The sequence below is a fragment of the Ectorhizobium quercum genome (assembly GCF_026552795.1).
GTDB lineage: Bacteria > Pseudomonadota > Alphaproteobacteria > Rhizobiales > Rhizobiaceae > Ectorhizobium > Ectorhizobium quercum.
On sequence record NZ_JANFPI010000003.1, the window covers coordinates 400818 to 458246 of the forward strand.

A 57429-nucleotide genomic window follows, 5' to 3' on the forward strand; every position below is an offset into this window, starting at 1 on the left:
CGGATTTCAATCATTCCGTCGAAACCCTGCGCGATGCCCTGAAAACCGTGGAGGCGAATGCCGCGGCCATCAATTCCGCCGCACGCGAGATCAGCACGGCGTCGGACGACCTGTCCCGCCGCACCGAACAGCAGGCCGCTTCCGTCGAGGAGACCGCCGCCGCGCTGGAGGAGATCACGACGACCGTTCAGACCTCCACCCGGCGCGCGGAAGAAGCGGCCGGGCTGGTCGCCCGCTCCAGGCAGCGCGCGGAACAATCCGAAAGCATCGTCCGGCAGGCCGTCTCCACCATGATGGAGATCGACCGGTCCTCCAGTGAAATCAGCGGCATTACCGACACGATGGACGAGATCGCCTTTCAGACGAACCTGCTGGCGCTCAATGCCGGCGTCGAAGCCGCCCGCGCCGGCGATGCCGGCAAGGGATTCGCGGTCGTCGCCCAGGAAGTGCGCCAGCTCGCCCAACGGGCGGCCGTCGCGGCCAAGGAAATCAAGGGGCTCATCGACAAATCGGCGCGCGAAGTGAAAACCGGCGTCGATTTGGTCGGCAATACGGGGACGGCCTTGCAGGCAATCGTCAGCGACGTTCAGGAGATCAGCACCCATGTCAGCGCCATCGTCGAAGCGGCCCGCGAACAGGCCGTCGGACTGTCCGAGATCAATTCCGCCGTCGGCGTGATGGATCAGGGAACACAGCAGAACGCCGCTATGGTCGAGGAGTCCTCCGCGGCGAGCGCCGGTCTGGCCTCGGAGGCCGACGGGCTGAACAGACTGCTGGCGCGCTTCCGGCTGGAGACGGGAGGTGCTGGCGTATCCGCCGTCCATCTCTCGCCGGTCCCGGCAGCAGCGCATGCCGAGGCCAGGCCGGTCGCATCGCCGGCGCGGGCGCTGGGCAGGAAACTCGCCGGTGCCTTCGACGGCAGGTCGGCAACGGCCGCTGCGTCGGCCAACGAGTGGGAGGAATTCTGACGCGGCAGGAGGAACTGGCGCGACAGGCCCCGGTGGTCCGGAGCTTGCAGGTGTCGGACCTCAGCCTCGGGTTGAGATCGCGAAAGCCGGGCCATTACGTCCGGCTTTCGCCGATTCTGCGTTTTTCCCCGCCAAACGGTGCCGATTCGTCCGTTTGAAACGGTTTAAATGATTATTTTTTCCTGTTTTGCCAAATTATCCCGATGTGATGGCTTTGCAACGCTTGATAGATATCATGAAATTTCGTTCTGGTTTTTGTCTTGTTTGATTGAATTTGGAAAAAAATATTCCCGATACGGTGCTACATGGCCCGCGTGCTGGCACTCTTACGTAAATCCGCCGGCTCCTCCTTCACATCGGCGACGATTTTTTGACGTTGCGCTCGACGCGTTTCGTCATGAAACTCGATCCGAATGATTGCAATGGGAGGAGACATGGCAACCATCTCGATGAGAACGCTGGCGTTCGGCGTGTGCGCCTGCGCCATCGCCGCGCCGGCATTTGCCGGGGGACTGGAGCGCGGCGGATACAATATCGACCTGCTGTTCGATCCGTCGGATTATGCGCTGGAAGGCACGGCGACTTTCGTTATGCCCCAGCGCGGCGTCCACGGGGCGGTCGACAATCCCGAAAAGAGCGGCGGCAGCCTGCCGGGCAGTTGGTCGACGAAAGCCGACGACAGCGAAAACTACTGGTCTCCGCGCATCGGCGCGAAGGCCGTGATCGGCGATTTCGCCGACTGCATGGCCGACTATTCCGAGCCCTGGGGCGCGCATCTGAAGCCCGGAGAGTGGCAGGGGTCCAGCTACAATATCGAAACGGAAGTGAAGTCGCAGAACTATGCGGCGACCTGCCGTGTGAAGTTCGATGTTGGCAAGGGAACCTTCTCGGTCATCGGCGGCGCCTTCTATCAGGAGATCAGCGGCTTCAAGGACCGTCAGGTGATTTCGCCGGTCGCGCTGGGGCCGGCCTATCCTTCGTTGTTCAGCGGTGTCGGCACCCTGGACATGGAAGGTGACGGCTGGGGCTGGCGCGCCGGTCTGGCCTATGAGATCCCCGAGATCGCCTTCCGGGCGAGCCTGGTCTACAACAGTGCCGTCGATTTCGATCTGAGCGGAACGGTCGACCTGACCAGCGTTCCCGCCATCCCGACCCATCCGGTCCTGTCCATTTTCGGGGGAAGGGTCGTTCCGGTCTACGGGTCGGTCTCCATGCCCGATTCCGTCGAACTCAAGGTGCAGTCCGGCATCGCGCCGGACTGGCTGGCCTTCGGCTCGGTGAAGTGGACCGACTGGAGCCAGGTGCAGACCGTGCCGTTCTGCCCGGTCGGCATGTCGCCCTGCGTCGCCGGGGTCAGCGCCCTCAATACGCTCGATCTGTTCTACCGCGACGGCTGGACGGTTTCCGGCGGCATCGGTCACAAGTTCAACGACCAGTGGAGCGGCGCCGTCAGCCTGACATGGGATCGCGGTACCTCGACGGTGATTGGCACGCAGACCGACAGCTGGGTTCTCGGCTCGCAGGTCATCTATTCGCCGAACAGGAACCTCGAACTGAAGCTTTCCGGCGCTCTCGGCCTTCTGACATCCGGCAGTTCCGGTGCCGGCGCGCCCTGCAACGCGGGCTCGGCCCTGCCTGTCTGCGGCGACGAGGCGACCTACCGGTTCGGCAACGACCTCGTGGCGGCGATCTCGACCTCCGTAAAGGTCAAGTTTTGAGGCAGGCCGACTTGCCTTCGCAAGAGAGAGGAGCCCGGTACGTCTAAGCTCTAGCGTATTGACAAACCTTCTCCTTCGTCACCCTCGGGTTTAACCCGAGGGTCCACGCCGCACGCGGCGAGGTGGATGGTCGGGTCGAGCCCGACCATGACGAAAGGAAGCGATGAGCCTTTTGTCCAGCAGTCAGGAGCCCGGCAGGTCCGGGCTCTTTTCACGATGGAATTAGGAATACCCGCGCGCGATCCGGCCGCTTGCCCTCGGGCCACATCAGGGATGCGTCTGGAAATAGGTGCTTTTCTCCAGGGGTATCTTGCTCAGAAGGTGCATCACCTTCCCGGTGTCGATCCGCTCGACGCTGTGAATGCAGCCGTCGCGAAAGGCTATCCAGAGACGTTCGGTGTCCGGATCGAAATGCAGCGCCGCAATTCGTTTCGAGTGTACGGGAAGCATCAGCATGACGGTATCAGGCCGCATGGATGCGAAAATTGCAACTTCATCTTATGCGTTAGGTTAGCGGCGATAGTTAATGCGGCGCCCGCGGCGGCAAGGGTTTCGCGCCGCAAGGCATCCTTTTTCCCGGAGGGTGGGCACAGCGAAGGATGTCGTCTCGTCTTTTCGCGTTGCGCGCATTATATAGCGCTCGATACCGCCGCTTCGCCGGCAGCCGTTCGATTCCGATGTCTTCCCAGCCCGCCAAGGAGCCGCCCGTGACCGATTACGATTATGATCTCTTTGTTATCGGCGGCGGTTCCGGCGGCGTGCGCAGCGCCCGCCTCGCGGCCTCGCTTGGAAAGAAGGTCGCCGTGGCGGAGGAGTTCCGCTTCGGTGGCACCTGCGTGATCCGCGGCTGCGTTCCGAAGAAGCTCTATGTCTATGCCTCGCAGTTTCCGGAGCATTTCGAAGACGCGGCCGGTTTCGGCTGGCGCGTCGGCGAGACGGCTTTCGACTGGCCGGCGCTGGTTGCGGCGAAGGAGAAGGAAATCACCCGACTGGAGGGGCTTTACCGCAAGGGGCTGGAAAACGCGAAGGCCGAGATCGTCGAAAGCCGTGCGGTTCTGGCCGGACCTCACGAGGTGAAGATCCTGGCGAGCGGAAAAACCGTCACGGCGGAGCGCATCGTCATTGCCACCGGCAGTTCCAGCAATGCGAACAGGGAGATCACCGGCCATGATCTGTGCATTTCCTCGAACGAAGCCTTCGACCTGCCGGAATTGCCGAAATCGATCCTGATCGCCGGCGGTGGATACATCGCCGTTGAATTCGCCAACATCTTTCACGGTCTCGGTGTCGAGACCACGCTGATCTATCGCGGCCCGGAAATTCTCTCGCGATTCGACCACGATATGCGGCGCGGCCTTCAGGAGGCAATGGAGGCGAAGGGGATTCGCTTCCTGCTTTCCGACATCATCGAGACCGTGGAACGCGCTCCGCAGGGCGGGCTGCTGGCCCGGACGGCCCGGCAGATCGAAGTGACCGCCGATCAGGTGATGCTGGCCCTCGGCCGCAGTCCCAACACGAAGGGGCTGGGCCTGGAGGAAGCGGGCGTGGTGCTCGACGGACGCGGCGCGATCGTCGTCGACGAATATTCGCGGTCCAACGTGGCGTCGATCTGGGCGCTCGGCGACGTGACGGACCGGGTCCAGCTCACGCCGGTCGCGATCCACGAGGCCATGTGCTTCATCGATACCGAATACCGCGGCAAGCCGGTGAAGCCGGATCACGACCTGATCCCGACGGCCGTCTTCTCGCAGCCGGAGATCGGCACCGTCGGCCTGAGCGAGGAGGCCGCCGCCCGGCGTTTCCCCGAGGTCGAGGTCTACCGGGCGCAATTCCGTCCGATGAAGGCGACGCTGTCCGGCCGCCAGGAGAAGACGATCATGAAGCTGGTGGTCAATGCCGAAGACCGCAAGGTCGTCGGAGCGCATGTTCTCGGCCACGACGCCGGCGAGATGGCGCAGCTTCTCGGCATCATCCTGAAAGCCGGCTGCACGAAGGACGATTTCGACCGCACGATGGCCCTTCATCCCTCGGCGGCCGAGGAGCTGGTGACGATGTACAGCCCGAGCTACGTGATCAGGAACGGGGAAAGGCAATGAGCGCAGGCGCCGGGCGCGTCCGCACTGCTTTCTGGCCCGCGAACAGATCCGCGTTGGTTTTCAGGAGCGCGGCCAGCCGGTCGAGCGCCGTGCGGACCTCCGGGCGCTGACGGTCGTCGTCGTTGACCGCCAGCCAGAGCGAATGCGTCAGCTCCTCGATCGGTTCGCCGTCGCGCACGAGATCCGCTGAGGCATCGCCGATGAAAACCGGCAGGACGCCGCGTCCGGCTCCACCCGCGATCAGCTTCTCGACGATGTCCGGCGCGTTGGTCCAGGTATGAATCTGCGGCTCCCGGTTCCGGAAGACCCATTTCTCCGGATCGGAGGTGGCAGATTCCGTGCCGACCGATATCCACGGCAGGTCCGCGCGGGCGTCGTCGCCGGCCGGGCGATAGGCTGCATAGCGGACGGTGACGGATTTTCGAACGGCGAAGTTTCCGTTTGCCGGCGGTTCGGCGCGCATCGCGATCATGCCGTGGCGGAACGTCAGGTCCTCGTCCGGTGTAAAGCGTTTGCAGCACAGCCGGAACGCATCGTCGGGGCCGCGTATGGCGCTGGCGTTTTCGGCGACGAAGCCGACGAGCCAGTGATCTTCTCCGGCGACCGAGACGATGGGCAGCGTGAAGGCCTCGTCATGCCAGCGGGCGATATCCGCCACCGTCCTGCGCATGGACTGAACATGGTCGAACAGCGTGTGACCGTCCGGCGCCAGCGCATAACCCTGCTGGCTGCGCACGAACAGCGCCCGTCCCATCATGCGCTCGAGCGCGAGCATCCGGCGGCCGATGGTCGGGGCGCTGATGCCGGTGATCGCGGCAGCACCCGAAAGACCCCGTTGCGATGCGACGTGGAAAAACAGTTTCAGATCGTCCCAATCGACTTCCTTCACGGCGGTTTCTCCTGATTGCCGGACGGATCATAGCGCAGCCTGCGGCAAAACGCATCGTTCACCGATGAAACGGGCGTTTCATCCGCCGGTCTACGCCTGCTGCGCGCTCCGTCTTATGTCTGCCGTTCATGTAACCGTGAACGGAGGCAGAGGAATGGCACCCGAATGGATGAAGGCGATGGAAGCGGTGCGCGGGCCGCGCGGCCGGGCGGGATTGGCCGATCCCCTGGAAGCGGCCGAGTGGAACGGGCTCCAGTGGATCGCCGGCTTTCTGGCCCGGCTGACGCGCATCCACCTGACCCGTAGCGATGCCGCGCAAACCGCGCAAACCTGCTTGGTGGATCGCCGCGGACTTCCTATCTGACAGCATGCCGGCTTTTCAGGTTCCGGCCTAGCCAAGGGCGCAGCAAAGGTTTATAAGCCGCGCCCTGAAGGCGAGGAAATATTGACTTCCTGTCGAACGGAAGCTTGGAGAAAGCATATGGCACAGAATTGGTCCCCGGCAAGCTGGCGCGCCAAGCCGATCAGTCAGGTTCCCGATTATCCGGATGCGGACGCACTCAGGGCGACCGAACAGCGTCTTGCGGGTTTTCCGCCGCTCGTTTTCGCTGGTGAGGCCCGCCGCCTGAAGAAGGCGCTGGCCGGCGTGGCCGAAGGCAATGGCTTCCTGCTTCAGGGCGGCGATTGCGCCGAAAGCTTCGCCGAGCACAATGCCGACCAGATCCGCGATTTCTTCCGCGTCTTCCTGCAAATGGCCGTCGTTCTGACCTTCGGCGCGCAGCAGCCGGTGGTGAAGGTCGGCCGCATCGCCGGCCAGTTCGCCAAGCCGCGCTCTTCGCCGAACGAGACGCAGAACGGCGTTTCGCTGCCGTCCTACCGCGGCGACATCGTCAACGGCATCGAGTTCACCGAGGAAGCGCGCATTCCCGCGCCGGAGCGCCAGGCGATGGCGTACCGCCAGTCGGCCGCGACGCTGAACCTTTTGCGCGCCTTCGCGATGGGCGGCTATGCCAACCTCGAGAACGTGCATCAGTGGATGCTGGGATTCGTCAAGGACAGCCCGCAGGCGGAGCGTTACCGCAAGCTTGCCGTCCGCATCACCGAGACGATGGACTTCATGCGCGCCATCGGCATCTCGTCGGAAACCAACCCGAACCTGCGCGAAACGGATTTCTTCACCAGCCACGAGGCCCTGCTGCTCGGCTATGAGGAAGCGCTGACCCGCGTCGATTCCACCTCCGGCGACTGGTATGCGACGTCCGGCCACATGATCTGGATCGGCGACCGCACCCGCCAGCCGGACCACGCGCATGTCGAATATTTCCGCGGCATCAAGAACCCGATCGGCCTGAAGTGCGGCCCGTCGATGACGGCCGACGGTCTTCTGGAACTCATCGACATCCTCAACCCGGCCAACGAGCCGGGCCGGCTGACGCTGATCTGCCGTTTCGGCCACGACAAGGTTGCCGAGCACCTGCCGCGCCTCATTCGCGCCGTCGAGCGCGAGGGCCGCAAGGTCGTCTGGTCCTGCGACCCGATGCACGGCAACACGGTGACGCTCAACAGCTACAAGACCCGTCCGTTCGAGCGCATCCTGTCAGAAGTCGAGAGCTTCTTCCAGATCCACCGCGCCGAGGGCACGCATCCGGGCGGCATCCACATCGAGATGACCGGCAAGGACGTGACCGAATGCACCGGCGGTGCCCGCGCGGTTTCGGCCGACAATCTCTCCGACCGTTACCACACGCATTGCGACCCGCGCCTCAACGCGGATCAGGCGCTTGAACTCGCCTTCCTTCTGGCCGAGCGCATGAAGAGCGGCCGTGACGAGAAGAAGATGGCCGTCAACGCCTGATCGTCCCGCAAGGACGGTCCTCATCGAACGAAAAGGCCGGTGGAGCGATCCGCCGGCCTTTTCGTATTGACAATCCGTCTCCTTCGTCACCCTCCGGCTTGACCCGAGGGGCCACGCCGCAAGCGCCGCGGTGGATGGTCGGGGTCCCGGCCCGGCCGTGACGGAAGAGAGCGATACGCCCTTTGTCAGTAGTCTGAGGGCAGTGGATCGCTCCACCGGACTTTGCCGCCTTTCTGCTATGCGCCGCTCAGGTTCCGGCGGATTCATTGACCCTGAGATGGGAGGGGAAGAAGCGATCGAGCGCGTATCCCTTGCCGAACATCAGGTCGTATTGAAGCAGGCGCAGGTTTCGGATGGTTTCGTCCTCGCCGCCGCGGTTCCAGTCGACGACGGGCGTGCCGTCGCGCCGCAGCAGCATGTGCCGGTCGATGACGGCGTATTTCTCGTGCGCGCGGCCGAGAACGCCCGTGTAGTAGGGATGCTCGAAGCCCGCCATTTTCAGGGTGAAGAACGGAAGGAAGGACGGGCTGACGACGCCCGCGCGCCTGATGCCCGCCCGCGAAGACCAGATCATCAGCGGCGTTTCGCGGCCCTTGCGCAGCGTCTCGGGTTCGGCATTCCGGCTGGGCACGGGAGCCGGCAGCATGCCGGACTGCACATAGGCGGCGCCGAGCGGCGGCAGATGGTCGCCGAAGAAGACGATGATCGTCTCGCGCTTGCGGCGCTTGGCCCAGTCCATCAGCTTGCGCAGGCTGTCGTCGGCTTCGCGCACGCCTTGCGCATAGGTCGAGACGGCGGCGTGGGCCGCCGCCGACAACGGGCCATCGACCGAAATCGTGTTCTGCCGGTAGCGGTTGGGCTCGTAGGGGCCGTGCCCCTGAAGCGTGACCGCGAACATGAAGAACGGCCGTTCCTCCTGACCGTCGGCCTGACGCATCATTTCTTCCGTGAAGTCCTCGTCGGCGGCGAACATGCCGCGCTTGGAGAAGGCGGGAAGGTTTTCCTGCGAGAGGAAGGCTTCGAACCCCATATGGTTGTAAACCGCGTCGCGGTTCCAGAACCAGCCCTGGAACGGGTGGAGCGCCAGCGTCGTATAGCCTTCTCCCCGGAAGAAGGTCGCCAGCGAGGGCAGGGAGCCGCGAATATATTGCTGGTAGGGAATGGAGCCGGCCGGCAGGAAGGCGTTGGAAAAACCCGTCAGCGCCTCGAACTCGACATTCGAGGTCATGCCGCCGAATTCGGGCGAGAAGACGTTGCCGGACTGATGGCGGCGCATCCATGCCAGCGGATCGGGCGTCAGGGCGACCGTGCCGAGGCGGGTCGGGTCCCACAGCGATTCGCTCATGATCATGATGACGTCCGGCTTGCCGCTGCTCCTGCCGGCGATGGCCGGCATGCGGGCGGGAATGGCGTCGATGGCTTCGGCGCCATAGCCGGCGGGCGATCCGATGGACGCCATCGGCAGGTTCAGCGTGAAGGCCAGCAGGAAGCCGTTATGACGGTAGTTTTCCGCCTGGTCCCAGATGATCGGGATGATGCCGAGGCGGTCGCGGGTTCGCGAGATTTCGCGATAGTCCATGATCGCGGCGAAGCCGGCAAGCAGCGGCAGCGCGATCGCGACGCGGACCATGCGCGAGCGGAAGCCGAGGACCGGCAGGCGCGGGCGCACCCTGATCCATGCGAAGGCGAGGGCAGCGACCAGTGCGACAATGCCCGCGGCGGTGCCGGCGGCGGCCACCGGGCGGGACTCGACCATCGCCGGCAGCAGTTCGAAGATCTGGCGGGCGCCGAAGGGCAGGTCGGAGGGATAGAGCGGATCGGAGAGATAGATGCGCTTCTGGCCCGAAACGAAGGCGAGGACGAGCAGCGGCGGAAGAACGGTGAGCAGGGACAGGAAAAGCCGCCCGAACAGCGCATCCGCAAGCAGCAGCAGCAGGAAGACGACCATGACCGCGGTCGGTCCCGGCCGGTGCGATGCGGTGAAGAAGGTGGTGATATCTCCAACGCCGAGACGGGCGGCGACTTCCATAGCCAGAACGGCCGCGAATGCGATCATCAGCGGCATGCCATAAGGGAAGGCAAGCCGGCCGGCGAGGGCATAGACGGCCCGCCGCGCCCTTGTCAGCATGACCGGACGTCCGACGGCGACCACTGTCGCAAATCTGGATTCAGACATTGGGAGACTCCGGCGCTGCATGATGAATCAAATTTTCAGGACTGTCACATAACTGTCATGAACCGTAAATGAACCCTTTTGTCGTCACACTTTTTCGCTATCTCGACAGGAATCTGAGAGGGGCCGTCCGCCGGTTCTTTCCCGCGAGGCCGTTGCGGAGATACCGGGCTCGCGCTAAACGAATGGCATGAGCACCGATCACACCATTCCCCAGACGCTGCGGATCGCGATCGCGCAGCACAATCCAACGGTTGGCGACATTGCCGGCAACCTCGCAAAGGCTCGCGAGATCAGGGCGGACGCCGCCCGGCAGGGGGCCGATCTCGTGCTGTTCACCGAGCTGTTCGTTTCCGGCTATCCGCCGGAGGATCTGGTCTGCAAGCCGTCCTTTCTGGCCGCCTGCCTCAGGGCTGTGGAAAGCTTCGCGGAGGATACGGCCGACGGAGGGCCGGGCGTCCTCATCGGCTTCCCGCGCCAGGGCGATGCCGGCCGTCATAATTCCGTCGCGGTGCTCGACGGCGGCAGGATTGTCGCGGTCCGCGACAAGGTCGACCTGCCGAACTACGGCGAGTTCGACGAGAAGCGCGTCTTCACCGAAGGGACGATTTCCGGTCCTTATAATTTCCGTGGCGTCCGGATCGGCATTCCGATCTGCGAGGAAATCTGGAACGATCTCGGCGTCTGCGAGACGCTTGCAGAGGCGGGTGCCGAAATCCTGCTGGTGCCGAATGGTTCGCCCTACTATCGCGGCAAGCTCGACGTCCGCTATCAGGTGGCGCTGAAGCAGGTGATCGAGAGCGGCCTGCCGCTCGTTTTCGCCAACCAGGTCGGCGGACAGGACGAACTCGTGTTCGACGGGGCGAGCTTCGGTTTCAATGCCGACAGGTCTCTGGCCTTCCAGATGGGCCAGTTCGAAGCAGAGCTTTACGTTACGGAATGGAGCCGCCGCGCCGATGGCTGGCGCTGCGAGCCGGGCCTCATGTCACGCATTCCGGAAGGTGAAGAAGCCGATTACCGCGCCTGCATGCTCGGTTTCCGCGACTACGTGAACAAGAACGGCTTCCGCAACGTCGTGCTCGGCCTCTCCGGCGGCATCGACTCGGCCCTCTGCGCGGCGCTCGCGGTCGATGCGCTGGGCGCGGAACGGGTGCGCACGGTGATGCTGCCCTATCGCTATACGTCGGATGAATCGCTGAAGGACGCCGAGGACTGCGCCAACGCGCTCGGCTGCCATTACGACGTGGTGCCGATCTCCGAGCCGGTGGAGGGGTTTTTGTCCGCGCTGGCCGACCTTTTCGAGGGCACGGACGAGGGCATCACCGAGGAGAACCTGCAAAGCCGCGCGCGCGGCACCATTCTCATGGCGATCTCCAACAAGTTCGGCTCGATGGTGGTGACGACGGGAAACAAGTCGGAAATGTCGGTCGGCTATGCGACGCTCTACGGCGACATGAACGGCGGCTTCAATCCGATCAAGGACCTCTACAAGATGCAGGTCTATGCGCTTTCGGCCTGGCGCAACAAGCATGTGCCGCCGGGAGTGCTCGGCCCCTCCGGCGAGGTCATCCCGCACAACATCATCTCGAAGGCGCCGTCAGCCGAGTTGCGGCCGAACCAGACGGACCAGGATTCGCTGCCGCCCTATCCTGCGCTGGACGACATTCTGGAATGCCTGGTGGAAGGCGAGATGTCGGTGGAGGATGTCGTTGCGCGCGGTCACGATATCGTGACGGTCCACCGCATCGAGCATCTGCTTTACCTTGCGGAATACAAGCGCCGCCAGTCGGCCCCGGGCGTGAAGATCACGAAGAAGAATTTCGGCCGCGACCGGCGCTACCCGATCACGAACCGCTTCCGGGATCGCTGATCGGCCGTCCCTTGCGGATCGCGCGCGAATATGCCCATATCCGCGCGTCAGGTGCCCGCTTGCGAGCGGGAGAATCGGGAATCCGGTGCAAACCCGGAACGTGCCCAACGCTGTAAGGGTTGATGTTCGCCGCACGGATTCGTCCGTGACCGCCACTGGCCGCAGGCCGGGAAGGCTGCGGCGAGCAGAAGACGCCCCAGTCAGAAGACCGGCCTGGCGAGATGGACCGGACCCGCGCGGACGGCGGGAGGTCGTGCATTGTGGGGATAGACGATGCAGCCAGACGACAAGCATGCCCTTGCGCATGCCGGTCCCTTTTCCGATGATGAGCGTGCGGCGGTTTACCGCGCCATCGAAACACGCCGCGACGTGCGGGGCCAGTTCCTGCCTGAACCGTTGCCGGATGCCTTGGTGAAGCGCCTTCTGGCCGCCGCCCATGCTGCGCCTTCGGTCGGCTTCATGCAGCCGTGGAACTTCATCCTGATCCGTGACGGGGAGCGCCGCTGCCGTCTGCGGGAGGCCTTCGAGCGGGCCAACCGCGAGGCAGAGGCGATGTTTCCCGACGAGAGGCGAGCCCTTTATCGCAGCCTGAAACTGGAAGGGATCCGCACGGCGCCGCTTTCGATCTGCGTCACCTGCGATCCGGCGAGAGGCGGCGGGGTCGTCCTCGGGCGAACGCATAATCCCCGCATGGACGTCTATTCGACGGTCTGCGCCGTGCAGAATCTCTGGCTCGCGGCCCGGGCCGAAGGGGTTGGGGTCGGATGGGTCAGCATCTTCCGCGACGAGGATGTGCGCGCCATTCTCGGCATTCCGCCCCATGTCGAGATCGTCGCGCTGCTGTGCGTCGGATTCGTCGACCGGCTCTACCGCGAACCGGAGCTTGCGGTGAAGGGGTGGCGCCAGCGTCTCGATCTTGCCGATCTGGTTTTCGAGGAGTGCTGGGAAGACCGCGCGGGCAATCGTGCCTCCGAGCCTTGAGCGGACAGGATCAGGCTACGTTCACTGCCCGTCTGCCGGCGCGTTGCCGGGCTGGAGGCCGCTAGGTGCGTTTGGCAGGAATTGCGGGCCGACGACGCGGACCCTGCTGTTGGCGGGATCGTAGGGGCGCTCGGGCACCGTTGCCTGGGACGCAGCGGTGACGGGCGTGGCGGCCGGCTCCTTCGGCTTCGTTTCGATGATCGGGCGCAGGCCCGCTTCGATCTTCGGGTGTTCGGACGAATCTCTGTCCGCATCGATGGTCGAGAAGCCGGCGCTATCGGATCCGCAGCCGCAGATCGGCTTTTCGCCGGGCATGCGGTTGCGATAGGCGAAGGCGCTCGGCAGGGCGCGATAGGGCTCTCCCGTGGTGGCCGAGACCATGTCGGAACTCTCGCTGCCGGTCAGGGAATGGTAATAGAGCCGGGTTTCCGCCGCCGGGCACATGCGGTTGCAGATCGCGGAATCCCGCTGGAAATCCGCCGTCGAGGCATTGGACGAGATCGGGAAGAAGGCACCGTCGCAGGTGCGGACGCACATGGTGCGCAGGTCGCCGGCCGTGCCGCCGCCGGGCGAGGGAATGCGGGTGAAGAATTCGCTTTCCTCTTTTTCTTTTTCGACCGGTTGCGGCGTGACGAAGGATGCGTCCCGCACGAAGCCGTCGCAATCGTTGTCGCGCAACGCGGCGAGGATGCGCCGGCGCTCCTGCGAGCCGCTGGTGAGGTTGCCCTGAAGCGCCTGCCGCTGGCTTTCGAGGGCGCGGCGGTTTTCCTCCATGTCGGCCAGCGACGCCTGGAGTTGGTTGCAGGCCGCCTTGTTGTTGCCGCCGAAAAAGACGATGGAGCCGCTGGAACAGCCGTAGCGCTGAAGATCGCCGCGCACCTTGCGGATGTTCATGGTCTGGCGGGTGAGCGCGTTGGAAAACCTGCGGATTTCTGCCGTGTTGCCGGTGACGCTGCGGACCTGGTTCAACTGGTTGCGCAGGATCTCGCACTGGCTGGCGCTGACGGCCGCCGGCGCGAGCACGCAAAAGACAGGCAAGAGCAGGGCGGCAATCAGCGGCTTTGTACGCATGGGTCGTATCCGATGAATGTTTCCCGGTGCGCTCCAACGCCTGGCGCAACCTCGACTGGCAGCGAATGATAAAGAAACGGACGGCATGTGCCAAGCACAGCCGTCCGCTATCGTTAATATCCGCGGGTTTCCCACGCCGGCTTTCGGGGTCAGCGCTGGAGCTGCGATGCCTCCGCCACGGCGAGCGCCGCCATGTTCACCACACCGCGCGAGGTCACGGTGGACGACAGGATGTGGGCGGGAAGGGCCGCACCGAGCATGATCGGGCCGACATGCAGGGCGTCCGTCATGGTGCGCGTGATACCGAGCGAGATGTTGGCCGCATCGAGGTTCGGGAAGACCAGAAGGTTGGCTTCGCCCGTTAGCGTGCTGTTCGGCATGGCGCGCTTGCGCAGCGCTTCGTTGAGCGCCGAGCCGCCCTGCATTTCGCCGTCGATCTCCAGTTCCGGCATCTGCTCCTTTACGATCTGCAACGCCGCGCGCATCTTGCGGGCGCTGCTGGAATCGCGCGAGCCGAAATTCGAATGGCTGAGCAGCGCCACGCGCGGCGTGATGCCGAACCGGTTGATCGCCTGCGCGGCGAGAATTGCGGTTTCCGCCACTTCCTCCGGGGTCGGGTCGTTGGTGATGAAGGTGTCGGCGAAGAAGATCGCGCCGCGCTGCGAGATCAGCAGGCTGAGACCCGAGAAGGCATGCAGGCCCGGGCGCTTGCCGATGATCTGGCTGACGTCGCGCAGGTGGCGGTCGTAACGGCCTTCGACGCCGCATATGAGGGCGTCGGCGTGGTTGAGCCGCACCGCCAGCGCGCCGATCACCGTGTTGTTGGTGCGGACGATGGTCTTGGCAGCCTCCGGATTGACGCCGAGCCGGCCGACGCAGGAGAAGTATTCGTCCACATATTCGCGGAAACGCGGATCGCCTTCCGGGTTGACCACCGCGAAATCTTTGCCCGGACGGATGCGCAGGCCATAGCGCTTCAGGCGTGTTTCGATCACCTGCGGGCGGCCGATCAGCGTCGGGATGGCGGTGTTGTCTTCCAGAAGGAACTGCGCGGCGCGCAGCACGCGCTCGTCCTCGCCCTCGGCGAAGATGACGCGGTTGTTGGGCGACTTCTTCGCCGCCGCGAAGATCGGCTTCATGATGAAGCCGGAGCGGTAGACGAAGCGGCTGAGCTGCTCGAGATAGGCCTCGAAATCGGCGATCGGGCGCCGCGCGACGCCGGTGTCGGCGGCGGCCCTGGCTACAGCCGGGGCGATGCGTAGCATCAGGCGCTGGTCGAACGGCGAGGGGATCAGATAGTTCGGGCCGAAGACCGGGGTTTCGCCGCCGATGGCCTTCGCCGCCACCTCGGTCACTTCCTCGCGGGCCAGCGCGGCGATGGCCTTGACGGCGGCCATCTTCATTTCCTCGTTGATGGTCGTCGCGCCGCAATCCAGCGCGCCGCGGAAGATATAGGGGAAGCACAGGACGTTGTTGACCTGGTTCGGGAAGTCCGAGCGGCCGGTGCAGATCATGGCGTCCGGGCGCGCGGCGCGGGCGAGGTCGGGCATGATTTCCGGCGTCGGGTTGGCCAGCGCCATGATGAGCGGCTTTTCCGCCATCTGCTCCAGCAGTTCCGGCTTCAGCACGCCGGCGGCGGACAGGCCGAGGAAGACGTCGGCGCCGCCGATGGACTCGTGCAGCTTCCGCTTGTCGCTCTTCTGGGCGTAGACTTCCTTCCAGCGGTCCATCAACTCGTTGCGGCCCTCGTAGACGAGGCCCTCGATGTCGTGCACCCAGATGTTTTCACGCCGGGCGCCGAGATTGACGAGCAGGTTGAGGCAGGCAAGCGCCGCCGCGCCCGCGCCGGAGGCGACGATCTTGACGTCCTCCAGATTCTTGCCGGCGAGTTCGAGGCCGTTGATGATGGCGGCGGCGACGATGATGGCGGTTCCGTGCTGGTCGTCGTGGAACACGGGAATGTTCATCATCTCGCGCAGCCGCCGCTCCACCTCGAAGCATTCCGGCGACTTGATGTCCTCGAGGTTGATGCCGCCGAAGGTGGGTTCCAGCGCCGAGATGGTGGAGACCATCTCGTCGACGCCCGGGGCCTCGATCTCGATATCGAAAACATCGATGCCGGCGAATTTCTTGAAGAGAACCGCCTTGCCTTCCATCACCGGCTTGGATGCGAGCGGGCCAATATTGCCGAGGCCGAGAACGGCCGTGCCGTTCGAAATGACGGCGACGAGATTGCCGCGGGCGGTGTAGTCGACGGCGGTATCGGGATTGTCGCGAATCTCCAGACAGGGCGCGGCGACGCCGGGCGAATAGGCGAGCGCGAGGTCGCGCTGGTTGCCGAGCGGCTTCGTCGCCTGGATCTCCAGCTTGCCGGGGCGTGGATAACGATGGAAAAACAAGGCTTGTTGGTCGAGGTCGGGCCGCACCGTTCCTTTTTCAGACCCATCCTTCTGATCGTTGCTCATTTCCAGCTTACCTCCGGACCTGTTCGACGTTCGTATGAATTCATCCGGCTCTGCATACAGCAACGGATTGAATTGAAAAGTGGGAAAGTTGGGAAACCGCTCGCCGCCGTCCGTCCGGGGGCTGTCATCATGCTGAAACAGGACTCTGTTGAAAGGAGCGTGGCACGACGAGACAGGGATTTGAAACATGAAGTCGCCCGATAACGCTCACTCCGGACCCAGGCAATTCAGGACGCTTTTCATTTCGGATGTGCATCTTGGTTCCAAGGCTGCCCAGACGGATCTGCTCCTCGACTTTCTCAGGCATCACGAAGCCGAAACGATCGTTCTGGTCGGCGATATCGTCGACGGCTGGAGGCTGAAGCGGAACTGGCATTGGCCGCAAGGCTGCAACGACGTGGTGCAGAAGCTTCTGCGCAAGGCGCGCAAGGGCACGCGGATCGTCTATATTCCCGGCAACCACGATGAGTTCCTGCGCGATTTTCCGGGCACGCATTTCGGCGGCATCGAGGTCGCCGACCGCATCGTTCACGAGATGGCCGACGGCCGGAAATATCTGGTTCTGCACGGCGACGAGTTCGATGTGGTCGTCCGCAATGCGCGGCTCATCGCCTATCTCGGCGACTGGGCCTATGACGCGGCGATCGCGGTCAATGTCGTGCTGTCCGTCATCCGCCGCCACCTCGGCCTGCCTTACTGGTCGTTCTCGGCCTGGGCGAAGCTCAAGGTCAAGAAGGCCGTCAACTTCATCGGCGAATTCCAGCGCGTCGTGGCCGAGGAAGCGCGCCGCAACGGCGTGGACGGCGTGATCTGCGGCCATATCCATCACGCCGTCATGGAGCAGATGGACGGCATCCATTACGTCAACACGGGCGACTGGGTGGAAAGCTGCACGGCAATTGCCGAGCATGCGGACGGCCGTCTGGAACTGATCACCTGGCTTGCGCCGGCGGCCGGGGAAGAGGACAAGCCGGGCGAGGATGGCAGCGTCGTGGCGTTCGAGCGCAAGGCGGATATGCAGGCGGCCTGAGCGCTTCGCCGCAGGGTGCGCGCGATGAGGCGGGCCTTCCGCAAAGCCTGCGCGGATTGCCTCAGCCCCAGAGCGCCTGCTCCGGCGGGAGGACGAGCGACCCCTCGTACACCAGCCCCGGCACCCGGTCGCGGGCGAGGAGAAGCGGGCCGTCGAGGTCGACGAACTCCGCATCCTGCGCCAGCAGCAGGGCGGGCGCCATGCCCAGCGAGGAGCCGACCATGCAGCCGATCATGATCTTGAAGCCGAGCGCCTGTGCGTCGCGCTTCAGGGTGAGCGCTTCGGTCAGGCCGCCGGTCTTGTCGAGCTTGATGTTGATGGCGTCATAGCGGTCGCGTAGCGCCGCGAGATCGCCGCCGGTATGGACGCTTTCGTCGGCGCAGATCGTCACCAGCCGTTCGATGTCCCGAAGGGCGGCATCGCGGCCCGCCGGCAGCGGCTGTTCGACAAGCGCCACGCCGCATTCGGACGAAACGGCGATATGATGGGCAAGGCGGTCTTCCGGCCAGCCCTCGTTGGCGTCCAGAATGACGGTGCTGCGCGGTGCGGCGGCGCATACGGCGCGAATGCGCGACTCGTCGTCGCCCGTGCCGACCTTGACCTTGAGAAGCGGGCGATGGGCGTTTTCCGCAGCCTTTGCCGCCATGACGTCCGGCTCGCCCAGCGAAATCGTATAGGCCGTGACCAGCGGTTTCGCCGGCGCGGCGAGGATGCGGGCAGCGGCGGGCACATCCGAAAGCCCGGCTTCCAGATCCCACAGCGCGCAGTCGATCGCATTGCGGGCGGCTCCCGGTTTCATGGCCGTCAGAAGCTCCTGCCGGGTCAGTCCTGCCGCGATGGCCGGTGCGGCGGCGTGGATATCGGCCAGCACGCCGTCCAGCGTTTCTCCGTAGCGGGCATAGGGCACGCATTCGCCCCGGCCTTCGACATTTCCCTCGGCGATGACGCAGGTGATCACATGGGCTTGCGTCTTGGTGCCGCGCGAAATGGTGAAGCCCCCTGAAATGGGAAATGTTTCGATTGTGGCTTCCAGGCGACGGGACATGAAGATCCTTTCGGAAAATGCTGTTAAACCCGGGTATTGCCCTGTTTTACTCGTTCGCGCGATGGCAGAGTGACTGTCCATGCGAATCGAATCGGGATGTTGCCGCAAGCCTTGAAAGATGCAAGCGAATTGAAGGCCGAAGAGAAGGATGAACTGCGTCCCGCCGTCATGTCGACGGAAAAGGCGGGCGACGGTTCCCTGCGCCTTGTCTGTTCTGGCGAATGGCGCAACGGCACCGTGACCCCCGTTCTGGAGGCCGTGCAGTCCTTCTGTTCGAAGCCGGGAACGAAGGCGGCGGAAATCGACATCGCCGGGATTTCGTCATGCGACACGACCGGGGCGTGGCTTATCCGGCGCATGATGATCGAGGCGATGCGGCAGGGCGCTGCCGTGCGGCTGGAAGGCGGCAGGCAAACCATTCAGGATCTCATTCTCGCCTTGCCGGACGCGATTCCCGGTCCTCCGTCCTCGACGGGGCCGAAAGGCACGCTTTTCGAGCGCATGTTCGCGCCGCTCGGCGTCGTCATGGTCGATCTGTGGAAAGACGTGCTGGCTGCGCTCTCCATTCTCGGCTCCGCCGTGCGCGGGGCGCAATTGAAGCTCGGCCGCTCATCGGGGGTCTCTCCCGCCGCGATCATCAACCAGATCGATCATATGGGCGTGCGCGCCGTGCCCATCATCGTGCTGATGTCCTTCCTGATCGGCGCGATCATCGCCCAGCAGGGCGCTTTCCAGCTCCGCTATTTCGGAGCCGAGGTCTTCGTCGTCGATCTGGTCGGCATTCTGCAACTGCGTGAAATCGGCGTGTTGCTGACGGCGATCATGATCGCCGGCCGTTCCGGCAGCGCGATCACCGCCGAAATCGGTTCGATGAAGATGCGCGAGGAGGTCGACGCGCTGAAGGTGATCGGCCTCAATCCCATCGGCGTGCTGGTCTTTCCCCGGCTGGTGGCGCTGACGGTGGCGCTTCCGCTTCTGACCATCATCGCCAATTTCGCCGCCCTGGCCGGGGCTGCTGTCGTTGCATGGCTTTATTCCGGCATCACCTTCGAGGTCTTCCAGTCGCGTCTCAACGAAGCCATCGAAATGTCCACCATCGCCTCGGGGATGATCAAGGCGCCGTTCATGGCGCTCGTCATTGGCATCGTGGCGGCGGTCGAGGGCATGAAAGTCGGCGGCAGCGCGGAATCGCTCGGCCGTCAGGTGACGGCATCCGTCGTCAAGTCCATCTTCGTCGTCATCCTCATGGACGGGCTGTTCGCCATGTTCTATGCGGCCATCGATTTCTGAGGGTACGGGATGCAGGCAAGGAACTCCCCCCAGGACCCGCCCGAGCAGCGCGATACGGTTCTTTCCGTGCGCGGCCTGACGGTGGGGTTCGGCCAGAAACTCGTGCTCGACCATCTCGACCTCGACGTCTATCGCGGCGAGATCCTCGGTTTCGTCGGGGCGTCCGGCGCGGGCAAGTCGGTGCTGATGCGCACGGTCCTTCGCCTTCTGCCCAAGCGCGAGGGCACGATCCGTATCATGGGCGAGGATTACGACGCCGCAAGCGAGGCCAAGCGGATGGCGCTCGACACGCGCCTCGGCGTGCTGTTCCAGCAGGGCGCGCTGTTTTCCTCGCTGACAGTGAAGGAAAACATCCAGTTGCCGATGCGCGAATATCTCGATCTGCCGCAGACGCTGATGGACGAGCTTGCCTACCTCAAGATCGGCATGGTCGGGCTCGATGCGGATGCGGGCGAGAAGTATCCCTCGGAGCTTTCGGGCGGCATGATCAAGCGCGCCGCGCTGGCGCGGGCGCTGGCGCTCGATCCCGATCTCGTCTTCCTGGACGAGCCGACCTCCGGCCTCGACCCGATCGGCGCGGCGGAATTCGATAATTTGATCGCCCGGCTGCGCGACACGCTGGGCCTGACCGTCTATATGGTAACGCACGATCTCGACAGCCTGTTTTCCGTCTGCGACCGTATTGCGGTGCTTGGAAAGAAACGGGTATTGGTGGAGGGAACGCTCGAGGACATGTTCGCCTTTGACGATCCTTGGGTCCAGGCCTATTTCCGGGGCAAGCGGGCACGTTCCGTGGTTGTCGCGGATGGGTAGAGCGGCGGAGTAGAGCGGATCATGGAAACCAAAGCCAATTACGCCATTGTCGGATTTTTCACCCTGCTGGTGGTGGCTGCCGCTTTCGGCTTCGTCTACTGGACGTCGCAGTTCGGCCGCAGCGGACCGATGGCGCAGCTCGTGATCCGTATTCCCGGTTCCGCGAACGGCCTTTCCGTCGGTTCCCCGGTCCGCTTCAACGGCATTCCCGTCGGCACGGTGCGCGCCCTGTCGATCGATCGCACCGATCCGCGCTTTTCCGTGGCGCTGACCGAGGTGCAGGCCGATGCGCCGGTCTATTCCAACACCCGCGCGGTTCTGGAAATCCAGGGCCTGACCGGCTCCGCCTATGTCGAACTGTCCGCCAACAGCGATCCCGAGGGCCAGAACATTCTGGAAGAATCCTTGCAGCACGACAGGCCGGCGGTTCTCAATGCCGATCTTTCCAGCGTGACGAACCTGCTGGCCACGGCCGACAAGATTCTCCAGCGTGCGGACGACGCCATCGGCCAGATACAAACCTTCGTGAACGACTCGCGCGAGCCGCTGACGCAGACGGTCCGGAACGCCCAGACCTTTTCGCAGGCGCTCAGCGACAATGCGGATGGCATCAACACGTTTCTGGAGAGCGTCGGTGCGCTTTCGACCACCGTCACGGGTCTTTCCGGACGCCTCGATTCGACCTTGCAGGCCATCGAGGACATGGTGAAATCCGTCGACGCCGGCAAGGTTGACAGCATTCTGTCGAATGCCGACAAGGTCAGCCAGGATATCGCCCGCGCGTCCGGCGAGTTGCCGGAAACCATCGAGAGCTTCCGGCGCACCGCGCGGAGCTTCGAGGCCTTCGGCGCCGGCGCCCGCGCGACGCTCGAGCGCGTGGATGCGCTGGTTGCCTCCGTCGACACCGCCAAGATCGGCACGACGGTGGACAACGTCACCTCGGCGGCGAGCGACGTGCGCGAGGCGGTCCAGTCCGTTCGCGGCATCGCGGACGATATAGGCGCCCGCCGCCAGGATATCGACAGGGCCGTTGCCAATTTCACGGACATGTCGAACAAGCTGAATGCCGCCTCCAACCGGGTCGACGGCATTCTGGCGAAGGTGGACGGCCTGCTCGGTTCCGACGACTCGCAGTCCGTCATGGTTCAGGCACGTGCGACGCTCGAATCCTTCAAGAGGATGGCGGACAACCTCAACGCCCAGATCTCGCCGATTGCCGCCAATCTCAGCCGGTTCTCCGGCACCGGCCTGCGCGATCTGCAAACGCTGATCACCGACACGCGCCGGACGATGCAGAACCTCGACGATACGATCAGCAATTTCGACCGCAATCCGCAGCGCCTGCTTTTCGGCGGCGAGACGGTCAAGGAATATGACGGCCGGACACGGCGTTGATGAAGGGTGGGCTGGATGATGAGTAAATGTTTCGGGCGCGGAACGGTCCGCCTCGCTCCGCTGGTCGTTATGTGCCTGAGTCTCGGTCTTGCCGCCTGTTCGTCCACGGCCCGAAACGATACGTTCGATCTGACGTCCTCCGGGATCGCGGAGGGGCCGACCGTTCGCAATCGCCAGCTTCTCGTGCCCGAGCCGACGGCCCTGAAGGCGCTGGACAGTTCTTCCATCCTCGTCCGGCTATCGGGCACGGAAATCCAGTATCTCGCCAGGGCGCAGTGGAGCGACCGGCTGCCGCGCATGGTCCAGTCGAAGCTTGTCGAGGGATTCGAGAATTCGGGCAGGCTGGCCGGTGTCGGACAGCCGGGGCAAGGACTTGCCATCGATTACCAGCTGGTCAGCGAGATCCGCTCGTTCGAGATCGTCAGCGCGGGCACCCGTTCCGCGGATGTCGAGATATCCGTGAAGATCCTCAACGACCGCAACGGCACCGTGCAGGCCCAGAGAAGCTTCAAGGCGAGCGAACCCGTGTCCGGCAGCGACAACCGCGTCTATGTCAGGGCTCTGGACCGGGCGTTCTCCCGGGTGAATGCCGAGATCGTGGAATGGACGCTGCGGACGCTCTGATCCGCGCCAATGCCGTCGCGTAGCATTGCAGCCCTTCAGCCGGGCTCAGTGTATTGGCAAATCTTCTCCCTATTCACCCTCGGGCTCGATCCGAGGGGCCACGCCGCAAGCGGCTCGGTGGAAGGGGAGCGATACGCCCTTTGTCGGCAGTCAGCCCGCCTTCATGGCGGGCTTTTTGCATCGCGCGGTCTCCCTCGCCGTCGGCTTCGCACTTGCCCTGCGGCGCAGAACCGGCAAAGTGAATTGAAATTTCTGAGGGAGTCTTCGATGAACTGGTTGATGCTGATTGTCGCCGGCCTGCTGGAAGTGTGCTGGGCGCTGGGGATGAAATATTCGAACGGATTCACCAAACCCTTCGCCAGCGTCGCGACGATCGTTCTGATCGTGATCAGTCTCTTCCTGCTCAACCAGGCCCTGCGGACCTTGCCGGTCGGCCTGGCCTACGGGGTGTGGACCGGGATCGGAACGGTCGGGACGGTCATCATGGGCATCATTCTTTTCGGTGAATCCGCCAGCCCCGCCCGGCTTTTTTGTATCGCGCTGATCGTTGCAGGGATCATCGGCCTGCGGATCCTGCCGCAAGGCTGAGCCGCGCAGGGCGAAACGGACAGGGTATCGCTGTCCGTATGACCCGCACCGTGCGGCAACGACTGCGCTTTCATTGTCCGCGATGGAGGGACGGGGATTGTGACGCCCTCCGATCCAATCCCGCGGAGCCAACGGCCATGCTTGTAAACGGTTCGAGGGCCGCCTTGCGGGCGACCCTCGAAAACCTTTTCATCAAGCCGTCTTTCAGCTCAGGCGCCCGGCCGCGTGGGCGAGCATCGTATAGACCTTGCCCGTATCCGACGTCAGATAGGACTGGGTGGCCGTCCGGTCTCGGTCCGTGCGTGCGACATCGGCGAGCAGCTTCTCGAAATCGGTGATGTAGCGATCGACGGCCGAGCGGAATTCCGGCTCGCGCTCGTATTTGCGCTTGATTTCGTCGAAGGTCTGCTGGCCCTTCAGCGTGTAGAGGCGGCGGGTGAAGACATCGCGTTCGCCGCGCTGGTAGCGCCGCCACAGCTCCACCGACATGTCGTGGTCGATGGCGCGGGCGATATCCACCGACAGCGAGTTCAGCGACTCCACCATGTGGCGCGGGTTGCGCTGGTCCGGACGGGCCTGCGCGGGTTCCGCGGCGCGCGGCGCCTGCGGCTGGGCCTGCTGCGGAGCCCGGCCCGTATCCTCGCGGGAGGCGCCGCGCAGCAGGTCGCTGATCCAGCCGCTGTTGCCGGCCTGTTCATCGCGGTGGGCGGGAGCCTGACGGGACGGAGCGGGAACCGCCGGGCGTTCCGCGGGCAGCGTCCCGCGAAGGCCGGAGAGCGTTGCGGTCTGCGGCTGCGGAGCGGCGGCCGGCTGGCGCGGCTGAACGGCCGGCTGCTGGGGCGCCTGCGGGCGGGGAGCGGCGGCTGCGGCCGGTGCCGCGGCGGCACGCGGTGCGGGTTCGGAAACCTCGAACTGGCGGGCCGATTTGCCGACGAGTTGGGACAGATCCTGCAAGGCACGGATCTGCTCGCTGACGGCGCGGCGCATGGCGGCCGCGTTTTCCTTGGCCTCTTCGGGCAGGTCGAAGGCGCCGCGTTTGAGTTCGCTCCGGGTGAGGTCCAGTTCCTGGCGGATTTCGTGAGCCGAACGGCGGATTTCCTCCGTTGCGCCGCCGAAGCGGGCGACGGCGTCTTCCACCGCCTGACGCAGGGCCTGGCGCAGATGCTCCGCCGTCGAATCCGACTTCTTGCCGGCCTCGGTCATGAGGCGGTCGACATCGGCAAGCGAGGAGGAAAGCCCCGCGCGCAGATTGCCGGCCAGCTCGCCGGAGCGCTTTTCGGCAAGCGACAGGGTTTCCTCGACGGCGCGGGTCGTTTCCTCGCCGGCGCTGAGCAGGGTCGAGCGCATGGTTTCGGCAGTTGCCTGGGCACGCTGCTCGGTGTGCGACAGGACCTTGCCGATATCGGCGAAGGCGTTCTGGATGCCCTCGCGCATGTTGCCGGCCATCTGGTCCGCGCGGCCTTCCGCCCGTTCCAGGGCGTTCTCGACCATGTCGCCGAGACCGCGCATGGTGTTCTCGATCTCTTCCGAGCGCTTGACCAGACCGATCGACAGCGAACGCAGCGCATCCTGCCGCTCTTCCAGCGTGCCGACCAGATTGGACTGGGCGGCGGTGAGGAGATCGGAGGCCTGGCCGAGCACCTTCGAATGGTTTTCGAAGCTGCCGACGATGCCGCTGATCCGCGAGAGCGTGTTCTCCGCCACATGCGAGAGGCGGTCGATGCCGTCGCCCACAAGCCGGCTGGAGGTTTGCAGGGCTTCGGTCGCGCGGTTGGCAGTTTCCTCGAAACGGGAACCCGTCGCGCCGAGTTGACGATCCGCCTCGGAGAGTTCGCGGGTGGTCTTCTCGACGACGGAAGCGAGTGCGGCGTTGCTTTCGGCAAGACGGTCGATGAGGCTGTCGACGCTGCCGGCCAGCGAATTCTCGACCGAACCGAGGACGTCGGCTGCCTTTTCCGTGCGGGTGGTGATCGCATTCAGCGTCTCGCTGGTGCGGGCCGCGATGGCATCGATCAGCGCGCTATTCTCGTTGCGCAGGCGCGCTGTGCTTTCGGCCGTTGCGGTGGCGATCTGCTCGGCGGCGGCGCGGCCGGTTTCGGCATATTCCTCGACCAGCGGCCGGGCCTTCTCGTCGATGAGGCGCGACAACTCGCTGGAGCGTCCGGCCAGCATCGAGTTGAGCTCGCGGGTGCGCTCGTCGAGCGTGGTACGGATGGCGTTGCCGCGGGCGGAGAGCGCCTTGTCGACCTGATCGAGCGTCGAGGCGATTTCGCCGGTGGTCTCGTTCAGGGCGTTGCGCAACGTTTCCCCGCGTTCTTCCAGCGTGCGGCCCGCTTCGGACAGCGTGTCGGACAGGCCGGCGATCTGCCGCGTCACGGCGGCTTCTGCCTGGTCGACGTGGGCGGCCAGCGATGCGCCTGCCGATACCACTTCGCGGGTGATCTCGATGGCCTTTTCGCCAAGGCGCGTCTGGGTTTCCACCACCCGGCCGGTCAGTTCGGCCTCCCGGTCGGCGAGCGTCTTGATGAAGTCGGTGCTGCGGGTCTCCAGGCGGTCGGAGAATTCCGTCGTCGCGCGGCCCAATACTTCGGCCGAACGCTGCGCCTCCTCGTCCATCTCGCGGGCGGCCTGCGTGATGGTTTCGCGCAGCGTGGAGGCCAGCGTCACCGCCTTGCCCTCGATCGTGCGGCTGACATTGTCGAGGCCGGCATTGAGGGCGCGGTCCATCGTCGACAGGCGTTCGTCGATCTTCGAGGTGCCGTCTTCCAGCGTCTGGGTGATGCTGGCCGCCAGCAGTCCGCCGGTCAGGTTCAGGTCGTTGACCTTCTCGCCCAGCGCGGTGGCAATCCGCTCGGAAACCTCGGTGCCGGTCCGGTCGAGTTCCTGAACCTTGTCGGACAGCGCGTCCGACAGCTTGCGGCTCGTGTCGTCGACCAGCGTCGAGACGTCCTTGAGATCGTCGCGAAGGTGGGTTTCCAGCGAGCCGATGGAGGCTTCGATCCGGTTGCCGGTTTCCTGCAGGCGTTCCGACATGCCGCCGACCGTCTTCTCCACGCGTTCGGTGAGGAAGCCCGTCGAACGGTCGATTTCCGTCGCGGCGGTGCCGATCTTGTCGGCGATTTCGTCGACGCTGCTGCGCAGGCGTTCGTCGAGCGTCGTAGCGCTGGAATCGATCGTCCGGCGCAGCGCGTCCTCACGCTCCTCAAGCATGATTTCGAGCATGCCCGTGCTCGTGGCCAGCGTGGTGCCGATCGACGTCGCCTGTTCGGCCAGAAGGGCGTCGAGGTTCTGCTGCTCCTGTTTCAGGGCCGAGGAAATGCGTTCCGCGCTGCCGGACAGGGTTTCTTCCAGACGGCCGTGGCCGTCGGCCAGCGCCTTCTCGACGCGCTCGGCATTCGCGCTAAGCGCGGCTTCGACTGCGCCCACACGCTCGTCCACCGAATTGCGGATGAGTTCGTGGCCGGTGCCGAGCGCCGTGCCGATCCTGTCCGTGGCCGAATGAAGGCCGGACTGGATGAGGGCCGCCCGGTCGTCGACCGTCGCGCGCACCCGTTCGTGTCCCTCGTCCAGTACGCCGCCCAGACGCTCGGATGCGTTCTGAAGGCTGCTTTCTATCCGCGCGGTGCGGTCGTCCAGCTTTTCGGCGATGCGGTCATGGCCCGAGCCGAGCGTCGTATCGAGACGTTCGGTTGCGCCTTGCAGGGTGGTTTCCAGACGCTCGTGCCCGGTGGCCAGCGCATCGTCGACGCGGGCCGCGGTGGACAGAAGGTTGCTTTCGATCTGGCCCGTGCGCTGGTCGAAGGCGGTCTGCATGCGCTCGTGAGCACTGGTCAGGCCGTGTTCGATCCGTTCGACATTGTCGGAAAGCGTCTGCGAAATGAGGCTGTGTCCGACGGACAGCGCGGTTTCGAGCTGGAAAGCCGTGTCGTTCAGGCTGTTGCCGATCTGCTCGGTGCTGGCCTGAAGGGCGGTTTCGATCCGTTCCGCTCCGCCGCTGACGAGAATCTCGAATTCCGCGCCGCTGCCGGCGAGGGCGCCCGTCAGGTTCTCCGCGCTGCGGTCGAGCGCCGCCTCGAGCCTGGACTGGTTCTCGGCGAAGGCGGTTTCGATCGCGACGGTCTTGTCGGAAAGCGTGGCGTCGATGCGGCGCTCGGCTTCCGCGGCGGTTTCGAGAAGCGCCGTGCTGCGTTCACCGATGCTGGTTTCGAAACGTTCCCGGCCGTCGGTCATCGTGCGGGCGAAGGCGGCAGCCTTCTCGTCGAGCGTGTCGGCCAGGCGCTGCTGGCCCGCGGTGACGCGGCGCTCGGCTTCCGCGGCGGTTTCGAGAAGCGCCGTGCTGCGTTCACCGATGCTGGTTTCGAAACGTTCCCGGCCATCGGCCAGCGTGCGGGCGAGGGCGGCGGCCTTCTCGTCGAGCGTGTCGGCCAGACGCTGCTGGCCGGAGGCGATGGTGTTCTCGATGGCGCCGGAGCGGCTGGAAAGGCTTTCCTCGAAGCGGACATGGCTTTCCGCCAGCGCGCCGAGCAGATGGCCGCCACGCTCGTCCATGACGGCGCCGACCTTCTCGTGCGCGGTCGAGAAAGCGTCCGCCAGCGCCTCGGTCCGGGCGTTGATGGCGTCCGAGAATTCGCGCGAGCGGCTGTCGATGGCCGATTCCAGCAGTTCCTGGCCGGTGCCGAGCGCCGCGGAGAAAGCGAAGGACTGGTCGGTCAGCGTCGAACCCAGGCGATCGATGGACGAGGTCAGGATGCCGTCGATGGCGCTCGAGCCGCCGGAAAGCGTCTCGTCGATGCGGGCGAGGCTCTCGGCCAGTTTCGTGTCCAGAGAGCCGGCGCGCCTGTCGAAGGCGCTGGTGAACTCGGCCACGCGCTCGTCAAACGTTGTGGAAAGCTGGCCGATGGTTCCCTGAAGGCGCTCCTCGAAGAAGCCGGAGCGCAGGTCGAGATCCATGATCGCGTCGTCGGCGGCCGATTGCAGCGTCTGGCGGAAGCCGGTGGCTTTGTCGTCGAGCGCCTTGTTGAGCTGGGTCAGCGTCGTTTCCAGCGTGCTGGAGACGGACTGGCTGCCGCCCGTCAGCGCATCGCTGATCTCGCGGGTGCGGGCGATCAGCGTTTCGTTGAGCTGGCGCGCGCGGTCGTTCAGCGCGGCGTTCAGCTTTTCGGTGTTCGCGTCCAGAGACGAGGCGCGCGTCTCGAACTGCGTCAGCAGTTCTTCGCCCCGGGTGGACAGGACGCCGGTGAGCGCGCTCATCCGGTCGTCGAACTCGGTGGTCAGCGCCAGGCCGGACGCCGTCAGCGTTTGCAGCAGCGTGTCCGTCTTGGTGGAAAGCACCGTTCCGAATGCGTCGGCAGCCGTGGTCGACTGCTCCATCAGCGCTGCGGCGCGGGTGTCGATCAGCGAGGCGAAGGCTTCGCCGGACGTCGCCAGGCGGATGGCGATCTCTTCCGTCGCCAGCGACAGGTCTTCCTTGAGCTGGTCGTTCGCACCGACGATGGTGGAGCGGATGCGCTCGGCGTGGTTGACGATGGCCTCGCGCTCCGAACCCAGTTCGTGGACGAGGTTGCGAACGCGCAGCTCGTTGTCCGCATAGCTGCGTTCCAGCGCATTCACTTCGGAATGAACCAGCGTTTCGAGTTCCGTGGCGCGGGCGATGGTGCGCTCGATGCCCTCGTTCAGGGCGGAGACCTCGCGGCGCACCGCCTGGCCGACCGTCATGATGCGCTCGGAGGCGATCGTTTCCGGCTCGGAGAGGCGCAGGGCCACTTCCGCCATCGAACGGGCGGCGTTGCGCAGGTCGTGGGCGCGGGCCATCATGATGGAGAAGGCGAAGAACAGCAGGACCGGCACGATGATGCCGACCAGAATGGCCACCAGACCCGGCTGGGCCAGAGCAGAGACGAGGGACGGGGCGGACCAGATGTCGGAACCGTAGAGGATCTGGGCGAGCCCAACGCCGCCGATGGCCCACAGGACCGATACGACGGATGCGTTTCGCAGGGCGGCGCGCATGGAGCCCGTTTCGAGCGAGCGCAGGATGGCGGCCGGCGTCCGCCGGCTGGCATCGTTCGCGGCTTCGAGCGAGGGATTGCGCGCCGCGCTTTCGGCGGCGGAGCGCACATTTTCCGTCTCCCGGCCCCGGTTGCGGGACGTTTCGGCTGCGCGCTGCTTCGATGTGTCTGACACTTTCGCCTCCGGGGCACTGGCTGCTTTTACGGCGTGCGGACGATCCGACGTCTCGGTCACTTCCATCCGCAACGCTTCTTCAAGTGCCTGGTAAGCGGCGTGATCTACCGAATCGCCATATTTTCTGTCTGCCATACGCGTACGCCTCGTCACTAACTCGCTCATCGAGCGGGAAATCCTCGCCGGGCGCATGCCGCATTCGCCCGCCCGGAGGTTTCCGTCCCGATTACGCGTCCATTCCCTACTTTTTGTAAAGAGCAGGGAATGTCCGCCATTCCTTCGAAGGTGGCTTGCCGTCCGGCGCTGTGCAACAGCGCCATCATGCGCCATTCCGGCCGACCGGCCTGTTGCCTCCGTAAATCTTCCCAGTCGTATCGTAGTGACACAGAAGGGTCCCTGACACAATCGACACGAGGGCAGGCACCGTGCGCGGGAACCTTTGTTAACAGAATTTTAGGAACGGTTTAGACGAAAAGCCAAGCACTATTCGACATTTAGTGGATATTAACCATCTTTTAGGGTTTTCGCCGTCATTGCGCCGGAATTTAACGGAATAGGAGAGCGCTGCCCGAGATGGTTTTCCATCGGAAGATCGCGCAAAAACGACAAACGCAGGAACACGGAACAATGGCAGCGCTTAATATTGCCTTCGATGCCCCCGATAATTCGCGCACTGCGCGTCCCTCGAAAAGCCGTCCGATCGACCTTGTCCATCTGGCCACCCAGACCGCCGGCGACAAGAACCTGGAGGCCGACGTGCTTCACCTTTTCGCCAGGCAGGCGCGCACCGCGCTCGGCGAACTCGCCAATGCCGATACGAAGGGCGTGAAGGCCACCGCCCACCGCCTGAGGGGTGCGGCAAGTGCCGTCGGCGCGTTCGAGGTCGCCAGGCTGGCGGGCGAGGTCGAGGAAAAACCCGCCGACGTTTCCCTCAAGGCGAACCTTGCCGCGGCGGTTCTCGACGCCGAGAACTTCATCCTCAAGCTGAGCCGCTGACAGACCGGTTCATCGTCGGACATTTCAGAAGGCGGTGCCAGGCGCGCCGCCTTTTTGCATGTGCGAAAACGGAGCATGAAACGGGCGGGAAAAGGCTTCACACGCAAACGGAATTTGCTCTATGAACCTTGAGCAAGGTTTTTCTGCAACTGCCATTTCTCGGGAATTTAAAGATGACAAAATTGACGATCGTCGCCTTTGACGGCCAGCGTTTCGATATCGATGCCACCGACGGCTCTACCGTGATGGAAAATGCGGTGCGCAATTCGGTTCCCGGGATCGAGGCCGAATGCGGCGGTGCTTGTGCCTGTGCCACCTGTCATATCTATGTTGACGAGGCCTGGACGGAGAAAACGGGTGAGCCCGAGCCGATGGAGGAGGACATGCTGGATTTCGCGGTGGATCTGCGCCCGACCTCGCGCCTGTCCTGTCAGATCAAGATTTCGCCCGATCTCGACGGCCTGGTCGTCCATGTGCCGGAGCGGCAGGCCTGACGCAAAACCGTTCGGGCGCGATCCGGGCCACGCCGGGACGCGCCCGTCACCGCTCCTGTTGCGCGGCCCGGTGCCTGAGCAGGCGCGTCAGTCGCTTTTCGAAATTCAGCGCCTCCACCCGGTCGAAACGGGCCTGGTCCGCGTCATGCTCCGCGCTCGTCCTTTCGGTGACTTCGGACGCTTTCTTTTGCAGCTCCGCGCAGGTGCGCGTCGAGGTCAGGCGGCTCAGGCGGTTTTCCAGCGTCCGGGCGTAATTGCGGGCAATTTCTGCATGGCGTTCCTCGTGGCGCTTGATATCGGCGGCCAGCGTGTCCCACAGAAGCGCCATTTCGCCGTTTGCCCGGTTGCGGTTTCTCCAGCGGGGAAGGGTTATCTTCGTGTTCAGCGTCACCTTCACGTCGCGGACACGACAGCGGCCGCCTTCCTCGGCATAGGAAATCTCGCCGCCGAAACGGATCTCGGTCGTGCCGGGATGGCGCGAGCCCGTGCTTCTCGTCATCGGGCCGTGCCGTGCCAGTTCGCGGTCGATTTCCGCCGAAGTGCGCCCACCAATGGTATAATACCGGATGGATTTGCTGACGACCGTTTCGGCTGCCGCGTCGCCGGCGCCGGCGGCCAGCGCCAGTATCAGGACGAGTGGGGTGGCCAATCGGCTGTTAAGGATCATTCCGGCTGTCCGCATGTTGAACTCGGCGCGACCTTGGGGCATAGGCCAGCCAAGTGCAATATGCGCGGCAAAGAAAACGGGGCACGACCATGACGACCGATGGCAGGGTTGAAAGCGACGGGACGCATTGGAGGACGGCGCATGGCCGCTCGCTCGACATTTCCGGCCGCGGCAGGATCATGGGGATCGTCAACGTCACGCCCGACTCCTTTTCCGACGGCGGCCGCTTTGACCGGGTGGATGCCGCCCTTGTCCATGCGCTGGCACTGGTGGGCGAGGGGGCGGATATCGTCGATATCGGCGGTGAATCGACCCGCCCCGGCGCGGCACCGGTGAGCGCGGCCGAGGAGCAGGACCGCGTCTTGCCGGTGATCGAGCGCCTTGCGAAGGAAGGCCCGGTTCTGATCTCGGTCGATACCTATCGCGCCGAGACCGCCCGTCTTGCAATCGAGGCCGGCGCGCATATCGTCAACGACGTGTTCGGCTTGCAGAAGGAGGCGGCGATGGCCGGTGTCGTCGCGGCTGCGGGAGCGGGCGTCTGCATCATGCACACCGGCCGGGGCCGCGAGACGCTTGCCGATGTCGTGTCCGACCAGCATGCGTTTCTCGACCGTTCGCTGGAGATTGCGGCTGGGGCCGGAATCGGCCGGGAGCAGATCGTTCTCGATCCCGGTTTCGGATTTGCCAAGGATGTGCGGGAAAACGTGGAACTGATGGCCCGTTTCGGTGAACTGGCCGGTTTCGGCCTGCCGCTTCTGGCCGGCACGTCGCGCAAGCGGTTCGTGGGCGCGCTCACCGGCCGCGACGATCCCGGCGAGCGAGACGGCGGCACGGCGGCCACGACGGTGATCCTGCGCATGGCGGGTGCCGCCGTCTTCCGGGTCCACAACGTCGCCGCGACGCGGGACGCGCTCGCGGTTGCCGATGCCGTTCTCGCCGCGCGCCGCAGCCTGAATGTCCGGTCATGAGGAGGGCGCCATGAGTGGCACATATCGTATCTATCTGAAGAATTGCGCTTTCTTCGCCCGCCACGGGGTGATGGACGAAGAGAAGGTTCTCGGCCAGCGCTTTTTCGTCGATGCCGAACTGATCGTTGCGGATCGCGATGCGCTCGATCGCGACGATATCGCGGGAACGGTCCATTACGGCGAGGTGTTTCAGGTAATCGAGGCGGTGGTCACAGGGGAGCGCTTCTACCTGATCGAAGCCCTGGCAAGACGCATAGGCCGCGTCGTGTGCGAGCGCTTTCCCGATGTGGTCCGCGCCTCGATCACGGTGCGTAAACCTTCCGCGCCGGTGCCCGGCGTGCTCGATTATGTCGAGGTGACGGTCGATCATCCCGCCTGATCGGTCCGCAGCGCCCGGCGAAAGGCCGACGCTATGTCGCGCGATGCGCTTTCCGGTCAGCGGATCGAGCCGACCGCCATCGTGTCGGGCTGGCGGCCGAGCGTCATGCCGATCACCGGAACCATACGGTCCTCGACCTTCACGGAGATCGTCACATTCATCGAGTTCTGGTCGTCGACCCGGGCGACGAGCGCGCCGTTGAGCTGCGCGCGGCTGATACCCATCACGGCACGGTTGTTGGCCACGGTGCCCGACACGATGTCGAGGCCCTTGCCGGCCGCGCCGTCGAGGAACGTGCCGGTATAGCCGTTGCCCTTGGCGGCAATGAAAGCGGACATGGGCTGGGTGAAGACGCCGACGCGGCAGGTTCCGTCCAGCTTGATGCCGGCTTCCTTGCCTTCGGCGGGCTCGCCCTTCAGCGTGCAGTTGAACTTGGTGCCCTTGTATTTTCCGGCGACGATTTCTCCCGGCCCCTTCCATTCTCCGGCAACGGAATCGAAGAAGGCCTTGTCGCGCGGACCCGCTTCGGCTGCGGTTCCGGAAAGCGTGGCAAGCATGACGGCGATGGCGGCGTGACCGCCGGCGAGCGAAAAGATGCGCGAATACATGTTACTTTCCCTGACAAGCAGCGATCTCGTTACCGTCACTCTAGCCTGCGAATGGTTAACGAGGGGTTGATTGCAGGATAACGGATTCACCATGTCCGGCAATCCTTTCTTTACCGGCCGGCCCGCGGGCGTGTTCACCGGAGGGGCTTTAGGCGCCCGGCCGCCCGATGCGGCACTGGAAGCAATTGTTGCGGGCCGAGCGCACATGCACATAGGCGACGTCGTCGCGCGCCAGCAATTGCGCCGCATAGGCCGCGATGCGCGTCGTCGGCGTGACGGCGCCCGTGCCGTAGACGATCCGGTCGTTAGGGCCATAGCCGCGGACGATATAATCGGGGCTGTTCAGCATCGGCGGCAGGATTTCGGCGGCTTCGTAGCGCGGGCAGGCCGCTGCATGCAGGAAGATCGGCCCCGTCTCGGCATAAGGCTGAAGGGTCGGAAACGGCCGGTAGGCCAGAACCGGCATCGGTTCGCCGGCGTCGATGAGGCCGAGGCAATGCCGGCAGGGCATGCCGCCGGGGGAGGTCAGCCGCTCCGGCGCGTTGCCATAGGCATCGGCTTGCCCGGCGCGAAACGCTTCGGCCTGGCCGGAGGGGATGGCGGTGAAATGAACGGTCATGGCAGTCTCCTTTCGATAGCGCCTTGATGCGCCGCCGAAAGGAGAGAAGCCACCCGATTTCCGTCGATGTGCGATCAGCGCACGAATTCGTCGATCCGGCGGATCGTCACGCGCCGGTTGCGCCATTCCTCGCGCTGTGTGTTGACCAGCAGGTAACGCTCGCCGTAGCCGACGGTATCGAGCGCGCGCGGCGGGATGCGGAAGTCGCGGACCAGTACCCGTTTCATCGCCGCGGCGCGCGCTTCGGACAGGGCGAGGTTGGAGGCGTCCGAGCCGACGGCGTCCGTATGCCCCTCGATGAGGAAAACCGCGCTGCGGCGGCGGCTCAGGATACGTTCGAGCGCCGTGCCGATTTCACGAATCTTGCCGTATTCCGAGCGGGGAATGTCTGCCGAGCCGAAGGCGAAGTTGATCGACTGGATATCGATCGACGGCGCCATCCGTCGCAGGTCCGGCCGGCGCTTGAACTCGCGGATGTCCACCCGGTCGCGCGGCGCAACGTTGCGGCCGGACGGCGCTTCGAGACGGCGCATGATGGCATCTGCCGATGGCATCTGCTGGGCAAGCGCAAGGCCCGGGGCCGCCGCCGTGGCGGCGAGAGCGAGCAGGAAAGCGCGGCGGTTCATGGTGTCCTCCTTGGGTTCTTTTGTTCGAACCCATCCTGGAGGATTCCGGCTGAAGGAAAGATGAACCGCCGGTTGGCGGCGGTTCAGGTTTGGGCGGACCTGTCCGGCGCCCGCCTCAGCCGCGCAGGTCGCGCTTGAAGATCGCCAGGAGTTCGGCGTCGGTGATCGGGTCCACCAGCGTCTCGTAGGTCTGATAGGGCTCGAAACCGTAGCGCTGGTAAAGCTGGAGCGCGCGGGGATGATCCAGCGTGTTCGTCGAGACGGTCACTTTCTGCGGATCGAGCGCCCAGGCGGCATAGAGGGCCTGAAGCAGGAACCACTTGCCGACCCCGAGACCGATCGCGTGCTCGAACAGGCCGAAATAGGCGAGTTCCACCACCTCGTCGCTCTTCTGGAAAAGCTCGAAATAGCCGGCCGGCGCGCCGTTGACGTGCAGAACCGTTACCGATGTCTTCGGGTCGTCGAGGACGGATTTCAGCTCGATATCGCTCATGCGCAGGCGTTCGTGCCAGTGATAGCGCATGCCGACCTGCGTGTATAGAAAGCGGTAGAAGGGCAGCGGAATGTTGGTGGCGCGGATGAGAGCGGTCTGGATGTTGACCGGCACGGCAAGGCTGGCCTTGGGCGGAGCCGTCATTTCCAGAAGCGTCACATGCGCCTTCAGCGGCGCATAGTCCGGCTTCGTTACGGCATCGGCCTCGCCGGTTACGATGGCCGTTTCGGGCAGGCTTCCCCATTCGGACCACGAGCCGTCATAAAGGCTGTAATCATCCACGCCGAGCGATTCGAGCGCCAGCGCGATGACAGCCGCGGTCACGCCGGAGCCGCAACTCGTGACCACCGGCTTTTCGAGATCGATGCCCGCTTCCTCGACCTGCTTGCGCAGCGTCGAAAGATCCTTGAAGCGGCCGTTTTCGGACAGCGTCACGGCGGGCAGGTTGCGGGCGCCCGGCATGTGGCCGGAGCGCATGCCGGCGCGCGGCTCCGCATCCGCGCCGGTGAAGCGTCCCGCCGGCCGGGCGTCGGCGATCTGGCGGGAGCCGGTCTCGACGATCTCGGCCATTTCCGACAGCGTCGTGACGCGCTCCTTGCGGAATTTCGGCGTGAAAGTAACGGGTTCAGGCTCGGGCAGGTCGGTTTCGACCGGGCGGCCTTCCGCCTTCCAGCCGTCGAAGCCGCCGTCCAGCACGTAAACGCGGCTTGCGCCCATCGTGCGCAGCATCCACCAGACGCGCGGCGCGGAGAAGAAGCCGATGCCGTCATAGACGACGATCGTGTCGGTCTCGCGGATGCCGAACTTGCCCATCGCCTCGGCGAAGGCCTGCGGCGACGGCAGGGTGTGCGGCAAACCGCTCGACTTGTCGGCGATCACGTCCTGATCGAAGAACACCGCCCCCGGAATATGGCCGGCCGCGTATTCCGCAGCGCCGTTCCGGTTGTGCGAGGGAAGGTACCAGGACGCATCGACGATCCTGAATTCGGGTGCGCCAAGCTGCTTTTCCACCCAGTCGGCGGAAACGACGAAGCGGCTCTTGCCGGTGCTCATGGTATCTCTCCCTTTTGGCCGTGGGACCCGTTCAGTTTTCGGCCGCACCGAAGCGGATGCGGAAACGACGGTTCTCCCGGCCTTTCTTTTCGATTTTGGCGATATGGATCGGCCCGATCTCTCCGGTGGAGGAGACATGCGTGCCGCCGCAGGGCTGGCTGTCGACGGCGGCATCCTTGCCGATGCAGACGAGGCTGACCTTGCCGAAGCCGACCGGAGGCCGGACGCTCTTGGACTTGACGAGGCCCGGATTGGCGACAAGCTCCTCGTCTGTGATCCATCGGACGTAGACGGGATGATCCGCCTCGACGAGCTTCATCAGTTCTGCCGTCACGGCGTTCCTGTCGACGGTCTCGCTCATGTCGAAATCGACGCGCGATTCGTCTTCGCCGACAGCCGCGCCGGTGATCGGAAAGGAGCAGACGACCGAAAGCAGGTGGCAGGCGGTGTGCATTCTGGACAGTTTAGCCCGGCGGGTGCCGTCGACATGCAGGACCAGCCGTTCGCCCACCGCCGGCAGAGGCTCGCCCGGCGACGGAACGTGGAGAACGATGTCCTTGCCGGCGCCGTGGCGCGTGGCGTCGAGGCCGATGCGGCTGCCGTCGGCGCGCTCGACATGACCGGTATCGCCCGGCTGGCCGCCGGAGGCGGCATAGAAGCAGGTCCGGTCGAGTTCGAAGGTCCCGTCGTCGTTGACCGCCGTCACCGTCGCTTCGCTTGTAAGGAGCGTGAAGTCCTGACGGTAGAGCGTATCGACGGGCATGGCATTCTCAAACGGTTTCGAACGGAATTTCTATTTCCCTTTTGTGCGTCAACCAGCCCGGCTCAGGCAAGCCCTTGGCCCGAAGAAATTCGGGGTTGAACAGCTTTGACTGGTAGCGGTTGCCGTAATCGCAAAGGATGGTCACGATGGTGTGTCCGGGGCCGAGGTCCGCGGCCAGCCGGATGGCGCCGGCGATATTGATGCCCGTGGAGCCGCCGAGGCACAGGCCCTCCTTTTCCACGAGGTCGAAGATGATCGGCAGGGCTTCCGCATCGGGAATGCGATAGGAGAAATCCGGCGTGAAGCCTTCGAGATTGGCCGTGATGCGGCCCTGTCCGATGCCTTCGGTGATGGAGGAGCCCGGAGCGGTCAACTCGCCCTTGGTGTAATAGTCGAAGAGGGCGGCGCCTTCCGGATCGGCAAGCGCGATCTTCACGTTCTCGTTGAAGCTCTTGAGGCCGATGGCCGTGCCGGCCAGCGTGCCGCCGGAGCCGACGGCCGCGACGAAGCCGTCGACCTTGCCGTCCAGATCGCGCCAGATTTCCGGTGCGGTGGTTTCGATATGCGCCTGCCGGTTGGCGACGTTGTCGAACTGGTTCGCCCAGATCGCGCCGTTCGGCTCGGTCTTTGCAAGCTGTTCCGCCAGGCGGCCGGAAAGGCGCACGTAGTTGTTCGGGTTCTTGTAGGGAACCGCGGGCACCTCGACCAGTTCGGCGCCCAGAAGCTTCAGGGCGTCCTTCTTTTCCTGGGCCTGCGTTTCGGGAATGACGATGACGGTGCGATAGCCGAGCGCGGCCCCGACCAGTGCCAGCCCGATTCCCGTGTTGCCCGCCGTGCCTTCGACGATCACGCCGCCAGGTTTCAAGAGGCCGCGCTTTTCGGCGTCCCGGATGATGTAGAGCGCGGCGCGATCCTTGACCGACTGGCCGGGATTGAGAAACTCGGCCTTGCCGTAGATGTCGCAGCCGGTCAGCACGGATGCCCCCTTGAGGCGGATCAGAGGCGTGTTGCCGATTGCGCTCAGAACCGTTTCATGCACCGTCATCGAGAATGCCTTTCCTGCGGAGGACATGGAATTGTGAGGCATTTATTCTGCCGAGATCCCTTTATGAACAAGAAATTATATTTCCGCTATCCGCAAATCAGGGCAAAGTTAATCCGATCCGGTGGCGGGGCCGGTCTGGCCGGTGGCTGCGTAGGCCGCCAGCGCCTTCCGGCGCGCGTCCGCGTGATCCACGAGTGGCTGCGGATAGGCCTCGCCCGGCACGATGCCGGCGCGTGACAGGACGTCGGCGGGCGCCTCGAACGGACGATGGATGTATTTGTCGTCCAGTTTTGCCAGTTCGGGTACGAATTCGCGAACGTAATCGCCCTTCGGGTCGAATTTCTCGCCCTGGAGAACGGGATTGAAGATGCGGAACCACGGCGAGGCATCGGCGCCGGAGCCGGCGACCCATTGCCAGTTCGCGGCGTTCGAGGCCGGGTCTGCATCGACCAGCGTATCGCGGAACCAGCGTTCTCCGTGACGCCAGTCGATCAGCAGGTCCTTGACGAGGAAGGAGGCGGCGATCATGCGCACCCGGTTGTGCATGGTGCCGTGCCGCCAGAGCTGGCGCATGCCGGCGTCGACGATCGGATAGCCCGTCAGACCCTTCGTCCATTTCGCGAACCGTGCCGCGTCGAAATGCCAGTCGAAGGCGTCGAAGCGGTTGTTCCAGTTGCGGGTCGGCAGGTCGGGGAAATGATAGAGCAGGTGATAGCAGAAGTCGCGCCAGGCCAGTTCCTTGCGGAAGCGGACGAGATTGTCGTGGCCGGCCCGGCCGCCGAGCCCCTTCGTCGCATGCCAGATGCGGGCCGGCGAGATTTCACCCATCGCCAGATGCGGCGACAGAAGCGACGTGGCGTCCTTTGCCGGGAAATCGCGCTCCGAATCGTAGTATTCGAGCCTGTCCGACAGGAATGCGTCGAGCCGGCGATGTGCCTCGGCTTCGCCGGGGGTGAATATTTCGCCGAAACCCGATGCCCAGTCCGGCTTTACCGGCAGGAGATTCCAGTCGTCCAGCCGTTCCGATTGTGGCCAGCCATCAGGTGCGTGCAGGCGGCGCGGGGCGTCGGCGGGCGGCAGCGGGTCGCCCGCGCGGTCCAGCGCGTTCCAGAAGGGTGTATAGACGCGAAACGGCTTGCCGCCACCCGTCAGCAATCGCGTCGGTTCGTGCAGGATCTGGCCGGGAAAACTCTTCACCGCGATGTCGTCGGCCTTCAGCGCCTGCTTGACCGGCGTGTCCACCGCGATTCCCAGAGGATCGTAGCGGCGGTTCCAGAACACCGCGCCGGCTGAGGTCTCGCGAATGAGTTCTTCCAGCACCGTCCTTGCGCCGCCGCTTTTCAGGACGAGGCGGCTACCGAGGGGCCGGAGGCTTTCGCCGAACGCCGCGAGCGAGTGATGCAGCCACCATTTCTGCGCGCCGCCGAGCGGGCCGGTGCCGGCGCTTTCCGGTTCGTATATATAAAGTGGGATGATCGGCGCGCCGGTTTCCGCGGCTGCGGCGAGGGCGGCATTGTCGTCAAGGCGCAGATCCTTGCGTAGCCAGACGATGACGGGACGGGCGGATGTCACGGTAAATCCCCGGAATGAATTCGATGCGGTCGAGACCTATAACGGCGAAAGCCGCCTCGTGGTTCACGGGGAAGGCATTTTAAAACCGTTTTTCCGGTTCGGTGGCGCCGCTGTAGCCCGAATGCGGGGAATTCGACGGTTAGGGTTAGGACCTGATCAAATTGTTGTCTTTATTATCTGTTTCACTCCTTCTTTGAGTTTCGAAGCAGGGAGGCTCATGATGAGCGATTTGTTCTGGCTTTCGGATGAGGCGTGGGTGGCCATACAGCCGCATCTGCCGAAGAACCAGCCGGGTGCTCGACGTGTCGATGATCGTCGCGTCATTTCCGGTATCCTCCATGTGTTGAAGGTTGGATGTCGCTGGCGTGACGTTCCACCTGAATACGGCCCCGCAAAGACGATCTACAACCGCTATCATCGCTGGTCGCAGCGCCGGATCTGGCACCGTATTTTCGAGAAGATGGCGGCACGTGGCCCTGTTCCACAGGAGCTTTCTATCGACAGCACGCACATCAAGGCCCATCGTTCCGCCCAAAGCTCAAAAGGGGGGCCTGGGCGCAAGCGATTGGCACGTCACGTGGCGGAAGAACAAGCAAAATCCATTGTCTGGCCGATGATCGCGGCAGACCGGTCGCGCTTGCCCTGACGCCGGGTAATGTTGCCGACATCAAGATGGCAATTCCGCTGCTCGACGTTGCCCGCCCCACCAAACGGCTGATCGCAGACAAGGCTTACGATGCCGACAGCTTGCGCGGATGGCTCGCGAAAGCAAATATCAAAGCCGTCATCCCCTCATCGGCGGCACGAAGGACACCATATCCCCTCGATCGAAAAGCTTATCGCCGCAGAAACGTCATCGAGCGCCTCTTTTGCAGGCTCAAAAACTGGCGACGCATTGCAACCCGATACGATCGCTTGGCAGTAAATTACTTGTCCGCTGTTGCTCTCGTTTCAGCAATAACGGATTGGATTTGAATGAGTCCTCATCCTAGGGAGAGAAGGGCTGAATCAGAAAAGACGCCTTCGCATTGACTGTGAAGGCGTCTTGAAAACTGGCTCCCCGGGTCGGATTCGAACCGACGACCTATCGATTAACAGTCGAGTGCTCTACCGCTGAGCTACCAGGGAATGCCGGCGAACCGTATTGGCCGCGGCGTTGGGTGGCCTTCTACAAACGCTTCTGCGATTTGCCAAGCACTTTCTTCAAAAAAATGGGTTCTTGTTTTATTTTTCCCCAACCCCCATCTCCTGTAAACGAAACGATTGATCGTTGTGAGGAGAGAAAGTGCCGGAAGCCAAGGTGAAAGGCCGTTATCGCGTCAATGTCGAGACGGGACGTCTGGAATTGGGGAGAGTAGCACTGCCGGTGCCGCGCAGCCGCAACGCCCGCGTGGCGATGGGTGGCGGGCTGGTCGTCGGCGGCCTGCTCGGCTTTCTCCCGGTCGTCGGCTTCTGGATGTTTCCGGTTGGCCTGATCGTCTTGTCGCACGACCTGCCAATGGTGCGCCGGGCACGGCGAAGAGTCGCCGTGTGGTGGAGCCGCAGACGCAGCGAGAAGGCGTGACGCCGAATTTTCGCGGGGATCGGATGTTCGGGCGGCGCTTCGTCCGAACCGACGGTCCGGCGCGGAAAAGGGCAATATTTCGAACCGACCCCTCTTGCATCGTCGGAGGTTTCGGTCTAATTCCGCGCCACCACAGCGAAATTCGCGAACGAGGGGCCTCGTGGCGGAGTGGTTACGCAGAGGACTGCAAATCCTTGTACCCCGGTTCAATTCCGGGCGAGGCCTCCAATATTTTCAATATCTTATCGTTGCTTTTTAAAGCTGTTTCCCGCAAGGGCAAGCGCCTGGGAGAAATGCAGGCATGGCCGTTTCGCGTGGATTTGCGCGACGGGTGCCTGACACCCGTTGCGGTTTTTTACGCCGCGTTGCGCACCAGCCTTGAAAGCGCGCCCGCGCGCGATTAAGACACGATGGAAAAGGCAACACGGCTTTCGAGATTGGGGCGACACGACATGACAGATTATGAAGCCGCACGCGTACATATGGTGGACAGCCAGCTTAGGACGACGGACGTGACGTCCCATACTGTTCTCTCGGCATTTCTGACGGTGCCGCGCGAGGCTTTCCTTCCCGATGCCTTGAAGCCGTTTGCCTATGTCGACGAGGACATGCCGATCACGCAGGCCGTTCCCGGGACCGAGCCCCGCTATATCATGGAGCCGTCGCCGCTCGCCAAGCTGATCCAGCTTGCCGATATCCGCAAGACGGACGTTGTGCTGGAAGTCGGCTCTGCCGAAGGCTATGTGGCCGCGGTTCTGTCCCTCCTGGCCGGTTCGGTCGTGGCGCTGGAAAGCGACGAGGTTCTGGCCGCATCCTCGGCGCAGACGCTTTCGGCGCTTGGCTATGACAATGTTGCCGTCGTGACCGGCGTCTTGCCGCAGGGCTATCCGTCGGAAGCGCCCTACGACCTGATTTTCCTGAACGGTGCTGCCGAGGAAGTGCCGGAAGCGCTGTTGTCGCAGCTTCGCGACGGCGGACGTCTGGTCGCCGTTACCGGCAACGGCCATGCGGCGCGGGCGACGGTCATCAGCCGCGAAGGCACCCATTATTCGACGGTGCGCTACTTCAACGCCGCCATCAAGGTTCTGCCGGGCTTCCGCAAGGCTGCCGAATTCGTATTCTGAAACGCAGGGACAAACGCCGTTTAACGAAGGCCGGGCAGGCGATGCCCGGCCTTTTGCGTTGTCCGTCGAATACAAGGGCAACAAAGCTGTGCATGCGGCACGAATTGTCAAAGGTTGAGATTCCGTTACCGCCGCTCATCGCCTAGGATCGGTTCCGAATCGGCTTCCGACCGGGAATCGCTTCGTTGTGTCTGGAGCCGTTCCGGCCATAGCGGGAACCGGTTTGGCGGAAGACCAAAGAGATGGAGCGTTGAAGGTGATCCCGTTTTTCACCGGAAATGCTCTCGGCAAACGGGGATTGAAATGGCTCAGCCAAGTGTAGCGCGTGAACCGTCGATGGAAGAAATTCTGGCCTCCATCCGCCGGATTATCGAAAGCAACGAGCCCGGGGCACTGCTTTCCGGGCAGGCGGGCGACGAACCGGTCTCCGGATTCGACTACACTGAGGAAGATCAGGCCGGCGCGGATTTTGCCGATGCGTCGCATCCCGTCGTTGCCGACAGCGCGGGCATGCCGTTGAGAGCAGCCAATACGGCGGTTCCGCCGCGCGCGGAGCGCGAAGCTCCGGCGGCTCCCGCAGAGAAGCCGCAGTCGCTGGCCGATATCGCCGCCCGCGTCCGCGCCGCCGCCGACCGCCCGGCACCGGCAGTGCCGCAGCGCGAGGAATCGTCGCTGTTCCCGCAGCCTTCGCTGCTTCACCCGGTTGCCGGTCAGGGGGCGCCGGCCCGGACGTCGACGGAACCGGCCGCGGCGCCCGAGCCTGCGATCCCGCGCTCTACCGTCGAGGATCTGCCGCTGCGCGCGGCGGCGCCTCTTCACGCGCCGGATCCGTCGCAGTCCGTCGTGCCGAACCTGTCGTCCTTCGAGGGCGAGACCGTTGCGGCGGCCGACACGGCGGTGTCGGGCTACGAGGCCGAGGCCGAGGCCGATACGCACGGGCCGGACCTGACTTTCGCCGCACCCGGGCAGGATGGCGGGCAGGCTGTTGCCGACGACGCGCCCGTGGCCGAATCGGCGGCGCTGTCACTTTTGTCCAGCGAGACCGGAGCGCTGGTCGCGCGGTCTTTCGACGAGCTTGCGGAAGCCGTCGACGGCGCGCAGCGCCGTTCGCTCGACGAGATTGCCGAAGAGCTTTTGCGCCCGATGCTGCGCGAATGGCTGGACGACAACCTGCCGACGCTGGTCGAGCGGCTGGTGCGCGAGGAGATCGAGCGCGTGGCGCGCGGTCCCCGCCGCTGACCTAGGTCGCCGGGACCGGTCGGTTTCCGGCGTCTTCGCGACAATTCGCCTTTGGGCCGCTCCGGGCAACGGGGCGGCTTTTTTATTGACTCGGCCTCCGCCATCCGGTTTACAAACCGGCATCTTCAAATCCTATTCAGGTCCGAAAATGCTCGAAAAGACCTACGACTGCACCACCGTCGAACCGAAAATCGCCAAGGCATGGGACGAGGCCGACGCCTTCCGCGCGGGTGCGAATGCCGCGCCCGGTGCGGAAAGCTTCTGCATCGTGATTCCGCCGCCGAACGTGACGGGTTCGCTGCATATGGGCCATGCGCTCAACAACACGTTGCAGGACATCATGGTTCGCTTCGAGCGCATGCGCGGCAAGGACGTGCTGTGGCAGCCGGGCATGGACCATGCCGGCATCGCCACCCAGATGGTCGTCGAGCGCAAGCTGATGGAACAGCAGCTTCCCGGCCGCCGCGAGATGGGCCGCGAGGCCTTCGTCGAGAAGGTCTGGGAATGGAAGGCTGAATCCGGCGGCACGATCTTCAACCAGTTGAAGCGTCTGGGCGCCTCCTGCGACTGGTCGCGCGAGCGGTTCACAATGGACGAGGGCCTGTCCGCCGCCGTGCTCGAAGTCTTCGTCTCGCTCTACAAGGAAGACCTGATCTACAAGGACAAGCGCCTTGTGAACTGGGACCCGAAGCTTCTGACCGCGATTTCCGATCTGGAAGTCGAGCAGGTCGAGGTGAACGGCAATCTCTGGCACCTGCGTTATCCGCTGGAAGAGGGCGTCACCTACAGGCATCCGGTCGCCTTCGACGAGGAGGGCAAGCCGACCGAGTGGGAAGAGCGCGACTATCTGGTCGTCGCCACCACCCGTCCCGAGACGATGCTGGGCGATACCGGCGTCGCGGTTCACCCCGAAGACGAGCGCTACAAGGACATCGTGGGCAAGCATGTCGTCCTGCCGATCGTCGGCCGCACCATCCCGATCGTCGCCGACACCTATCCGGACCCGACGGCTGGCACCGGCGCGGTGAAGATGACGCCGGCGCATGATTTCAACGACTTCGAGGTCGGCAAGCGCACGGGGCTGAGGATGATCAGCATCCTGAACGTCGATGCGACGGTGACGATCACCGACAATGACGATTTCCTCGAAGGCCTGACGCCGACCCGCGAGCAGCAGGAAGTGTGGGAAAGCCTTCAGGGGCAGGACCGTTTCGTCGCCCGCAGGAAGATCGTCGAAATCCTCGAAGCCGAAGGCCTGCTCGACAGGATCGAGCCGCACAAGCACATGGTTCCGCATGGCGACCGCGGCGGCGTGCCGATCGAGCCGCGCCTGACGGAACAGTGGTATGTCGATGCGAAGACGCTTGCCGAGCCGGCGATTGCTTCGGTTCGCGAGGGCCGCACCAAATTCGTGCCGAAGAACTGGGAAAAGACCTATTTCGAGTGGATGGAGAACATCCAGCCGTGGTGCATTTCCCGCCAGCTCTGGTGGGGACACCAGATTCCGGCCTGGTACGGTCCGGACGGGCAGGTCTTCGTCGAAAAGACCGAGGAAGAGGCGCTCGACGCCGCCGTCCAGCATTATCTCGCCCATGAAGGCCCGTGGAAGGCCTGGGTTCAGGAAAAGCTCGAGAACTTCGCGCCGGGCGAAATCCTGACGCGCGACGAAGACGTTCTCGACACCTGGTTCTCCTCGGCGCTGTGGCCCTTCTCCACGCTCGGCTGGCCGGAAGAGACGCCGGAACTGGCGCGCTACTATCCGACCACGGTTCTCGTCACCGGCTTCGACATCATCTTCTTCTGGGTCGCCCGGATGATGATGATGGGCCTGCACTTCATGAAGGACGAGGACGGCAATCCGGTCGAGCCGTTCGGCACGGTCTATGTTCATGCGCTGGTTCGCGACAAGAACGGCCAGAAGATGTCGAAGTCGAAGGGCAACGTCATCGACCCGCTGGAACTGATCGACGAGTACGGCGCGGACGCGTTGCGTTTCACGCTGGCGATCATGGCGGCGCAGGGCCGTGACGTGAAGCTGGATCCCGCCCGCATCGCCGGCTACCGCAATTTCGGCACCAAGCTGTGGAACGCGACGCGCTTTGCCGAGATGAACGGCGCCAGGCACAATCCGCGCTTCGTTCCCGAGGCGGTGACGCTGACGATCAACCGCTGGATCCTGACCGAGCTGTCGCGCACCGTGACGGCGGTGACGGACGCCATCGAGGGCCACCGGTTCAACGACGCGGCCGGCGCGCTCTATCGTTTCGTCTGGAACCAGGTCTGCGACTGGTATCTCGAACTGCTGAAGCCGGTCTTCAACGGCGAGGACGTGGCGGCCAAGAAGGAAGCGCAGGATTGCGCCGCCTATGTTCTGGACGAGACCTACAAGCTTCTGCATCCCTTCATGCCGTTCATGACGGAGGAACTTTGGGCGCATACCGCAGCGGAAGGTCTGCCGCGAGAAAACCTGCTTTGCCATACGGCATGGCCGGGCGCGGATTTCGCGGATGCCGCGGCAGCCGATGAAATCAACTGGCTGGTCGATCTCGTCTCCGGCATTCGCTCCGCCCGCGCCGAAATGAACGTGCCGCCGGCGGCGACCGCGCCGCTCGTCGTGGTGGCGGCGAGCGCCGTGACGCTGGAGCGGCTGGCGCGCCACGGCGCGGCCATCGGCCGCCTGGCGCGTGTCGAGGGCATCGCACCCGCCGAAACGGCTCCGAAGGGGGCTGCGCAGATCGTCGTCGGCGAGGCCACGGCCTGCCTGCCGCTCGGCAACCTGATCGACGTCGCCGCGGAAAAGGCCCGTCTCGAAAAGGCGATCGTCAAGGTGGAGCAGGAAAAGGACCGGCTGGCGAAGAAGCTCGGCAACGAGAAGTTCATCGCCAATGCCGATCCGGAAGTGGTTGCTGCCGACCGCGAGCGTTTCGACGATCTGGAAATCCAGCGCGCCAGCCTGAAGACCGCCCTGGAACGGGTCAGCGAGGCGGGTTGAGCCGGATTCGGCAGAGGTTGTCAGGCAAAAGGCGGGGTGATGATCCCCGCCTTTTCCGTTTCGTGGGGCGGTGACGTTTCGGAAAGCATGTTTCCGACAAAAATCCGGGGCGGGGGACTTTGTGACGATTCAGCAACAGTTTTACACAAGAGTCACAGCGCTGACCGCGTGGCCGGATTTTGTCCACTTCCCGCCACAAACGAAGCGCAGCGATAGGGCCGTGGCGAGCGGATTGCCGGGCCCGGTCCTGTCAAGAAAAGTCGCCACGAACGGGTTTTTAAAGCCGTATGGCGCCTGTCCGGGGCAGGGTGGGCAAGTGCCAGGGGGAGTTGGCGGCGATGCCGTTAAATTACCCGAAATGGCTTTTAGTGTAGGGACGTCTTCCGCAATGGAGCGCTGTTTGCGGCTCGGGGAGGACGCCTTGCAGGGTGCGGGGTTTGTGCCTGTCGAAGGGAGCACCTGAATGGCTGCTGCCGTTAGGTAAGGCTGAAGGAAAGTTGTCGTAACCATGTGGAATGTCGAGTTGAACCGCGTGAGCAGAATGACCGCTGGATGCGCCCTTGCCGCGATTGCGTTTGCGGCTGCACACGCTCCCGTGCGGGCCTTTGACATCAACAGCGGCGTCTCCAAGGAATCCGGTCCGTTCGACCTCTTCAAGTTCGGCTTCAAGGCCTACAAGAACGGCCAGAAGCAGGAAGCGGTCGAGGCATACCGCTATGCCGCCGAAAAGGGGCACACCGGCTCCCGCTGGGCTCTGGCCAACATGTATGCCTATGGCGACGGCGTGGCGCAGAACGATTTCGAGGCCTTCAAGATCTACAGCGAGATTGCCAACGAGGGCATCGAGCCCGGTTCCGGCGATACGGGCTTCTTCATCAACGCGTTGATGGCGCTTGCGAACTACTATCGCAACGGCATTCCCGGAAGCCCGGTGAAAATCGACCTCATGCAATCCCGCCAGCTTTATTTCCAGGCGGCGTCCACCTTCGGCGTTCCCGAAGCGCAGTACCAGCTTGCCCGCATGATTCTGGCCGGCGAGGGCGGCAGGGCCAATGTGTTGCAGGCCAAGAAATGGCTGAACCAAGCCAGCAAGAGCGGCCACGCCGGCGCAATGGCGGTTTTCGGAAACCTGCTTTTCGAGGAAGGGCAGGGCGCGCGCGGCCTGGCGTTCATGACCGCCGCACTCGACCGCTGCAATCCGAAGGATTGCCCGTGGATGCAGAGCCTTCAGGAACAGGCCTTTGCCGTCGCATCGGAAAACGACCGCCGCGCCGCCATCTCGCTGGCCGGCAATATCACCCGCAGCGGCGATTGACCGGTCATCGATTCTGGCGCGTTCCGTCAGAATTCGAAGGAAAATTCTCCGGTCATCGGCACATGGTCGGACGGCTTCTCCCAGCCGCGGACATGTTTTTCCACCGCCGCTGAAACGAGACGGCCCGCCGCTTCCGGCGACAGCATCAGGTGATCGATGCGGATGCCGTTGTTCTTCTGCCAGGCGCCGGCCTGATAATCCCAGAACGTATAGATTTTCGCAGCATCGCTGACTGCGCGCAACGCGTCGGTGAAGCCGAGGTTCTCGAGACGCCTGAACGCCGCCCGCGTTTGGGGCAGGAACAATGCGTCGCCCTCCCAGACCCTCGGGTCGTGGCAGTCGAAAGGCTCGGGAATGACGTTGTAGTCGCCGGCGAGAATGAACGGCTCCTCCAGAGCGAGCCGGTCCCCGGCAAAGCGGGCGAGACGGTCCATCCATGCCAGCTTGTAGGGATATTTCACCGGGTCGTCGGGCGGGTTTCCGTTCGGCAGATAGAGCGAGCAGACGCGTAACGCCCCGCCCTTGACGGAGAAGACGCCTTCGATGAAGCGGGCCTGCCCGTCCGCATCGTCGCCCGGCAGTCCACGATTGACTTCGTCGGGGCGGGTCTTCGAGAGCAGGGCCACGCCGTTGAACCCCTTCTGCCCGTGCGTCTCGACGTGATAGCCGAGCGCTTCGATCTCCAGACGCGGAAACGTCTCGTCGACGGACTTGATCTCCTGAAGGCAGACGATGTCGGGGGAGGAATCCTTCAGCCACTGGCAAAGGTTCTCGATGCGCGCCTTGACGCCGTTGATGTTCCAGGTGGCGATCTTCAAGACGCGCTCCGCGAGTGGGATGTAGGGATGTCAGATGGAGAAGCTGGTGCCGCAGCCGCAGCTTGCAACTGCGTTCGGGTTCTTGATCTGGAACGATTGACCGAGCAGGTTATCGACGAAATCGATCTCGGAGCCTTCCATGTAGATCAGCGACATGCTGTCGATCAGGACTTTCGCGCCGTCGCGTTCGATGATCTGGTCGTCGTCGGCCGGATCGTCCGCAAGATCGAACTTGTAGGAAAAGCCGGAACAGCCGCCGCCCTCGACCGAAATGCGCAGGGCCTGCTTGCCTGCCTCGGCGCCGATGATCTGGCTGATGCGCCGGGCCGCTGATTCGGAAAGGGTAATGTTCGTTGTCATCTTCAAACCTCCATGCGGTTCAAGGCCGCGCGGGTTGTCATTACTTTGCGCCGTTTCGCCAAACCGCCGAGAAAAGGGATTATAGTCCTGATTCGAACGGGCCGCCATCGCGTTGCGAGCGCGCTGCACGGCTTTCCGGCATCCGGATTTATAGGTATGGAGGCGAAAGCATGACGTCAATGGGTTGGATGAGGCGCTGATGACGATAGACAGGACAGCATTGGGGTTCGGCAACACGGCGCCCGCGATCTATGCGGCGGATCCCTGGGCCTCGCGCGGTCGTCTGTTCCCCGAGGACGTCAGTCCGACCCGTTCCGAATTCCAGCGCGACCGCGACCGCATCGTCCACACCACCGCCTTTCGCCGCCTGAAGCACAAGACGCAGGTGTTCATCGGCCCTGACGGCGACCATTACCGCACGCGGCTGACCCATACGATCGAGGTGGCGCAGGTGGCCCGCGCGCTGGCGCGGGCGCTGCGTCTCGACGAGGATCTGGCCGAGGGCATCGCGCTCGTCCACGATTTCGGCCACACGCCCTTCGGCCACACCGGAGAGGACGCGCTCGACGAGATGCTGAAGCCCTATGGCGGCTTCGACCATAATGCCCAGTCGCTCAGGATCGTCACCAGGCTGGAACGACGCTATGCCGACTTCGACGGCATCAACCTCACCTGGGAGGCGCTGGAGGGGCTGGTGAAGCACAACGGCCCGCTTCTGACGCCGGACGGCGAGGGAACGCGCGGGCCCGTGCCGCAGCCGATCCTCGATTACTGCGAGGTTCACGACCTGCAACTGGCGAGCTACGCCAGCCTGGAGGCGCAGGTGGCGGCGATTGCCGACGACATTGCCTACAATACCCACGATATCGACGACGGCCTGCGGTCGGGCTATCTCACCTTCGAGATGCTGGAGGACATTCCCTTCCTCGCCGGATTGATGGCCGAGGTGCGGGCACGTTATCCTGATCTTGAGGCGACGCGCTTTGCCAACGAGATCCAGCGCCGCCAGATCACCCGCATGGTGGAGGACGTGATCCACGTCGCGCAGACGCGGCTGAAGGCGCTTGCGCCGCAAAGTGCAGACGATATCCGCGCCGCCGGGCAGGTGATGGCCACCTTCTCGCCGGAGATGGCGGCGACCGACCGGCAGATCAAGGCGCTGCTTTTCTCGCGCATCTACCGGCACCCGGAGATCATGCGCATCCGCGAGGGGGCGGCGAAAATCGTGCGCGACCTGTTCACGGCCTATATGAACGATCCACGGGAAATGCAGAGCCACTACTGGATCGATCACATCGCCGGGCTGAGCGAGGCGGCGAGGGCGCGCCACGTCGGGGACTATCTGGCCGGTATGACGGACAGCTATGCGGTGAATGCGCATCGGCGTTTGTTTGACCGGACTCCGGATTTGCGATAGGCAGCGGCGGAATAATTTCAGCAGCGTGCCGGCGAAGCTGGCGGAGCGGGGCGTGCTTGTGCCGGAACCGCCCCGCATAGGGCTGTGCGGCGGGCAGACGTGGACGGGACAATGAACCTTTTTACCGATTTTGGAACGCGGATCGCCAGGGCGCTCGAGGAAATCGACGTCGTGCGCGAAAAGCGCGATGCGCTGGATTTCTCCCGGGTTGCCGTCGAGCCTCCGCGCGACCCGGCGCATGGCGACGTGGCCACCAATGCGGCGATGGTGCTGTCCAAGCCGCTCGGGCTCAATCCGCGCGCGCTTGGCGAGATCATCGCCGACAAGCTGAAGCAGGACCCGGAAGTGGATGACGTCAACGTCGCCGGCCCGGGCTTCATCAATGTCCGCCTGTCCGTGGGCTACTGGCAGCGACTTCTCAGGACCATCGTCACGGAAGGCGAGGATTACGGCCGCTCGTCGGTCGGCGCGGGCCGCAAGGTCAATGTGGAATATGTGTCCGCGAACCCGACGGGTCCGATGCATGTCGGTCATTGCCGCGGCGCCGTCGTCGGCGACACGCTGGCCAATCTGCTGGCCTTTGCCGGCTATGACGTGACCAAGGAATATTACATCAACGATGCCGGCGCCCAGGTTGGCGTCCTGGCGCGCTCGGTTTTCCTGCGCTACCGCGAGGCGCTGGGCGAGGAGATCGGCGAAATCCCCGCCGGCCTCTATCCCGGCGATTATCTGAAGCCGGTGGGCGAGGCGCTGAAGGAGGAGTTCGGAACGAAGCTTCTGACCATGCCGGAGGAAGAATGGCTGCCGATCGTTCGCGACCGCGCCATCGATGCGATGATGGTGATGATCCGCAGCGATCTCGCGGCGCTGAACGTGCGCCACGACGTGTTCTTTTCCGAGCGGACCCTGCATGCGGGCAATGCCGGGCCGATCCTCAGCGCCATCAATGACCTGACCTTCAAGGGGCATGTCTATCGCGGCACGCTGCCGCCGCCGAAGGGGCAGCTTCCGGAAGACTGGGAGGATCGCGAGCAGACGCTGTTCCGCTCCACCGAGGTGGGCGACGATATCGACCGCCCGCTGATCAAGTCGGACGGTTCCTACACCTATTTCGCGGCGGATGTGGCCTATTTCAAGAACAAGTTCGACCGCGGTTTCTCCGAGATGATCTACGTTCTCGGTGCGGATCACGGCGGTTACGTCAAGCGTCTGGAAGCCGTCTGCCGCGCTGTTTCCGAAGGCTCGGCGAAGCTGACGGTCCTGCTGTGCCAGCTCGTGAAGCTTTACCGCGACGGCGAGCCGGTGAAGATGTCCAAGCGTTCCGGCGATTTCGTCACGCTGCGCGAGGTGGTCGACGAGGTGGGGCGCGATTCCGTGCGCTTCATGATGCTCTACCGCAAGAGTTCGGAACCGCTCGATTTCGATTTCGCCAAGGTGACGGAGCAGTCCAAGGACAACCCGGTCTTCTACGTGCAATATGCGCATGCGCGCTGCACCTCGGTGTTCCGGCAGGCGGAGGAAGCCTTCCCCGGCATCGGCCGCGATCCGGCGGCATTGGCCGCCGCCGTCGAGGGAATCACCGATCCCAGCGAGCTTCAGCTCATCGCCAAGCTGGCCGAATATCCGCGTCTGATCGAGCAGGCGAGCCTCTCGCAGGAGCCGCACAGGGTGGCTTTTTACCTTTACGATCTCGCCAGCGCCTTCCATGCGCACTGGAATAAAGGTAAAGATCAACCGGAATTACGGTTTGTTAACGATAAAAATAGAGAATCCACGCTTGCCAGACTAGGGCTGGTGCATGCTGTCGCAAGCGTTCTGAAGTCCGGGCTCACCGTTACGGGCACCGACGCGCCGCTGGAAATGCGATAGCCTGTCACCATTTACCCACAATGCGCTGGCATGGAAATGCACGCGTTGAGAGTAGGTGTAAGTGATGGCTCAGGAAAAATACGCATACGGGAGCAATCCGGGGGATCTGTTCGCTGACGACGATCCTCTGGCGGAGCTGGCTCGTATCGTCGGATACGATCAGCCGTCGCCCCGTCAATCCGCTGCCGTTCCGCCTGCGGAGCCGGTGTCGGAGCCGGCGCGTCCGGTTGCCTCGGAGCGCCCCGAACCGCTGTTCGATCTTGAAGACGAGCTTCTGAAGGAGTTCGAGCGTTACGACGCCCCGGAACTCGATCCGGTCGGCTCGATTGCCGTCGACCTGCCGGCGGACGACCGGCGGACCGGGCAGGCCGATGCCGCGCCGGTGCATGTCGAGCCGTCCTTCACGGGTCATTTCACCGAAAATCCGGTTCCGCTGCCGTCGCATTCGCGCCCGCCGGTCGAAGAGGCCAGGGCCGCGATTGCCGGCGGGTTCTCCGCCGAATCCAAGGACGATGATGCCGGCGAGCCTTCGTTCGATGCCGAGGGCGACCCTTCCTTCGATGTCGATCTTGCCGATGAACTTGAGCTTGCTGTGGCCAGCGACGATCCCGGGCTCGTCGAGCCGGTTGCCGAACGGCGCCCCGACGTGTTCCGCATGCCGCTTGCCAATTTCCAGCCGGCCCGCCGCGAGCCCGTGGTGGTCGAGGAAGCTCCCGTTGTCGAGCAGGTGTCCGAGCCGGAGGCGCCTTTCGTCGAGCAGCCCGAGCAGGCCTATGACGTCGAGCATTTCGATACCGCGGAAATAAAGGATGCGGCCCCGCAGCCCGCTTTGGATTTCGCGCCCGAGGAGGTTCCCGCCGAACCTGCCGAGCCCGTCGTCGCAGCCGCGCCGGAGCGTCAGGAGCCGGAGCTGGAAGATTTCGACGCCGCCATCGCGGACGACGAATTCGAACTGGCGCTCGATGGCCTCGAGATCGATCTTTCCGATATCGTCATGAGCGAGGTCGGCGTTGCCGAGCCGGTTGAGCCGGTTGCCGCGAAGGCTCCCGTGGAACAGCCTGCCGTCGTTGTGGAAGAGCCAGCCGCTGTTTCCGCCGTGCCCCAGTCCGAGGAGGTCGCGTGGTCCGGGGATCTTCCCGGTTTCTCCGAAGCGTCCGCCGATGGCGACATGCCGTTCGATGCGTCGCAGATCTCCGATCCCGACTACGGTCCCGAGGTGGTCGCCGACCTCGACGTGCCGGACATGCCGCAGCATCGCGCGGACGAGCCGAAAGCGCAGCCGCCCGTCTTCGATGCGGATTTCGACGCCGAACTCGCCGAACTGATCCATGACGAACGTCCCGCTGTCGCCGCTGCGGTGGCCAAACCCGCCGAGGCCGCCCAGCCGGCCAGGCAATCCGCGCCCGACCTCGACGATTTCTCGTTGATGATGAACGAGGATTTCAGCGATCCGACAAGCACGCCGCTGGATATCGAACGTCCGACCGGCCGTATGGTCATCGATCCCGACACGATGGAGGTGGTCGATCCGGAAGGCAGCCGCCGCAGTCGCGGCTGGATGGTTCTTGCGGCATCCGTGGCCATTCTGGCATCGGCGACCGGTCTTTATGCGTGGTGGAGCAACGGCGGCATCGGCGGTCTCGCCAGCGGCGACGGTCCGCCGATCGTTCTGGCCGACTCCGAACCGGTAAAGGTCGTTCCCGAAAATCCGGGCGGCAAGACCGTCCCCAACCAGGACAAGGCTGTCTATGATCGCGTGGCCGGCGGCGGCACATTGGCCCCGACCCAGAGATCCCTGATTTCGTCCAGCGAGGAGCCGCTCGATGTGGTTCAGCGCACGCTGTCGCCCGAGAACTTCCCGCTCCAGCGGGCGGAGGACGAGGAGATCACCGAGGTTCAGGACGACCGTCTCCAGCCCGGCGACGGTTCGGGCAGCGCTGCCGCCGAAGCCCCGGCCGATTCGAATGTCTCCCTGCGCAAGGTGCGCACCATGATCGTCCGTCCGGACGGAACGCTGGTGGCCCGCGAAGTGCCCGAAACGCCTGCCGCTCCGGTCGCTCCCGCGGCCCAGACCCAGACGGCCGCCGCTCTGCCGGCCTCGTCCAGCCCGTCGCCGGTTGCCCCGCCGCCGGCCGGAATGCCGGCATCCGTACAGGGTACTGCCACGCCTGCCGCAAGCGACGACGCTCTGTCGCAGGCGGCTGACAGCACCGTGGCCGAACCGCCCGCCGCGACCGCCCCGCCGGTTCAGACGGCGGGGGACCGTGCCCCGGTTCCGGTTCCGCGCCCGGCCGAGCAGCCCGTCAATGTCGTCGGCACCGTGACCAACGAGGGCAATGTTCGCCCGGCGGCCAATGCCAGTGCTCCGGCCACCCCGGCCGCCCCGCAGGAGGTCGCATCCGCGACGACGACGCAGGTTCCGCCCGGCACCTATGTGGTGCAGATCGCATCGCTTCCGAGCCAGGCCGAGGCGGAGCGGAGCTACAGCAGCATGAGCAGCCGGTATGGCAGCATCATCGGCGGTCGCGACGTCGACATCCGGGCGGCCGACATTCCCGGACGGGGCACGTATTACCGCGTCCGCGTCGTGGCCGGCTCCAAGGCCGACGCCGACACGCTGTGCGGCAGGCTGAAGCAGGCCGGCGGCTCCTGCCTCGTGACCCGCTGAGCGTGACGGCGATGGCATCCGGCGAAGACCGCATCACCGTGCTTGAGGAACTCGTGGCCCATCAGGGCCGCGTCATCGAGGATCTGTCCGGCGAACTGGCCGAGCAATGGAAGGTTATCGAGCAGATGCGCAAGAAGCTCGACCGTCTGACGGAGCGGCTTCTGGACCTCGAGGAGCAGGCGCTCGAAGCGCCTGCCGTCACCCGTCCTCCCCATTACTGATCTTTCCGCGACGGCAATTCCGCCGTCGTTCTTTCCGCGGTGTTTTCGATGAGCGATTCCAAGGCGATGATCCTCGGCCTGAAGGGCCATGTATTGACGACGGAGGAGAAGGCCTTTTTTCGCGGCGAGCAGCCCTGGGGCTTCATCCTGTTCGCCCGCAACCTGTCCGAGCCGGCGCAGATCGCCGACCTGGTCGCCTCTCTGCGCGAGACCGTGGGCGGCCGCGACGCCCCGGTTCTCATCGATCAGGAGGGCGGGCGCGTCCAGCGCCTGCGCCCGCCGATCGTGCCGAACTATCCGCCGGCGGCGGTGCTCGGGGCGCTTTACGACGCGGACAGGGACAGGGGAAAGCGGGCGGCATGGCTGCTCTCGCGCCTTCACGCCTTCGATCTCCAGCGCTCCGGCATCAATGTCGATTGCCTGCCCGTTCTCGATGTGCCGGTCGCCGGCAGCCACAATGTCATCGGCGACCGGGCCTATGGCACCGAACCTGAAACCGTTTCCGTCATGGGGCTGGAAGCCGCCGCGGGCCTGAAGGCGGGGGGCGTCCTGCCGGTGATCAAGCACATGCCGGGGCACGGGCGCGGCATGGCCGATTCGCATCATGAATTGCCGGTCGTGACCGCCAGCCGCGCCGAACTCGAGGCGCACGACTTCATTCCCTTCCGGGCGGCGCGCCACGAACTGATGGCGATGAGCGCCCATGTCGTCTACACCGCGCTCGACCCGGACCATCCGGCGACGACCTCCCGTTACGTGATCGACAAGATCATACGCGGCCATATCGGTTTCGACGGGCTGCTGATGTCGGACGACATCTCCATGAACGCGCTCAAGGGCACGATTGCCGAACGGGCGAGGGCGATTGCCGCGAATGGCTGCGATATGGTCTTGCATTGTCATGGCGACATGGATGAAATGAAGGATGTGGCGGCGGCGGTGCCGGTCCTGTCCGGCAAGGCGCTTCGGCGGGCGAAGGCCGTCGAGGCTGCGCTCGGCAGGAAAGACGATGCCGACGAGCAGGCGATCCGGGCCGAGTTCGACAGGATGCTGGCCACGTCCTGACGCGCGGGCTGCGCGAACTTTGAAATGTGAGGAGCATGGCGGAATCCCGTTCCATTCCGATGGACAAGCTTTGGAGCGACGAGACGGTCGTGGAACGCGGCGTTTCGGAGCCCGCGCTCGTCATCGACGTTGCGGGTTTCGAAGGCCCTCTCGATCTGCTGCTGCATCTGGCCCGCAGCCAGAAGGTCGACCTGTCCCGTATTTCGGTTCTGGCGCTTGCGGAACAATATCTCGAATTCGTCGAAAGCGCTCGCCGCGTCCGGCTGGAACTGGCCGCCGACTATCTGGTCATGGCGGCGTGGCTGGCCTACCTGAAATCGCGCCTGCTCATTCCGCAGCAGAAGAACGACGACGAGCCGAGCGGCGAGGAGATGGCCGCGACGCTGGCGTTCCGGTTGAAGCGGCTGGAGGCGATGCGCGAGGTGGCCGCAAAGCTGATGGCGCGCAGCCGGCTGGGCGTTGACGTGTTCGCGCGCGGCATGCCGGAACATATTCCGGGAAAGGCCGACCTGGCCTTCGACGCCTCGCTCTTCGATCTGTTGTCGGCCTATGCCAATCTGCGCCAGCGTCAGGCGATCACGCAGGTGACGATTGCCCGGCGCGAGGTCTGGTCGCTCGCCGATGCCCGGGAAATCCTGCTTCTCCTGCTCGGCGAGGATCTGGGCTGGACGTCGCTCGACCGCTATCTGGCGCGTTACATGACCTCGCCGGAAGACCGGGCGACCGCGATTGCGAGTTCGTTCGCCGCTTCGCTCGAACTGGTGCGCGAGGGCAGGCTGGAAATCCGCCAGGATGGCGCGTTCGGGGAGATCTACATGCGGGCCGGGACCGCCCGGGCCGACGCTCGCCCGGAGACGGGTGAGGGCGCCGATGGAGACCGTTGACCCGGCCGTGGCGGAAGACGGGACGGAGGCGGGCCTGCCCCGTGAAGCCCTGCGGACGGCGGAAGCGTTGGTCTTCGCCTCGTCCGGTCCCGTGTCGGAAGCCTATCTGGCCGACCGCCTGCCGCGCGGAGCCGATGTCCGCGCGATCATGGAGACCCTGCAGCGCGAGTATGCGCCGCGCGGCGTCAATCTCGTCCGCGTGGACGATCACTGGGCGTTTCGAACGGCCGGCGATCTTTCCTTTCATATCCGCACCGACGATCAGGAGCCGAAGAAGCTTTCGCGCGCCGCTTTGGAGGTTCTGGCCATCATCGCCTATCATCAGCCGGTGACGCGGGCCGAGATCGAGGATATTCGCGGCGTGCAGACGTCGAAGGGAACGCTCGACGTTCTGATGGAGGCGGGCTGGGTGCGGTTCCGGGGACGCCGGCGCTCGCCGGGGCGCCCGGTCACGCTCGGCACGACCCGCGATTTTCTCGACCATTTCGGCCTCGAGGAACTGCGCGACCTGCCGGGCCTCGACGAGCTGAAGGGGGCGGGGCTGCTGTCGGGGCGC

At 64.3% G+C, this 57429-nt stretch carries 47 protein-coding genes, 2 tRNA genes, 1 pseudogene and 1 riboswitch (2 of these 51 running past the window's edge); of the genes and pseudogenes, 32 read left to right on the forward strand and 18 right to left on the reverse strand.

Going from position 1 to position 57429, the window contains the following annotated elements; genetic code table 11:
* Window positions 1-968, forward strand: the 3' portion of a protein-coding gene (locus tag NOF55_RS10400) for a methyl-accepting chemotaxis protein (RefSeq protein ID WP_306411306.1). It extends 859 nt beyond the left edge of the window; only the last 968 of its 1827 coding nucleotides appear in the window; the start codon falls outside the window, past its left edge; the stop codon is at window positions 966-968.
* A 434-nt stretch (window positions 969-1402) separates the two neighbouring features.
* Complete coding sequence (locus tag NOF55_RS10405; protein ID WP_306411307.1) at window positions 1403-2686, forward strand: outer membrane protein transport protein; 1284 nt, start codon at window positions 1403-1405, stop codon at window positions 2684-2686.
* A 267-nt stretch (window positions 2687-2953) separates the two neighbouring features.
* Here NOF55_RS10405 and NOF55_RS10410 read toward each other — a convergent pair whose 3' ends face one another.
* The gene (locus NOF55_RS10410) at window positions 2954-3142 is read right to left on the reverse strand and encodes a hypothetical protein (protein ID WP_306411308.1); all 189 of its coding nucleotides are present in this window, start codon (window positions 3140-3142) and stop codon (window positions 2954-2956) included.
* 251 nt (window positions 3143-3393) lie between these two features.
* Here NOF55_RS10410 and gor point away from each other — a divergent pair, with 251 nt between their 5' ends.
* Window positions 3394-4782 (forward strand): glutathione-disulfide reductase, encoded by a 1389-nt coding sequence (gene gor, locus NOF55_RS10415; protein ID WP_306411309.1) that lies wholly within the window; start codon window positions 3394-3396, stop codon window positions 4780-4782.
* Here gor and NOF55_RS10420 read toward each other — a convergent pair.
* Window positions 4760-5671, reverse strand: coding sequence for a LysR family transcriptional regulator (locus NOF55_RS10420; protein ID WP_306411310.1), 912 nt, complete (start codon window positions 5669-5671; stop codon window positions 4760-4762). The two genes, gor and NOF55_RS10420, sit on opposite strands and share 23 nt — an antisense overlap.
* Window positions 5672-5825: 154 nt before the next feature.
* Between NOF55_RS10420 and NOF55_RS10425 the strand changes: the two genes are divergently transcribed.
* Both NOF55_RS10425 and NOF55_RS10430 read left to right on the forward strand, forming a co-directional pair.
* Window positions 5826-6035, forward strand: coding sequence for a hypothetical protein (locus tag NOF55_RS10425; protein ID WP_306411311.1), 210 nt, complete (start codon window positions 5826-5828; stop codon window positions 6033-6035).
* Between the two features lie 117 nt (window positions 6036-6152).
* Window positions 6153-7526 carry a class II 3-deoxy-7-phosphoheptulonate synthase gene (locus tag NOF55_RS10430; RefSeq protein ID WP_306411312.1) on the forward strand — a complete coding sequence of 458 codons (1374 nt, stop codon included), beginning with the start codon at window positions 6153-6155 and terminating at the stop codon, window positions 7524-7526.
* A 247-nt stretch (window positions 7527-7773) separates the two neighbouring features.
* Here NOF55_RS10430 and NOF55_RS10435 read toward each other — a convergent pair whose 3' ends face one another.
* Entirely contained in the window at window positions 7774-9702 is a 1929-nt protein-coding gene (locus NOF55_RS10435; protein ID WP_306411313.1) for an LTA synthase family protein, read from the reverse strand.
* Window positions 9703-9889: 187 nt separating this feature from the next.
* Between NOF55_RS10435 and NOF55_RS10440 the strand changes: the two genes are divergently transcribed.
* Both NOF55_RS10440 and bluB read left to right on the forward strand, forming a co-directional pair.
* Window positions 9890-11569, forward strand: coding sequence for an NAD+ synthase (locus NOF55_RS10440; protein WP_306411314.1), 1680 nt, complete (start codon window positions 9890-9892; stop codon window positions 11567-11569).
* A 32-nt stretch (window positions 11570-11601) separates the two neighbouring features.
* Window positions 11602-11800, forward strand: a riboswitch (cobalamin riboswitch).
* A 42-nt stretch (window positions 11801-11842) separates the two neighbouring features.
* Window positions 11843-12550 carry a 5,6-dimethylbenzimidazole synthase gene (bluB, locus tag NOF55_RS10445; RefSeq protein ID WP_306411315.1) on the forward strand — a complete coding sequence of 236 codons (708 nt, stop codon included), beginning with the start codon at window positions 11843-11845 and terminating at the stop codon, window positions 12548-12550.
* A gap of 21 nt (window positions 12551-12571) precedes the next feature.
* On the opposite strand, the gene NOF55_RS10450 is transcribed toward bluB, so the two are convergent.
* Window positions 12572-13621 (reverse strand): DUF2865 domain-containing protein, encoded by a 1050-nt coding sequence (locus tag NOF55_RS10450; protein WP_306411316.1) that lies wholly within the window; start codon window positions 13619-13621, stop codon window positions 12572-12574.
* Between the two features lie 149 nt (window positions 13622-13770).
* The gene (locus NOF55_RS10455) at window positions 13771-16086 is read right to left on the reverse strand and encodes an NADP-dependent malic enzyme (protein WP_306411317.1); all 2316 of its coding nucleotides are present in this window, start codon (window positions 16084-16086) and stop codon (window positions 13771-13773) included.
* Between the two features lie 187 nt (window positions 16087-16273).
* Here NOF55_RS10455 and NOF55_RS10460 point away from each other — a divergent pair, with 187 nt between their 5' ends.
* The gene (locus tag NOF55_RS10460) at window positions 16274-17116 is read left to right on the forward strand and encodes a UDP-2,3-diacylglucosamine diphosphatase (RefSeq protein ID WP_306411318.1); all 843 of its coding nucleotides are present in this window, start codon (window positions 16274-16276) and stop codon (window positions 17114-17116) included.
* A 61-nt stretch (window positions 17117-17177) separates the two neighbouring features.
* Here the strand turns inward: NOF55_RS10460 and dgcA are convergent, their stop codons facing one another.
* On the reverse strand, window positions 17178-18161 hold the full coding sequence (gene dgcA, locus NOF55_RS10465; protein WP_306411319.1) for an N-acetyl-D-Glu racemase DgcA: 984 nt from the start codon (window positions 18159-18161) through the stop codon (window positions 17178-17180).
* 96 nt (window positions 18162-18257) lie between these two features.
* Here dgcA and NOF55_RS10470 point away from each other — a divergent pair, with 96 nt between their 5' ends.
* The 5 genes from NOF55_RS10470 (at window position 18258) to sugE (ending at window position 22871) form a co-directional block, all read left to right on the forward strand.
* Window positions 18258-19451, forward strand: coding sequence for an ABC transporter permease (locus NOF55_RS10470; protein ID WP_370868966.1), 1194 nt, complete (start codon window positions 18258-18260; stop codon window positions 19449-19451).
* A gap of 9 nt (window positions 19452-19460) precedes the next feature.
* The gene (locus NOF55_RS10475) at window positions 19461-20264 is read left to right on the forward strand and encodes an ABC transporter ATP-binding protein (protein ID WP_306411320.1); all 804 of its coding nucleotides are present in this window, start codon (window positions 19461-19463) and stop codon (window positions 20262-20264) included.
* A 21-nt stretch (window positions 20265-20285) separates the two neighbouring features.
* On the forward strand, window positions 20286-21659 hold the full coding sequence (locus tag NOF55_RS10480) for an MlaD family protein (protein WP_306411321.1): 1374 nt from the start codon (window positions 20286-20288) through the stop codon (window positions 21657-21659).
* A gap of 15 nt (window positions 21660-21674) precedes the next feature.
* Window positions 21675-22283, forward strand: a complete 609-nt coding sequence (locus NOF55_RS10485; RefSeq protein WP_370868967.1) for an ABC-type transport auxiliary lipoprotein family protein — start codon at window positions 21675-21677, stop codon at window positions 22281-22283.
* A 267-nt stretch (window positions 22284-22550) separates the two neighbouring features.
* The gene (gene sugE / locus NOF55_RS10490; protein WP_306411322.1) at window positions 22551-22871 is read left to right on the forward strand and encodes a quaternary ammonium compound efflux SMR transporter SugE; all 321 of its coding nucleotides are present in this window, start codon (window positions 22551-22553) and stop codon (window positions 22869-22871) included.
* A gap of 204 nt (window positions 22872-23075) precedes the next feature.
* On the opposite strand, the gene NOF55_RS10495 is transcribed toward sugE, so the two are convergent.
* The gene (locus NOF55_RS10495) at window positions 23076-29189 is read right to left on the reverse strand and encodes an apolipoprotein A-IV repeat region-like domain-containing protein (protein WP_442342029.1); all 6114 of its coding nucleotides are present in this window, start codon (window positions 29187-29189) and stop codon (window positions 23076-23078) included.
* A gap of 492 nt (window positions 29190-29681) precedes the next feature.
* Between NOF55_RS10495 and NOF55_RS10500 the strand changes: the two genes are divergently transcribed.
* Window positions 29682-30050, forward strand: a complete 369-nt coding sequence (locus tag NOF55_RS10500) for an Hpt domain-containing protein (protein ID WP_306411324.1) — start codon at window positions 29682-29684, stop codon at window positions 30048-30050.
* A gap of 173 nt (window positions 30051-30223) precedes the next feature.
* On the forward strand, window positions 30224-30544 hold the full coding sequence (locus NOF55_RS10505) for a 2Fe-2S iron-sulfur cluster-binding protein (protein WP_306411325.1): 321 nt from the start codon (window positions 30224-30226) through the stop codon (window positions 30542-30544).
* 46 nt (window positions 30545-30590) lie between these two features.
* On the opposite strand, the gene NOF55_RS10510 is transcribed toward NOF55_RS10505, so the two are convergent.
* Window positions 30591-31211, reverse strand: coding sequence for a DUF922 domain-containing Zn-dependent protease (locus tag NOF55_RS10510; RefSeq protein WP_306411326.1), 621 nt, complete (start codon window positions 31209-31211; stop codon window positions 30591-30593).
* A gap of 89 nt (window positions 31212-31300) precedes the next feature.
* Between NOF55_RS10510 and folP the strand changes: the two genes are divergently transcribed.
* Both folP and folB read left to right on the forward strand, forming a co-directional pair.
* Window positions 31301-32179, forward strand: coding sequence for a dihydropteroate synthase (gene folP / locus NOF55_RS10515; protein WP_442342030.1), 879 nt, complete (start codon window positions 31301-31303; stop codon window positions 32177-32179).
* A gap of 10 nt (window positions 32180-32189) precedes the next feature.
* Entirely contained in the window at window positions 32190-32558 is a 369-nt protein-coding gene (gene folB / locus NOF55_RS10520) for a dihydroneopterin aldolase (RefSeq protein ID WP_306411327.1), read from the forward strand.
* Window positions 32559-32614: 56 nt separating this feature from the next.
* Here folB and NOF55_RS10525 read toward each other — a convergent pair whose 3' ends face one another.
* The 7 genes from NOF55_RS10525 to NOF55_RS10555 all read right to left on the reverse strand — a co-directional run bounded on the left by NOF55_RS10525 (window position 32615) and on the right by NOF55_RS10555 (window position 39337).
* Window positions 32615-33166: a hypothetical protein gene (locus NOF55_RS10525; protein ID WP_306411328.1), complete on the reverse strand. Its 552-nt coding sequence runs from the start codon at window positions 33164-33166 to the stop codon at window positions 32615-32617.
* A 148-nt stretch (window positions 33167-33314) separates the two neighbouring features.
* Window positions 33315-33785 (reverse strand): DUF1203 domain-containing protein, encoded by a 471-nt coding sequence (locus tag NOF55_RS10530; RefSeq protein ID WP_306411329.1) that lies wholly within the window; start codon window positions 33783-33785, stop codon window positions 33315-33317.
* A 74-nt stretch (window positions 33786-33859) separates the two neighbouring features.
* The gene (locus tag NOF55_RS10535) at window positions 33860-34411 is read right to left on the reverse strand and encodes an OmpA family protein (RefSeq protein WP_306411330.1); all 552 of its coding nucleotides are present in this window, start codon (window positions 34409-34411) and stop codon (window positions 33860-33862) included.
* Between the two features lie 115 nt (window positions 34412-34526).
* The gene (gene sseA, locus NOF55_RS10540) at window positions 34527-35957 is read right to left on the reverse strand and encodes a 3-mercaptopyruvate sulfurtransferase (RefSeq protein ID WP_306411331.1); all 1431 of its coding nucleotides are present in this window, start codon (window positions 35955-35957) and stop codon (window positions 34527-34529) included.
* Window positions 35958-35988: 31 nt separating this feature from the next.
* The gene (locus NOF55_RS10545) at window positions 35989-36720 is read right to left on the reverse strand and encodes an alanyl-tRNA editing protein (RefSeq protein WP_306411332.1); all 732 of its coding nucleotides are present in this window, start codon (window positions 36718-36720) and stop codon (window positions 35989-35991) included.
* Window positions 36721-36727: 7 nt separating this feature from the next.
* Complete coding sequence (locus tag NOF55_RS10550) at window positions 36728-37765, reverse strand: cysteine synthase A (RefSeq protein ID WP_306411333.1); 1038 nt, start codon at window positions 37763-37765, stop codon at window positions 36728-36730.
* Window positions 37766-37873: 108 nt separating this feature from the next.
* A complete protein-coding gene (locus tag NOF55_RS10555) occupies window positions 37874-39337 on the reverse strand; it encodes a cryptochrome/photolyase family protein (protein WP_306411334.1) in 1464 nt (487 codons plus the stop codon).
* 220 nt (window positions 39338-39557) lie between these two features.
* Between NOF55_RS10555 and NOF55_RS10560 the strand changes: the two are divergent.
* A pseudogene (locus NOF55_RS10560) lies at window positions 39558-40312 on the forward strand (IS5 family transposase).
* 78 nt (window positions 40313-40390) lie between these two features.
* Here NOF55_RS10560 and NOF55_RS10565 read toward each other — a convergent pair.
* Window positions 40391-40465, reverse strand: a tRNA-Asn gene (locus tag NOF55_RS10565).
* 157 nt (window positions 40466-40622) lie between these two features.
* Here NOF55_RS10565 and NOF55_RS10570 point away from each other — a divergent pair.
* The 7 genes from NOF55_RS10570 to exoR all read left to right on the forward strand — a co-directional run bounded on the left by NOF55_RS10570 (window position 40623) and on the right by exoR (window position 47571).
* Window positions 40623-40901 carry a hypothetical protein gene (locus tag NOF55_RS10570; RefSeq protein WP_306411335.1) on the forward strand — a complete coding sequence of 93 codons (279 nt, stop codon included), beginning with the start codon at window positions 40623-40625 and terminating at the stop codon, window positions 40899-40901.
* A gap of 154 nt (window positions 40902-41055) precedes the next feature.
* Window positions 41056-41129, forward strand: a tRNA-Cys gene (locus NOF55_RS10575).
* Window positions 41096-41305 carry a hypothetical protein gene (locus NOF55_RS10580; protein ID WP_306411336.1) on the forward strand — a complete coding sequence of 70 codons (210 nt, stop codon included), beginning with the start codon at window positions 41096-41098 and terminating at the stop codon, window positions 41303-41305. Before NOF55_RS10575 ends, NOF55_RS10580 begins: the two co-directional genes overlap by 34 nt.
* A 48-nt stretch (window positions 41306-41353) precedes the next feature.
* Entirely contained in the window at window positions 41354-42025 is a 672-nt protein-coding gene (locus tag NOF55_RS10585) for a protein-L-isoaspartate O-methyltransferase family protein (RefSeq protein ID WP_306411337.1), read from the forward strand.
* Window positions 42026-42328: 303 nt separating this feature from the next.
* Window positions 42329-43264: a PopZ family protein gene (locus NOF55_RS10590; RefSeq protein WP_306411338.1), complete on the forward strand. Its 936-nt coding sequence runs from the start codon at window positions 42329-42331 to the stop codon at window positions 43262-43264.
* 148 nt (window positions 43265-43412) lie between these two features.
* Window positions 43413-46256: a valine--tRNA ligase gene (locus NOF55_RS10595; RefSeq protein WP_306411339.1), complete on the forward strand. Its 2844-nt coding sequence runs from the start codon at window positions 43413-43415 to the stop codon at window positions 46254-46256.
* A gap of 508 nt (window positions 46257-46764) precedes the next feature.
* Window positions 46765-47571, forward strand: coding sequence for an exopolysaccharide production regulator ExoR (gene exoR, locus NOF55_RS10600; protein WP_370868968.1), 807 nt, complete (start codon window positions 46765-46767; stop codon window positions 47569-47571).
* Window positions 47572-47597: 26 nt separating this feature from the next.
* Here the strand turns inward: exoR and xth are convergent, their stop codons facing one another.
* Window positions 47598-48389: an exodeoxyribonuclease III gene (gene xth / locus NOF55_RS10605; protein WP_306411341.1), complete on the reverse strand. Its 792-nt coding sequence runs from the start codon at window positions 48387-48389 to the stop codon at window positions 47598-47600.
* 30 nt (window positions 48390-48419) lie between these two features.
* Window positions 48420-48749, reverse strand: a complete 330-nt coding sequence (gene erpA, locus NOF55_RS10610) for an iron-sulfur cluster insertion protein ErpA (RefSeq protein ID WP_306411342.1) — start codon at window positions 48747-48749, stop codon at window positions 48420-48422.
* Between the two features lie 199 nt (window positions 48750-48948).
* Here erpA and NOF55_RS10615 point away from each other — a divergent pair, with 199 nt between their 5' ends.
* From NOF55_RS10615 to scpB, 7 genes are all read left to right on the forward strand, one after another.
* On the forward strand, window positions 48949-50166 hold the full coding sequence (locus NOF55_RS10615) for a deoxyguanosinetriphosphate triphosphohydrolase (protein ID WP_306411343.1): 1218 nt from the start codon (window positions 48949-48951) through the stop codon (window positions 50164-50166).
* 111 nt (window positions 50167-50277) lie between these two features.
* Window positions 50278-52035, forward strand: a complete 1758-nt coding sequence (gene argS, locus NOF55_RS10620; protein WP_306411344.1) for an arginine--tRNA ligase — start codon at window positions 50278-50280, stop codon at window positions 52033-52035.
* 64 nt (window positions 52036-52099) lie between these two features.
* Window positions 52100-54703 (forward strand): SPOR domain-containing protein, encoded by a 2604-nt coding sequence (locus NOF55_RS10625; protein WP_306411345.1) that lies wholly within the window; start codon window positions 52100-52102, stop codon window positions 54701-54703.
* A gap of 11 nt (window positions 54704-54714) precedes the next feature.
* Complete coding sequence (locus NOF55_RS10630; protein WP_306411346.1) at window positions 54715-54924, forward strand: SlyX family protein; 210 nt, start codon at window positions 54715-54717, stop codon at window positions 54922-54924.
* Between the two features lie 48 nt (window positions 54925-54972).
* The gene (gene nagZ / locus NOF55_RS10635; RefSeq protein ID WP_306411347.1) at window positions 54973-55989 is read left to right on the forward strand and encodes a beta-N-acetylhexosaminidase; all 1017 of its coding nucleotides are present in this window, start codon (window positions 54973-54975) and stop codon (window positions 55987-55989) included.
* A gap of 35 nt (window positions 55990-56024) precedes the next feature.
* Complete coding sequence (locus NOF55_RS10640; protein WP_306411348.1) at window positions 56025-56873, forward strand: segregation and condensation protein A; 849 nt, start codon at window positions 56025-56027, stop codon at window positions 56871-56873.
* Window positions 56860-57429: the 5' portion of an SMC-Scp complex subunit ScpB gene (gene scpB / locus NOF55_RS10645; RefSeq protein ID WP_306411349.1), read on the forward strand. Its footprint extends 129 nt past the window's final position; only the first 570 of its 699 coding nucleotides appear in the window; it begins with the start codon at window positions 56860-56862; its stop codon lies beyond the right edge, outside the window. Before NOF55_RS10640 ends, scpB begins: the two co-directional genes overlap by 14 nt.

Coding starts and splice junctions, on each gene's coding strand:
- NOF55_RS10405 (WP_306411307.1), top strand. CDS start 1,403: ATGGCAACCATCTCGATGAGAACGCTGGCGTTCGGCGTGTGCGCCTGC.
- NOF55_RS10410 (WP_306411308.1), bottom strand. CDS start 3,142: ATGCTGATGCTTCCCGTACACTCGAAACGAATTGCGGCGCTGCATTTC.
- NOF55_RS10425 (WP_306411311.1), top strand. CDS start 5,826: ATGGCACCCGAATGGATGAAGGCGATGGAAGCGGTGCGCGGGCCGCGC.
- NOF55_RS10430 (WP_306411312.1), top strand. CDS start 6,153: ATGGCACAGAATTGGTCCCCGGCAAGCTGGCGCGCCAAGCCGATCAGT.
- NOF55_RS10435 (WP_306411313.1), bottom strand. CDS start 9,702: ATGTCTGAATCCAGATTTGCGACAGTGGTCGCCGTCGGACGTCCGGTC.
- NOF55_RS10440 (WP_306411314.1), top strand. CDS start 9,890: ATGAGCACCGATCACACCATTCCCCAGACGCTGCGGATCGCGATCGCG.
- bluB (WP_306411315.1), top strand. CDS start 11,843: ATGCAGCCAGACGACAAGCATGCCCTTGCGCATGCCGGTCCCTTTTCC.
- NOF55_RS10450 (WP_306411316.1), bottom strand. CDS start 13,621: ATGCGTACAAAGCCGCTGATTGCCGCCCTGCTCTTGCCTGTCTTTTGC.
- NOF55_RS10455 (WP_306411317.1), bottom strand. CDS start 16,086: ATGAGCAACGATCAGAAGGATGGGTCTGAAAAAGGAACGGTGCGGCCC.
- NOF55_RS10460 (WP_306411318.1), top strand. CDS start 16,274: ATGAAGTCGCCCGATAACGCTCACTCCGGACCCAGGCAATTCAGGACG.
- dgcA (WP_306411319.1), bottom strand. CDS start 18,161: ATGTCCCGTCGCCTGGAAGCCACAATCGAAACATTTCCCATTTCAGGG.
- NOF55_RS10470 (WP_370868966.1), top strand. CDS start 18,258: ATGTTGCCGCAAGCCTTGAAAGATGCAAGCGAATTGAAGGCCGAAGAG.
- NOF55_RS10475 (WP_306411320.1), top strand. CDS start 19,461: ATGCAGGCAAGGAACTCCCCCCAGGACCCGCCCGAGCAGCGCGATACG.
- NOF55_RS10480 (WP_306411321.1), top strand. CDS start 20,286: ATGGAAACCAAAGCCAATTACGCCATTGTCGGATTTTTCACCCTGCTG.
- NOF55_RS10485 (WP_370868967.1), top strand. CDS start 21,675: ATGATGAGTAAATGTTTCGGGCGCGGAACGGTCCGCCTCGCTCCGCTG.
- sugE (WP_306411322.1), top strand. CDS start 22,551: ATGAACTGGTTGATGCTGATTGTCGCCGGCCTGCTGGAAGTGTGCTGG.
- NOF55_RS10495 (WP_442342029.1), bottom strand. CDS start 29,189: ATGGCAGACAGAAAATATGGCGATTCGGTAGATCACGCCGCTTACCAG.
- NOF55_RS10500 (WP_306411324.1), top strand. CDS start 29,682: ATGGCAGCGCTTAATATTGCCTTCGATGCCCCCGATAATTCGCGCACT.
- NOF55_RS10505 (WP_306411325.1), top strand. CDS start 30,224: ATGACAAAATTGACGATCGTCGCCTTTGACGGCCAGCGTTTCGATATC.
- NOF55_RS10510 (WP_306411326.1), bottom strand. CDS start 31,211: ATGATCCTTAACAGCCGATTGGCCACCCCACTCGTCCTGATACTGGCG.
- folP (WP_442342030.1), top strand. CDS start 31,301: ATGACGACCGATGGCAGGGTTGAAAGCGACGGGACGCATTGGAGGACG.
- folB (WP_306411327.1), top strand. CDS start 32,190: ATGAGTGGCACATATCGTATCTATCTGAAGAATTGCGCTTTCTTCGCC.
- NOF55_RS10525 (WP_306411328.1), bottom strand. CDS start 33,166: ATGTATTCGCGCATCTTTTCGCTCGCCGGCGGTCACGCCGCCATCGCC.
- NOF55_RS10530 (WP_306411329.1), bottom strand. CDS start 33,785: ATGACCGTTCATTTCACCGCCATCCCCTCCGGCCAGGCCGAAGCGTTT.
- NOF55_RS10535 (WP_306411330.1), bottom strand. CDS start 34,411: ATGAACCGCCGCGCTTTCCTGCTCGCTCTCGCCGCCACGGCGGCGGCC.
- sseA (WP_306411331.1), bottom strand. CDS start 35,957: ATGAGCACCGGCAAGAGCCGCTTCGTCGTTTCCGCCGACTGGGTGGAA.
- NOF55_RS10545 (WP_306411332.1), bottom strand. CDS start 36,720: ATGCCCGTCGATACGCTCTACCGTCAGGACTTCACGCTCCTTACAAGC.
- NOF55_RS10550 (WP_306411333.1), bottom strand. CDS start 37,765: ATGACGGTGCATGAAACGGTTCTGAGCGCAATCGGCAACACGCCTCTG.
- NOF55_RS10585 (WP_306411337.1), top strand. CDS start 41,354: ATGACAGATTATGAAGCCGCACGCGTACATATGGTGGACAGCCAGCTT.
- NOF55_RS10590 (WP_306411338.1), top strand. CDS start 42,329: ATGGCTCAGCCAAGTGTAGCGCGTGAACCGTCGATGGAAGAAATTCTG.
- NOF55_RS10595 (WP_306411339.1), top strand. CDS start 43,413: ATGCTCGAAAAGACCTACGACTGCACCACCGTCGAACCGAAAATCGCC.
- exoR (WP_370868968.1), top strand. CDS start 46,765: ATGTGGAATGTCGAGTTGAACCGCGTGAGCAGAATGACCGCTGGATGC.
- erpA (WP_306411342.1), bottom strand. CDS start 48,749: ATGACAACGAACATTACCCTTTCCGAATCAGCGGCCCGGCGCATCAGC.
- NOF55_RS10615 (WP_306411343.1), top strand. CDS start 48,949: ATGACGATAGACAGGACAGCATTGGGGTTCGGCAACACGGCGCCCGCG.
- argS (WP_306411344.1), top strand. CDS start 50,278: ATGAACCTTTTTACCGATTTTGGAACGCGGATCGCCAGGGCGCTCGAG.
- NOF55_RS10625 (WP_306411345.1), top strand. CDS start 52,100: ATGGCTCAGGAAAAATACGCATACGGGAGCAATCCGGGGGATCTGTTC.
- NOF55_RS10630 (WP_306411346.1), top strand. CDS start 54,715: ATGGCATCCGGCGAAGACCGCATCACCGTGCTTGAGGAACTCGTGGCC.
- nagZ (WP_306411347.1), top strand. CDS start 54,973: ATGAGCGATTCCAAGGCGATGATCCTCGGCCTGAAGGGCCATGTATTG.
- NOF55_RS10640 (WP_306411348.1), top strand. CDS start 56,025: ATGGCGGAATCCCGTTCCATTCCGATGGACAAGCTTTGGAGCGACGAG.